Source organism: uncultured Roseobacter sp. (assembly GCF_947493125.1).
Lineage (GTDB): Bacteria > Pseudomonadota > Alphaproteobacteria > Rhodobacterales > Rhodobacteraceae > Roseobacter.
Window position 1 is genome coordinate 1 of record NZ_CANLQB010000012.1, and the last position, 57671, is coordinate 57671.

A 57671-nucleotide genomic window follows, 5' to 3' on the forward strand; every position below is an offset into this window, starting at 1 on the left:
TTCGCAAAATCCACGCCGCTTACATCAGCGCACAACATCCGCCGTAAGCGCCAATACCGCGAGAGCGGTTTCGTCCTTGTCCCGCGCTGCCGACGTCGGACACGTCATTACTATAAGTCTGGTGTGCGGTACTTTGCTGCCGTTCAGGATGACCAGCTATCTTTGGCTTTGGTCCAGCGAAACCATCTCCGGAGTGCCGCGCCCGTCGTTCCACCATCGGTTCGGATTATTGTTCTTTGGCGTGTAATTTGCGCGGCTGGCCCATTCCTCACGAACGTGGATAATCGGTTCCTCGTACTGATGAGCGTCGAGAACGGCCTCCATGATTTTTTGAAGCAACTGCACATCGCGCTCGAAGGATACCTTCAGTTCAACAGACGGGTAGACTTCGGTTCCGTCGGCTTCGAAATCCTCGTTGTATATCTGCGTAACCGTCTGTTCTCCAGGTCTTCCTGTCTCGGCCCCCTGAGCGGTTACCGTTGCGTTTCGCTCGTAAGCACCAACGGCAAGCGGATGAACCTTAAAGATGGCATCCAACAGACGTTCGGCATCATCCGGTCGAGTATTTATCTCCATTCGAAAGACAGGGATCAGCTTTCCTGATTGCGAGACAAAGTTCTCGATGCTGCTCATTTCTGTTCTCCCTCGCCAGCCAATTTCCAGGATAGCATACGCAGACGCAAAGATATGTCAGGAGGGTCACCTAGCACCGCTTGTTTTATGGCAGCATTCGTAATTTGGGCTCGCAGCCGGATTTCGCCGCGATCAAAACCAACGTCAGCTCTCGCAGCTTCGAAGCCCTTGGGTCAGAAATGCTTGACGTCTGGGTCAGATTTACGTGACGCGGCCCGTTGATCGGCCCCGGAAATCTCATCCACCAGAGTCAAAGGTCTGAGACGTTCCACAACTGGACTGTCAACGGTCGGGGGGCAGGGGTGGTGCGGCCCGCAGGCGTCAGCCGAGGACACGGCCTTGCCACGCGACGACCGGCTTCAGCCGGGCGCTTGCCGATTGACCGGCCGGGCCAGGTCTGTTGGGCGGACTACCAAACAGGAAAAATGCCGACGGCCTGAGAGCGCAGCGGAGGGGCCGGCGTCCGCTGTCTTCTCGATCCCGTGCATCAAGCGGGATCACCGCTGTCTTCTATCGCCGCAATACGCGTATAAGGCCGGGACGGTCGTGTAGCTGCATCTGGGTTAGATCCGCCTTGTTTCTGGAAAGATGAGAGCTGACGCATCGCGGGCTTGGCGTGCTCGTGGCGGAGCCCCGGCAAGCAGAAAAACGGTTCCCGCCCAAAGTGCAAACCCTCCGATTTTCGGCCTGCACCGCGCCCTGGTTCGATCCGTTGATCCACCTTCATCGAAACAAGGAGAAACCCAATGACACATTACACACTCACCGTTCCCGTAACCTACGACGACAACGGCACCGAACAAACTGCATATCGCCGGGTTGGCGCAGTGTTCGAGAACACGAAACGGGACACCGCTGAAACCTTTCTGACCGTGAAGCTCGACTTTCCCGTTGGCGTCACCGAACTGCTGGCCTTTCAACCGAACATCAAAGATGTCGCTGAATGATGCCCTGGGGGCCGTCGCATGACGGCCCCTTACTCAATGATTGACGGAGAAGCGACGCGCCAAAGACAATTTTCTAAGCGTCCAAACCCGGTCTAGGCAAAAGGACAAACTCACACTGCAGATACGGTTATCTGCGCCGGCGAAGTGGACACTGAAGCGGCGCTGAACTTTTGTCACCAATCTTGTCGGCTGACCCGTCTCTTAGGGGTGCTCTAGTTAGAACGTGAGCTCGACGACATGCACCCTAGCGACGACAACGCTATCCATTGGGCCGTTGTCTGGCCATTGGAAAATGCACAGTTCGGGGCAAACGCCTACTCTCTTTGAGACATAGACCAGGCTATGGACTTGTTTCGATCTACGTGACCCGCTTGGGTTGCAAAAGTGATCAGCAGGCTTTGACGCGCCGCTGGCCTGAAGAACAAGCTGCGAAAGCGACGTCAATTCTGGCAGACGCTTGAGAGAGACATTTCAATATCATGTTATCGTCAAAAAGACCCCTCGGTGCTGCTCTTGACCAAGGGCCGGCTTCCCTTGCTTGGGACCGATCGCGATGGAGTAGCTCAAAAGCAAGCCTGTCACAAAATGCTCTCTGTGAGGCATCGACGTTCATAGATATGATGAGGGCGTGTGAGTGTCTGTCAGTCTTCTTCAAGTACAACGTGCTGTCCCTTGTCGGATTTTTGAGTACATTTGCCAGCCCGGCAGATCGATTTTGAAGGGGGCCAGAAAAACGTAATTATTTCAAAGATCTAGTAGAGTGATGATGGGCAATACCTGCTCGTAACACCAGAACTATGCCTCAGAGATTTGTGAGACCACTTTCGGCCCATTACCTTCGAATTCAGCTTATGTTGGTCAGGATTCTCTGCCAAGAGAGATCTGCCTGTAGAACGGCTGGCAGAGCAATTCCGCTCAGCATCAGGGCGCAGAAAGGCAGATTTCTGCCGGTGGACTTTCTACCCTTCAGAAAAATTCTAGCATTGGTTGAACTCAAAAACATGTTTGTGTTACGCCAGAGGAAGGTCGCTTCGACGCGATGCGTGGCACTATGAACGTTGAAGGCAGTAGCCCATTCATACTGCAGGACGAGTTTGTCGCGCACTTTCGAGCTGGTCGGACCATAGAAGTCGAATGCACCCAGACGATTACGAAATTCCCAACGGGCTATCGAGGCCGTTGGATACTGAGGTGCGTCACACAAGATGGACACGTCAAGACACTTGCGACCGCTCGAAGGCCCACAGAACCGAGAGAGCTCCGAACGCTCGATGGGCTTGGCGGTTTCGTTCTTTACGAACTCAATGCCGGAGTTGCGCCGATGGTTGTGCGCAAGGGCATGGTCGCGCGCTTTAACTCGGACGGTTTGTTACCATAAGGTTCATTATCAAAGTCTAACTTGGCCAAACCGGCTACCAGAAAAGTCTAGCGGTTTCAGCCTATTAAACCTTCTGGCGCTGACTGATGCGTGACGAGCAGGTGCGACGACTGATCGCCAAGCTTCGAAACGAACTGGGGCCACTCATAGTTCAGGCGCTCGATGACGACAACATAACTGAGATCATGCTGAACCCCGATGGCCTGATTTGGACTGAAGGACATCGGACCGGACTGAAGACAATCGGCAGGATGAATGCCGCCCAGGCTGAGGCGCTGATTGGGACCGTTGCATCGTCGGTATCAACAACTGTCACACGGTCCTCACCCATCGTCTCAGGCGAGTTGCCGCTGAACGGTGAGCGGTTCGAAGGGATGATCGCGCCAGTGGTCGCCTCCCCCACCTTCACGATCCGCAAGCGGGCCATCGCGCTGTATTCGCTTGATGATTACATTCGATCCGGCGTCATTTCAGCCTCTGTTGCGAGCGCACTGCGTGTTGCGTTGCAGGATCGCCAGAACATCCTCTTGTGCGGCGGTACGGCCACCGGAAAGACCACGCTGGCGAACGCGCTGATCGCCGAATTGGCAACCATCGCGCGCGAACAGCGTGTTGTGATCATCGAAGACACCACCGAGATCCAATGTGCGCAAGAGAATGCAGTGGTCATGCGCACGTCTGATGACGTGGATATGACCCGGCTCTTGCGCTCAACGCTGCGCATGCGCCCTGACCGGATCATCGTGGGAGAGGTGCGTGGCGGTGAGGCGTTGACGCTCCTGAAGGCGTGGAACACAGGGCACCCAGGCGGGATCGCGACCATTCACGCAAACAATGCGCTGGCAGCATTACCAAGGCTGGAACAGCTCATCGCTGAAGCCACGACGGCTCCCATGGGCACACTGATCGCGGGGTCTATCGACCTCGTTGTCTCCATTTCCAAGACCGAGAACGGCAGGCGCGTGAATGAGCTCGTGGCTGTCGATGACTTCCAGGGTGGCCAATATCGCACCCGCATCATCGAGCAAAAGGAGAAACCTATCTATGCAGCTTAAACTATGCCGGGTCGTTGGACCCGCCGTGTTCGCCTTCACGTCATTTGCCGCTCAGCAGGCCATGGCTTCGGCGCAAAACTTGCCGTGGGAAACACCACTTCAGACCATTCAAAACTCGTTGACTGGCCCCGTGGCCATCGCAATCTCGATCATTGCAATCATGATTGCAGGCGGTGTCCTGCTCTTTGGTGGCGAGATCAACGAGTTCGCACGGCGTCTGATCATGGTGGTACTTGTTGTTGCGATGGTTGTTGGTGCCGTGTCCCTCTTCAACACGCTGTTCACAGCACCAGGCGCATCCATCGGTTCCGATGCGACCAACGGCACTCTGGTCCCTGTTCTGGCGTTGCTGGCACTCGCGGGTATCGCCCGCGGGCTGGCTCAGCGACTTGGCAGTCAGCGTCGTCTGTCTGTCGCAGTGGCTGAACACTAAGATGGACGATCTGCTTCCGGTTCCTTTGCATCCGGCGCTCACGCGCCCCCAGCTTTTTGCTGGGGGCGAACGTGAACCCATGCTCCTGCTGATACTCTGCTGCTTCACGCTCGTGTTCATCGGCCTGAGCTGGTTCACCGTCATCGCCGCAGCTGTGTTCTACGTCTTCGCGGCGTTGATCCTTCGGCAGATCGCAAAGCGCGATCCTCTGATGACTGGTGTCTATCGCCGCCACATCGCCTACCGCAGTTTTTACGCAGCACGCCCAACCGTGTTTGCCCCATCGCGCCGCATCCGCGCCTGGAGATGATCAATGGGGTCTCTGAGTAGACATAGAGCGAAAGACCAGGGCTTTTCCGATCTCCTGCCCTATGCGGCAGTTGTAGATCGCGGAATCATTGCGAACAAAGACGGGTCGCTCATGGCCGCCTGGGCCGTGAAAGGGCCTGATCTGACATCGAGCACAGCACTTGAACGCAACGCGGTCGCCGCCCGTTTCAACGGCATTCTGAACCGGCTCGGGTCTGGCTTCATGATCCACATGGATGCCGTTCGCGTCGCATCGTCGGGATATCCAGAGGCCGACAGGTCGCACTTTCCTGACCCGATCTCGCGGTTGATCGACAATGAACGGCGCAGGTCTTTTGAACAGGATCACGCGCATTTCGAAACTGAGATGGTTCTTATCCTCACGTACCTGCCACCGGAGATCACAAATTCCCGCTTGGCACGCGCGATCTACACGGACGACACCGGCAAGCGCCAAAGCGCTGCCACCAAAGCGCTCTGGGACTTTAAGGCCAGCATCGTCGAGGTCGAGGATCTGCTCAGCAACATCCTCCAGGTTCGCCGGCTCTGGGCTGAAGAAACCGGGGATGAGCACGGCACCATTACGATGCCGGACGGCTTTCTGAGCCACATCCAGCAGTGCATCACCGGGAGACGCCATACCGTCAATCTCCCGCCAGTGCCGATGTATCTGGACGCGATCTTTGGCGAAGACTTCCATCACGGTGTCCTGCCGAAGATCGGTGATCGGTTCATCGGTGTGGTCGCGATAGACGGATTTCCACAAGAGAGCATGCCGGGCATTCTGGCCAGCCTCGATAGCCTTCCTTTGGAATACCGTTGGAACAATCGGTTCATCTTCCTCGATCCGGTGGACGCAAAGTCGCGGCTCGATAGTTTCCGGCGCAAATGGAAGGGCCAGGTTCGCTCCATGACGGCGCAGGTTCTGGACCTCAAGAATAGTGCGGAGAACCAGGATGCGAGCAAGATGGTCGGCGATACCGATGCCGCCTTGGAGGAAGCCTCAAGCCAGATCGTCACCTACGGGTACTACAGCGCCAACATCGTTGTCTTCCATAAGGACCCCGCCGTGCTGGAAGATCAGCTCGCTTACGTGCGTCGTGTCGTTAACAACGCGGGGTTTGTGGGGCGGATCGAGACGGTCAATGCAGTTGAAGCCTATCTCGGATCGCTGCCAGGAAACGGATACCCGAACATTCGGCGGCCTCTCATCAACACGTTCAACCTCGCCCACATTCTGCCCATGAATACGGTTTGGGCTGGGCGCGAAGCGAACCCCTGCCCCTTCTATCCCGACAACTCGCCACCGCTCATGCAGGTGTCATCGTCGGGATCGACCCCGTTCCGCTTCAATCTGCATGTCCATGATGTCGGGCACACGCTGATCTTCGGTCCTACCGGTAGCGGGAAATCCACACTGCTTGCGCTGATCGCTGCGCAGTTCTTGAGATACCCAGGCGCGCAACTCTTTTGCTTTGACAAAGGCCGCTCGATGCTGCCTTTGACTTTGGCCTGCGGCGGTCAGCACTACGACATTGCCGCTCCAGACTCGCCGTTGCTGTTCTGCCCGCTCTCAACGATTGAAACCGACGCCGATCTGGCCTGGGCCGAAGACTGGATTGCAACCATGATCCAGTTGCAGGGTCTAAGGGTCACGCCGCAGGTCCGCAATGAAATCCACCGCGCAATGAACCTGATCCGATCCTCCGAAACGGATCGCTCGATCTCAAGCCTGATCCACACGTTGCAGTCGAAGGAATTGCGCGAGGCGCTGCAATATTACTCCATCGAAGGTGCGATGGGGCAGCTTTTGGACAGCGAATCTGACACACTGCGGGACGGCGATTTTCTGACCTTCGAGATGGATGACATCCTGGAGCTAGGCGAGACGGCTGCAATTCCGGTGCTTCTCTACCTCTTCAACCGGATCGAGCGCCGTTTGGTGAATGGTCGTCCATCGCTCATCATTCTCGATGAAGCCTGGATGATGCTGGGAAGCGAGGTGTTCCGGGAAAAAATCCGGGCTTGGCTCAAGGTGCTGCGCAAATCGAATTGCGCCGTGGTGATGGCGACGCAAAGCCTGTCAGATGCCATGCGGTCCGGGATTATCGACGTCCTGACGGAGAGCTGCCCAACCAAGGTGTTGCTGCCAAATCCGGAAGCACGTGAGGAGACATCCCAAGAGCTCTACCGCACGCTTGGCCTCAACAGCCGCCAGATCGACATCGTGTCGGGTGCCATCCCCAAGCGCGACTACTACGTGATTTCGCCCGAAGGGCGGCGCCTCTTCGATATGCAGCTTGGCGCAAAGACACTCTCATTCGTCGGGGCAAGCGATCCCGACAGTATCAGCCGGGTCCGTGAGCTGCACGCAAAGCACGGCGACGACTGGACAACCCACTGGCTTAGAGAAAGGGGCCTTTAAAATGCAGACACGCAGAACGTTTCTTGTTCACACAGGTATGGTCATTGCTTTTCCGGCGCTCCCGGTTTCGGCTGGCTCAGTAGGCGGCGTTGGCGGCGCACTTGAAGTCACGCAGCTTGCCAATCTGGCGGAGTTGTCCAGCCAGACGATCCACGTCGCGGAAGGTGTCAATCAGCGCGTCACAATGATCACCAATCAGATCCAGCAGATCCAAACAGCGCTGCAATCCTACCAGAATATGGTCGCGAACACGCTTGCCATACCGCAACAGCTTTGGTCCCCCATCGCTGGCAATCTACAGCAGCTCCACTCGGCTGTGAGCCAGGGTCAGGCATTGGCTTACACCATCGCCAATGTTGACGATGTGATCCGGCGAGAGTTCGGCCAGTACAGCGATTTCATCAACAACCCGCTGAGCCGAGCGCAGTATGCCGCGCAATACCAGGGCTGGTCACAGCGAAACCGGGAGACGATTGCTGCGACCATGGAAGCCACAGGCCTCAACATCAATCAGATTGGGACCGAAGAAGCCTTCATCAACACCCTGCGCAACCAGAACTCCAACACAGGGCGCACGCAGCTCTTGCAGGTGGGCAATCAGGTCGCGCTTGAGCAGGTCGGACAGTTCCAGAAACTCCGTCAGCTGGTCGCTGCGAACACGCAGATGATGGGCGCCTACTTCGCCAAGAGCGAGGCCGTTCGCGATGCGGAAAAGGCCTCAACCGACGAATACTACGGAGCGCCCACAACCTTTAACACAAGCGATGGCGAGGGGTTTTAGTCCGTGAAACCGATCATGTTCATTGGGATAGCCGTAGCGATCTCTGTCGCAATTGCGGCGAGCATCAACATCTTTGTTGTCACGCCTCCCGCCACAGTGAGCGAACCCGAACCATCCGCACCAGCCAGCACTGGTTTTTATGGTAAGAAAACAGATTTTGACACGACGGACGGCGAAGGGTTTTAGCAGATGGTACCTGTTTCAATGACTCAACGGGCGGCGCTATTCTTCGTTCTGCTCATCGTAGCATCCTCAGTGGCAACAAGTGCGATGGCGCAAGACAATGTTCTTGATGGAATTTTGCGAACCTATCGTGATGCGGCAGCCACATGGCAGGGAACGATTGTCAGTCTCGCGACCAATCTCTTCATTCTGCTTGCGACAATTGAGTTCATTTGGATGGGTATCAGGCTGGCCGTACATGGTGCGGATCTACAAACATGGGTCGGAGAACTGATCCAGAGGATCATGTTCATTGGCTTGTTCCTCTTCCTGCTTCTTAACGCAGGTTTTGCTAGTCAGATCGTTGATAGTTTTCGGCAGGCCGCCGGCATAGCGAGCGGACTTAGCGTGCCCATCACACCGGCAGATGTTCTCGAAATCGGTTTGAACATTGCTACTACGCTCACTGAGAACGTTTCGATCCGAGACGTTCCGGGGTCTATCGGGCTGATTATCACCGCCCTGATCATGACAATCGCTTTCGCACTAATGGCCGCGATCCTACTGCTGGCGATTGTTGAGATGTATATTCTGATCAACGCCGGTATCATTCTGCTCGGCTTTGGTGGCTCGAACTTCACAAAGGATATCGCGGTCCGCTTCCTGACTTACATTGTCAGCGTTGGCGCAAAGCTCTTTGTGATACAGCTTGTCATTGGTCTGGGTCTGACGCTCTTGAACGGCTTTGTCGCTGGTTTTGATGCAGACGCCGACAACGACCAGGCGCTCATCTTGCTCGGGGTCGCAATCACCTTTCTCGCGTTGGTTTGGTCGCTGCCCGACATGGTGCAGTCGATCATCAATGGTGTGGCTTATGGTGGCTCCGGTGGACTGATGCGGGCTGTTGCGACCACGGCTGCCGGGGGCGCTGTGGCCGCAGGCGTCGCGAAAGGCATGGCCGGGGGGGCGTTTGGTGGCGCCCATGCTGTCCGCGAAGCGTCCAAACTCGCCAGTGCTCAGGGCAATCCTGGGTTCAAAGGCACAATGTCGAACCTCGGCGCCGCGTCCGCCAGCACGCTTGCCGACAGAATCACTGGCACGCCCGGTTCCAGTTTCGGCTCGCAGGCAGGCCGCACGGTAGACAGGCTCAGACAGCAGCGTGCGAGCCAGGGCGCAGCGGTGCCAAAAATCGAGAGCAATCCAGCGCAAGTCTACCTCAGCCCGGCGGATAACTCAGGGAACAAATAGGGATGAAACAGAGATCAAAAACCGAAAACCCATATCTCGCCGCCCGCGCCGAATGGAATGAGCGCTACGGCTCTTTCGTGCGCCAAGCGCGTATCTGGCAAGGTGTCGGGGTACTCTCGCTGACGCTGGCGATCGGAGCAACAGGCTATGCGCTCTATCTCGGCTCACAAAGCCGGATCGTTCCTTACGTGGTCGAAGTGGATCGGCTTGGGAATGCCCAGGCGGGCACTTACGCCCCAAGTGTCCAGTATACCGAAGAACGTGTGATCGAAGCGGCCATTGCCGATTTCATCTCAAACTGGCGCGGTGTGACAGTCGATGGTCGGCTGCAGAAAGACCGCATCAACAAGCTTTATTCCTACCTGTCGAGCTCTGATCCTGCGACGGCCAAGCTGAACACGTACTTCCGTGAACAAGGCGGGGACCCTTTCAAGCGCGCGAAGATCCGCACCGTTTCCGTGGGTGTTCATGCGCTCAACCGCATTTCCGATCAGTCCTATCAGGTCGATTGGTCGGAAGTGGAATACGACCGCGAAGGTTATGAGCAGGGCCGCCGCCGGTTCCGCGCGATCATATCCATCGCGATCATTCCACCCACATCCGAGCAGCTCATCATGCAAAACCCGGTTGGCCTTTACGTGACCGACTACGATTTGACGGAGATAACGTCATGAACAGAACACTTGTCGCGGCGACAGTCGCCGTCCTCACTGCCACAACCGCCTCAGGCCAGAGCGTGCCCGCTGAAACGCCTCCTGAGGCGCCGCCCCCTGCCCCATCTGTCGAGCCGGTACCGACCGGCCTGACGCCGGATCAAGAGCGGGCCACTGACCTTTCAGCGGAGTGGCGTAACACGCCCGGTGTCATCGCCCCTGGCCCTGATGGCTCGGTGCTCTTCCTCTTTGGCCAAACCCTTCCCACGGTGGTCTGTGCGCCGCTTCGCGCCTGCGACATTCAGCTGGAGCCGGGTGAAACTGTCATGAACGTTCATGCCGGGGATATTGTCCGGTGGCAGTTTGACGGCGCGCGATCCGGCCCGGATGGTGTGATCTCCCACGTGCTCGTCAAGCCTACGGCGCCCGGTGTGGAAACGTCGCTCTCAATTATGACGGATCGGCGGACCTACTACATCAACCTCAAGAGCCACGAGACGGAATACATGCCCCGCGTGGCGTTTCGCTATCCGCAGGCGGCAAAGGATGTCGTGGCCAAACTAGAAGCCGCCAAACCGAAACCAAAGCCTGCGCCAAAGGCCGCAGCACCCCGCAAGCCGTCGGCCCCCAGGGCAGCGGCGCCGGTCGCTGGCAATCTCGACTTCAACTATCGGATCAGAGGGCGGCAGAGCTGGACGCCGGTGCGTGTCTATAACGATGGTCGCAAGACCTACATCGACATGCCGCGCGGCTTTCAGAACGGAGAAGCCCCGACGCTGCTTGTGGTCGGCCCGGGCCGCAGCGAACAGCAGGTCAATTACCGGATCGTTGGGAGCCGGTATGTCGTCGATACCGTATTCTCTGAGGCGATCCTTGTGGCTGGTACGGGCAGATCCGCCGCTCGTGTGAAGATTTCAAGGACAAGATCATGAAGCGGTTTCTTCTCAGCCTCGCAATCGCGGCCTCTGTCAGCGGCTGCGCCATACAACAGAGCTTTTCAGCCGGTGACTATGAGCTGACACCAAAGGCGATGTCCTTGCTGGCCAGCGATTTCATCCCGCCGCTCAAGCGTGAGATCCCGCGCTCGCACCAGCTGGAGCTCGTCGAGGTTTCGCCGGAGTTCACACCGCTGCTGGAAAGCGAGCTGCGCAACGCAGGATACGCGGTCACGGTCGTGAAACGACCCAACAAGCAGTCCCCTTCCCGCTCGGTTCGGTATTCGCTGAGCCCCTTCGACGGCCCCACGGTCTGGGCGGTCATGAGCGTCGACAAGGCGTTCTCCGTGGCGCGCGTCTACACGATTCAAGGCGGCACTCTGCGTGCCGCCGCCCCAGAAACCATCCGCTACTCGGAGGCTGGTCAATGACGGACAATCCAAACGCGAATACGGAGGACATGCGAGAGGACATGCCCTCTGGTACTCCCGGACGTGCCCCCGGCGTCCGGCGATTGAACCGCCTTCCTCTCATTATTGGCGTTTCAATCGCACTTATTTTGCTGGGGCTCATGACGCTTGCTCTGATGAACCGGACGGCCATTCGAGAGGGCACCGATGTTGCAAGCGAAGAGAGCCGCCAGAGTGCGGGCGATGATGCCTCGGCACTCACAAGCGGACAGCCTGACGGCATCATCAGCGCGGAGCCTGTAGATCTTGGCCCCTCCTTTGCAGAGACAGTCGAGACGTCAGATCCGGTCACGCCAAGCGCCGTGCGGCCTGTCGCCACGCCAACGGCGTCGCCGACGACGGAAGTTGATCGACGGGCACGGCTCGCCTCGCGCATTGCGGAATATGAAGACGAACGATTGATGCAGCAAATGCAGCTGGAGGATCGGCTTGAGACCGATGCGCTCAACTCGAACACCCGACTGGCTTTGCCGGGCCTCGATGGCGCCCAGAATCCGCGCAATGGTCAAGGTCCAACGACCAATGCGCAGGCGGTTGCAACCGCAGGTGTGGCCTTCCCCGGCCTGCCCGGCACGCAATCGGCACGGCAGGGAGCGCCGACAGCCACACCACAGGGCGCCGGGCAGCCCCTGACTGCTAGTGAAGCGCTTACCGCCATACAAGGGTCCAGAACTGCGGAGACCGTTGAGGCGAGCAAAGAGGCCGCCAAAGCCGCCTTTCTGGACGGCGCTAAGCGGTTGGACACATCTGATTACCTCCAGCGCGCGGTCCAAAAGTCTCTCTCTCCCTATGAGCTCAAACAAGGCTCGGTCATTCCCGGTGTTCTGGTGACGGGCATCAACAGCGATCTGCCCGGGCGGATCATTGGGCAGGTCAGCCGAAACGTCTATGACAGCACGACCGGGCAGTATCTGCTCATTCCGCAAGGCACCAAGATCTTTGGTCGCTACGACAATGACGTGGCTTTCGGTCAACAGCGCGTTTTGGTGGCGTGGACCCGGCTGGTGTTCCCCAACGGCTCGGCCATCAACATCGAGGGTATGGCGGGTACGGATCAGGCAGGCGCTGGCGGCTTCGAGGACCGAGTGAATAATCATTGGGGGCGCACGCTTCAAGCCGCTTTGCTCATCTCTGTGATCGGGGCCGGTGTCGAAAACCTGACGGACTCAGGTGACTCCGATGATGTGGCTGATGCCATCCGCGACAGCTTTGGCGACACCTTCAGCTCAGTGGTGACACGCAGCGTGGAACGCAGCCTGTCGGTTCAGCCCACGCTCGAAATCCGCCCAGGCTATCGGTTCCTGATTGTCGTCGATAAGGACATGGTTCTGAAGCCCTATGGATAGGACATTTGATCATGCCATCGCGGGACCACGGCATGCGACTGGCAGCGACAAACAGGCGGTCAAGCACCTTCTCGGTGGCTTTGTCCTGCTGGTGGTCGCCATGCTTGCGGCCTATGCCGGTGGTGTTCGCTACAACGGGTCGCCCAGCTATCCCATGGGCTTCTATCTGCTGAAGACGCTGGACAGGACGCCGGAGCTGGGCGCTCTGGTCTTTGCCTGTCCACCAGACACGGAAGCGTTCCGCGAGGCCCGACGCCGGCACTACATCGGACAGGGGACCTGCCCTGCAGGATATACACCCATCATAAAAAAGGTGGCCGCTAAACCCGGTGATATCGTCGATGTTGGCTCTGCCGTGTCAGTCAATAGCGTTGTGCAGCGCAACACTGATATTGCCGCAACGGACGTCCAGGGCCGGACGCTTCAACGGTATCAAGGCGGTGTGATCGCACCGAACCATTACCTGCTTTTGTCGGACTTCTATGAGGGCAGTTTCGACAGCCGCTACTTTGGCCCGCTTCATCGGAGACAAATCATTGGTAACGCACAGCCTGTCCTCACCTGGTAGAATGTTTGCCGCAGAAAGCCCCATGGCGGCCCTGGCCTTTGGTCTGGTCGGGTGTGCCATTGGGGCGGCGGCGTGGAACGATCACGCAGCACTCCTACCGCTGGTCGCGCTCTTTCCGCTCTGCTTTGGTCTGGCTCCGACGCGGATCTCCGCGATCACCCTAGCCATGGGCTACTTTCTTGCGGCCAGTCGCGGCCTGCCCGTCGGGGCCGCAACCTTCTTTGGCTCTGACATCGCCGTTGGTCTGATCCTCTGGCTCGCGGCCTCGTCGGTCTTCGTTCTGGTCCACGGCGCGTTTTGGTCGGCACGGCCAGCCTGCCGCGCGTTCGGGTTCATCGCGGCGACGATCCTCATGGCGATCCCGCCGTTCGGGATCCTCGGGTGGGTCTCTCCAGTCACCGCAGCTGGTATACTGTTCCACGGGCTCGGCTGGGTTGGGCTGGTGGCTACTCTGGGCCTGTTCATGGCACTGACCTACGGAAAGGCCCGCCCTGCCCTCTTGAGTCTCACCTGCGTTCTCTGGGCTGGTGGCGTTCTGATGGGCGAAGAGCCGCGCAAGCTGGACGGCTGGGAAGGCTTAGAGAGCAACGTGCACTACAGTGCCGGATCACGTGACTTCCAAAGGTCGTTCACGTTTGTCACAGAAGCCAAACGGCTCGCATCACAAGCCGATGCGCCCATTGCGGTCTTTCCGGAAGGCGCAATGGGCTGGCGGACGCACACGGCGGAAGAGGCATGGAAGGACCTGGCCAAGCAGACTGGTAAGATCATTTTTGCCGGTGTCGAATACACCAATGGCAAGGGCTACGACAACGCGCTCGCACGGGTGACCAGCACAGATGTCGAGATTGTCTATCGGCAACGCATGCCGGTGCCGGTCTCGATGTGGCGTCCGTGGTCAGAGCAATCCGCGAAGGCGCATTTTGATCAAGCGCCAATGGTGATGTTGGGAGGACAACCAACTGCGGTGCTGATCTGCTATGAGCAATTGCTGGTCTGGCCAGTGCTTCAGTCGCGTTACGCTGGCGCTGATCATGTTTTGGGGATCGCCAGTCTTTGGTGGGCGGAAGGCACGTCCATACCCGGCATCCAGATGACGGCTATGACGGCCTGGGCGCGCCTCTTCAACATGTCCCTGACAGTGAGCTTTAACAGATGACCGATTGGATAAACTCGGGCAACACAGTCGCCGCAGCGGTCTTGGGCGCGCTCAACGCCGCCAGCCCAGCGGACCAAGAGGAGGCCAGCCAACGTTTAGCGGCGTCGGTTTCGACGCCCTGGGCCATTGAAGAACAATGGCACCCGGACGCTTTGCCCCCCATTGGGCGCCGCCTGCTCGATGGGAAGCACGAGAACGTCGAAAAACTGGTGTTCGCCGCAGCCGAAAAGTACCGCAACCACGATGCACTCGCGCGGCTTGGTATCACCCACGACGGGTTCCGGGCCTGGCTTATGGCGCTGATCAAGCAAGAGTCCCGCTTCTCGGCCAAGGCGAAATCGCCGAAGGACGCCTTTGGCCTCACGCAGATCATTCCACCAACTGCGAAATCGCTCGGGATCTATCCAGACTACTACAAGAGCCCTGAGCTGCAGGTGGATGGCGGCGCGCGGTATTTGCTGGATCAGCTGGAGAACTATGGCTCGATGCCACTTGCCCTTGCAGCCTATAACGCTGGGCCGAATGCGGTGAAAAAGTTTGGCGGGGTCCCACCCTACAAGGAAACACAGGGCTACGTGGCCGCTGTCGTGGCGTTCTACAATCAGTATGCCCGTCAGCTCGGAACGATCCCGACGGTCAATTCTCTGGAGGCATATGACCTGCGGGTGGCCGAAGCGGCCACGCGCGTTGCCAGCTTGGGTCAGATTGAGCCCGAGGCGCCAGCAAGATGGGAAGCGACGGGCTCGACATCGAGTTCAGAGGGACCAATCGACCTGACGGATCACTATGTCTCTTGGCAGGCCAGTGGTCCAGTTCCGGCCGAGACCTCGCCGGATGGGATGGTTGAGGAGCGTGTTGATCCATTCTCGGCCGGAACAAAGGTCAATATCCAATTCTGACGGATCGCGTTGGCTTCAATGCGATCGCTGAAAGAGAGGATCATAAGATGAAACCAGACCAAGTTCACATGGCCCTGTGGCGGCGGATGATCTTAGCAGCACTTCGAGTGAAGGTTCGGTTCTGTGATGTCTACGCGGTGACATCTGGCGCGCCAATGATCCTCACCTGCAACCATCAATCCCTGCTTGACGGGCTGATCCTGGCCTTCGCCTGTCCGACCAAGATGGTCTTCCCGGTCACACCAAAACACTCCGTCGACAATGTGTTCACAAGCTATGGGTTGCGGCTGCTGGAATGGCTTGGCCTCGGCTGGGTCGTTCCTATGAACTCAAACCACCCTTACGCTCTTCGCCATCTCCAAAGCGCACTGGAGGCCGGTCGCAGCGTCGCGATCTTTCCTGAAGGTCGTATAGCGCGGCCTGACCAGCAGCTGCCACACAGGGCTGGCGTTCAGTGGCTTCAGGACCGCACAGGCGCGCCGGTGGTGCGCGCTCGGTTGACTGGTGCCGATCAAAGCCGGTTGTTCGCTCGTGCAGGTACGAGGTTTCGGCCAGAGATCACATTGGATTTGGGTGGCGGATAGCCGTTTGCGCTCATTGTCATCTCTAAGCGCCTATTGACCCTTAAGATTTTAATCATCCTGTGTTGCTATGGCAGCGGCATCAAATTGCAAAGAAGGGACCACCCACGGCAACCGATGTCAGCAAAATGAGCGCATCCGAGTTAGACAAGCTGAGCGCGAAGATCGAGAAACGGCGACAGGAACTGACCCGCCAAGAAGCGCTTGCGCAGATGGAAGCAGTCGCAAGGAAGCACGGTGTGGACTTCGCTGAGATGGCTCGATTGCACAGCGCAAAACTCCCTAAGACACCAAGGAAGGCCAAACGGAAAGTTGCGCCCAAGTCAGCAGTCAAATCGGCCGCTAGGGCGACAACGACAACGACAACGAAGCTGACCTGCTCCCCTTTGAGTCCGCGTTTTTCAGTTAGCTCTGTTCAGGGTTGCTGTGCTACCGGAAGTGTCCCCGCTTGGGGCTAGATTTTCCGCCCTTTGATCACACAGACGGGCTGGATGCGTCTGGCAATTTCATCAGCGCTGCTGGGACGTTGTTCCCAATGGCGCTGTGCGGTCTTTCTTCGTTATAGTCTCTACGCCAAGCCTCCAACTTTTCGGCGGTATCTTCAAGGCCCATGAACCAATGAGCGTTCAGGCATTCGGAGCGCAGTTTGCTGTTAAAGGCTTCTATGTAGGCGTTGTCCGTCGGCTTTCCCGGCCGCGAGAAGTCGAGCGTGACACCGCGCTGATAAGCCCATAGGTCCATGTCGCGCGACACGAACTCGCTACCATTGTCCACCCTGATCGTCTTGGGATAGCCGGTCTGACGGCAGACTTGATCCAGGGTTGAGACCACATCTTCGCCTTTGTAGCTGAACTTGGCATCCAGCACAGGAACATATCGGGAGAATGTGTCGACGACTGCCAGGATGCGTATCTTGCGACCTGTGGCCAGCTGATCGTGCACAAAATCCATCGCCCAGACATCGTTTGGATGCACGGCTTCCTTGCGGTCTTCGCGCAGCTTCGCCTTTACACGCCGTTTGGGTGTCTTGTTCCTGAGCTGCATACCCAACTCCTTGTAAATACGATAAGTCTTTTTCGCATTGATCTCCCAACCTTCCCGGCGCAACAGCACATGGACCCGCCGATAGCCAAACCGCACGCGTGTCTCACAGATTTCCTTGATCCGCTGCTCCAACGCGGCCTGGTCGCGCCGACGAAACCTGTACCGATATGTCCGCGGATCGAACCGGATAAGACCACAGGCCCTCCGGATCGACACCCGCCAGTCAGTTCTGATCTCGTCAACCAGCGCTCTTTTGCGAGCAGGCCTTAGAGCTTTCGTTTGATAACGTCCTGAAGCATTTCTTTGTCCAACGACAGGTCTGCGACAATCTTCTTCAAACGCCTGTTCTCGTCTTCCAACTCTCGCAGCTTCTTCATGTCCGTCGGCAACATCCCGGCGTACTTCTTCTTCCAATTGAAATACGTCGCCTGGCTGATCCCAGCCTTCCGACAAATCTCAGCAACAGGTGTTCCTTCTTCGCCTTGCTTGATGATGAACGCCTTCTGCGCGTCCGTGAATTTGGATGCTTTAATCGCTATCCGCTCCTCTCCCAGCCAAAGAAAATCTAGCGGAAAACTCTATCCATAAACGAGGACGTTTTCAGGGATCACAGCAAAGCGCAAAGTGGCGCCAAAGGCTATCTCGAAAACGACGGCGAAACCAGCAGCGAAAGCGGCTCCCAAACTGGCCACGAATTCAAAGTTGGTTTCGAAGGCGAAGTACGAGAACCCCGACAATCCGAAACAGACGTGGTCAGGGATGGGACGCAAGCCGGCGTGGTTCATCGCCCACCTGGAAGCAGGCAAGAAACTTGAAGGGTTGACAGCTTAGTCCAATCCGATGCTCGAACTTCGACAATGACATCAAAGATGCTCGCGCACCTAAGGGCGCGGGCATGCCGCCGAACTTCTACTATGATCAGGAGGACTGCCTGCGCGAACGCGTCGCTTTGGGCGCGCCCTGGAGCTTCTCGGCGCTCCGGCCCGAAGCGGTGATCGGCTTCACCGTGGGCAACCCGATGAACTGACCTGCTGCCTGCAAATTGGACCACTCAGGTGCGGCGGATCAACCAAAGTCCATTAAGTACCATAAAACTGTTGAGTAGCCCGATCAAAGGAAGCTAAAGTCTTGAGCTGTCAGAGAAGAAGTGTCCAGGTTCTCGATCAAGATCGTATCAACATTACCGTAGGAAACTTGCACGTCCGCTCCATGCTGAGTGATGTTCAGATCGCTAAAATTCAGTCCTGTGAACTCGATCAAATCTAAGCCATCTTCAAAATCGTGAATCGTGTCGGAGCCATCTCCAGTGGTAAACACAAAAACATCAGCGCCTGAGCCGCCAATCAGGCCGTCTGCACCCGTTCCGCCGTTGAGAGTATCTTCGTTTGTGCCTGCGAGCAGTAGATCATTTCCCGCTTTGCCAAGTAGTGTGTCGTTGCCAGACTCGCCGAAAAGAGTGTCGTTGCCCTCGCCTCCGTCCAACTCATCACTGCCATCATTTCCATAGAAAGTGTCATCGCCGGTTCCAGCAAAAACTCGGTCATCGCCATTGTCTCCAGTCCCGGAGTCCGCACCATCACCTAGCCAGATCTCATCATTTCCATTTCCGCCATGGACATTGTCGTTCCCTGACCCTGCATCAACAAAATCGTTGCCCTCACCTGACCATATGGTGTCGGACCCACCACCGCCCAAGAGTGAGTCGTAGCCGATTTCACCATAGATTAGGTCATTTCCCGCACCACCGCTTATAGTGTCATTGCCCTCATTGCCCCAAAAGCGATCATCACCTCCATCACCCGTGACCTCGTCATGTCCCCCACCACCTGTGCCAGAGTCGTCGCCTTCGCCTAGCGAGATTACGTCGTCGCCATCACCACCGTGAAGAGTGTCATTTCCATCACCCCCAACGACGTGATCGTTGTCTTCTCCTGCATACAAGATATCGTTACCTGACCCACCATCTAGCGTGTCTTGCCCAAACTGGCCAAACATGCGGTCATCGCCATCACCACCGTTGATTTGGTCATCGCCATCCTGACCCCAGAACCGGTCGTTGCCCCCGAGCCCAGCGAGCGTGTCGTTGCCGCCTTTGCCAACAAAGACATTGTCAAGTTCGTTGCCGCTCAGATGATCGTTGTGCTCTGACCCTGACGCTTGCTCTATATCGATGTAGACGTCACCTTGTGCATCGCCTTGTGCTCCGGTCCCGGCCGCAAGATCAACGACAACGCCAACAGAAGACGCGTTGTACATGACACGATCTTCTTCACCTTCTCCTCCATTGAGCTGGTCGGCACCTGCGCCTCCTTCCAGATAGTCGCGTCCGCCGCCGCCAGACAGCGTGTCATTCCCTAAGCCTCCGTACAGCCAATCATCACCAGTACCACCTTCCAGCGAGTCCGTCTCGCCTGCCCCACGAAGCGTGTCATTGCCCGCGCCACCCCAAAGAACGTCGTTCCCAGCATCCCCGTAAATGGAGTCAGCGCCATCGTCGCCCCAGATCGTGTCATCGTCGTCTTCGCCTCTGATCGTGTCGGCCCCCTGTCCACCAGCAATCTGATCGTCTCCACTGCCTCCCTTAATGCTGTCATCTCCAGTGTTTCCGAGACCAATATCGGCCCCAGGCCCAAGGAACAAAGTGTCGTTTCCCGCACCAACATCGATCCAGTCGTTACCTTCGCGACCTTTTACACTGTCATCACCAGAAACGGCATAAATGAGGTCATCGGAGTTTGTTCCGGTGCCCTGCATCTGTGTGTTTCGGTCGATTTCTGTCGCAGTCCAGGTGCTTCCATCGGAGAACTGAATACTCTCAAGTCCAGCACCGCCGCTGGCAGCCTCATCAAACTGATCGGTCACCGCAATGACCGCGCCACCCGTCCCCGCAATGATTATGACCAAGTTGTTGGAGAAGTAGTTGCGCTGCAAACTGACATCGGCAGGCAGAACATCTGTCAGATGCAAAGCATCCACTTCGATCATGGACGTGCCTTCGTCCGTGATCGTGTCGCTACCGTCACCGCGGGACCAGACATAGGTGTCGCTACCGGTCCCCCCGCGCAGATCATCAATGCCTTCGTCGCCCTCCAGCTTGTCTGCCCCGGCATTGCCTCGGAGGGTGTCGTTTCCAGCAAGCCCTCGCAGGTCGTCCTGACCGCTGCCGCCAACAAGGTTATTGTTTCCGGACGTGCCGGTTGAGACGCTCGGCGTAGGCGCCGAACCAGTCTCATAGACGTTTCCGCTGCCACGATGATCGACACTCTGCGCGAGAGACGCGAGGAACTCCGCCTGGGTGATGCGGCCAGAGGACAGGTTGTTTTGCCAGGTTTGCGCTTCCGCGGCGACGGGCAGTCTTTCCAACGCATTGAGATAAGCGCGCTCAACAAAGGCCGCCCCGCTCAGCCCATGCACAGAGTTTTGCGCAATGCCCTGAATGTCTCCGCTCAGGTCCAGCAGTTTTTGCGCGACGTCCGCAAGCGTGTCACTCCCCTCCATGAGAAGGCTTGAAAGGTACGCCAGCTCATGCGCTGTCACGGCCCGATCGTAGACGATATCGACAAGATCGGTGATCAGCATCTCGACATAAGCGCGATCCAGAATGCGCTCGTATTCCGCCGGGTTGATGAGCACATCAAAATTATTGGTAATCCGGTGCCCATTGCCAATCACAAGGTGCTCTACGGACTCCGCAACGTCGGCGGCCAAGGCATCGCGACTGCCACCACCGGCGAGCTCTGCCAGATGCTTGTCGAGCTCTGCAAGAGAAGCGCCCCGCGCAAACGAGTTGAGGTAGATTTGCGTTATGAACAAAGCGTCTGACAACGTCCCGTAGCGCGTCGTAAACTCGTCTGAGGACGTCAGCGCAGCGACGAGCGCAGGCCTGTCAAGCTCACCGTTCGAGGCATACTGCAGCAGTACTTCGGACTCTTCGCGCAGCATATCGCGGTCAAGAACCGTGTCGTAAACGCGCGCAGCTTCATCCAGCATGCGCGCAATGGACGCTTGGTCCAGTCGCACAGAGTGAGCTTCTGTCTGAGTGGCTCCGCCGCTGTCCTTCCAGGTTTTCTCACTGGTCCAGGTTTCAATACCAAAAGCATCGAGTGTATGACTCACAAGGAAGTGTTCGCCCTCGGTCGCGTAATCGACACCATTGTCCCAGGTGTAAGTTCCATTGTCGGTGACTGAGCGGGAAATCGTCTGCTCAACACCGTTCTTGTTGATTGTCGTCAGACGCCCATCTGCGGTTGTCTGCGTGACGTGACGGCTGATCTCGTCACCGTCATCGTTGTAGCCAACCTCGGTGATGGTCTCCGCACCGCTTGTTGCAACAAATCGCTCTTCGAAGAGGTTGTCTTTTCCGTTTCCGTCGAAGTCAAAGGTCTGGGTCGTGGTCCGCCCATCGCGGCTCACATCCGTTATCTTCGATGTCCGCAAATCCCCGTCGGCATAGCGGGTCTCATTCAGTGTGTGACGACTTCCATCCGCATTCAGTGTTGTTGTGGATGAGGAGTTTCCGTCCAGGACACCGTCACCATCCATGTCAAACGTCATGGTTGACGACAATCCATCGGCGGCAATTGTTGTCACCTCCTCGTAGGTTTTTTGGTTCTGCCACGCGGTTTCGGTCGTCGTCTCTATGCGATCACCGGAGACATTGAATGAGGTCTGCGATACGAACTTGATATCTTCAGTTCCATCGCCATCAAGGTCAAACTCGGTGCGGCGCAACATGCCGTTCGCGGATGTGAACTTTACAATGCCAGCACCTGTCAAACCAATGCCCGGGATGTCTGAGTAGTGGACCGTCACATTCCGGCTGTTATCCGTCACCATCAAGATTTCACGGTCGGTGACCGTATCACCATCCCGATCATAAGTCTGGGTTTCCGACCAACCATCTTCGCTCACGACACGGGTCATTGACCAGTTTAGCGTCCCGCCGATACCGAACTCGGAAGCGGTTTCAGTAACGCCTCCACTCGCTCCATTGGTCGTGGTGATTGAGCGATCAAGATGACCGTTCTCGTCAACATCAATGGAGTAGGTCGTGGCAAGACCGTCACCGCTCGTAAGCCAAGTCGCGCTGGACAGCTTGTTGGACTGGCCATCCCAGGTTTCCTGGGTGCGCGATACATAACCGCTATTCATGAATAGTGTGGTGTCTTCTGAGCGAAGATCCGTTTGATTGTCGCCATCAAAGTCGTACGTCGTCCGCGAGAACAGACCACCGTCGGAGGTTTCATAGGTCTCTGCGGCCAACTCTATGTTGTTGCTGTCCGCGTGCGTAATTGTGCGAACCACCCAGCCTGTTTGAAGAAGCGAGGTGACATCCGTCGTGTTGATTTCAAAGACGCTATCTCCATCTCGGTCGGACTTGATAGTTGTCTCGAGGCCATTGGCGGAGACAGTTTGAAGAACACGTGCATCAAGAGCGCCGTCCTCATCGAAATGGGTCGTGTCTTGCACAAGCTGCCCGTTGTGATCGCGGTTCTCTATGACTTCAACGTCAGTACTATCGTCACCGTCGATATCGACCGTGCGCAGCATTGAGCGCCCGTCTGCGCTGGTGACGGTCGCTGTCATGCTCAGCACATCAGTATTTGCGGACCGACGCTCTTCGGTTATGGTTTCAACGCCATTGATCGTAAGTTCCAACGTGGTCTGCATGGTCAGATCGTCGGCACCATCGCTGTTGTGATCCCAGGCTTCCGTCCGGTCGCGCCCATCATCGCTGATTGTCAGTTTTGCCGAGCGATAGGTGGTGTTGTCATCGTCCTTCTCGGTGGTCACCGTCGTGCGAGATCCATCGGCATTCAGCGTGGTTGTGATGATATGCCTGCGCTCCACGTGACCGTCACCGTCTGCATCCATGGTTGACGTAGTGGTCAGTTGGTCGGCACTGGTGGTGACCGTGCGAAGAGACTGGAGGTCTCCTGTCGCAGAGAGCTGCTTTTCCGTTACGATCCGATCACCATCGCCCCTGATCGTTTCGCGCGACCAGATATCGGTTTGTCCGTCACCGTTCACGTCAGCGGTGGTCGTAATTCTGTCGCCATTGTCCGAGGTGGTTGTGGTCGTCTTGCTTCTTTTGACGCCTGAGCCGTCAAAAAGCTCGGATGTGGAGCGAACGCCTCCATCAGTCCGCAAGGCCTCTGCCTCCTTGAGCCTAAGGTCGTGAGCCCCGTCTCCATCTTGGTCGAACCGGGTCGTTGTGATCAACCCGTCGTCGCTGCGGGTGATCTCGACGGAGGACAGCAGCATACTGTCTTCAGATCTCACCTCCTGCGTCGTGACCTGCTCACCGTTTTGTTTCAGAATTGTTGTGCTAGTCTCAACGCGCTCGAAGCTTCCGTCACCATCGGTATCGCTCTTGATTGTGGTCTTCAGCCCGTCATCCCTGACCGTGACCTCGCGCGTGCTGCGCTCGGATCCATCGCCGTTCTTTGTCACCAGCGTCTGCGTGCGGCTGCCATCGGCGTTCAGCACAGTGGTGCTTTCGTCGGTGACATCGGTGATCCCATCGCCGTCGAGGTCGCGTGTCGTCCGCGAGATAAGACCGTTGGCGCTGATCCAGGTCTCGGACGAGGTGATCGTGGCGCCAGTGGCCGCCTTGCGCTCATCTGTGACGGTGGTAGTGCCATCGGTGGCTTGCGCCGAGACCGTGATCTGATCGGCGATCCCGTCCCCACCCGCGTCCACCTCGGTGGTCATGACCCGCCGGTCGGCGCTCTCGGTTGAGGTGCTGCGGCTCAGCAAGGTCGTGCCGTCGCCAGCATAGCTCGAGACCGTGCGCGTGATGCTGTCACCCGCCTCCAGCACCCGAACATCGACCATTTGGCTGTCAAAAGCACCGTCGCCATCGATGTCCACGCGTGTGGTCGTGGTCAACCCGTCCGCGCTGGTCTCGACCACGGTTTTGTCGCGCAGGGTGGTGTCCTGGTTCCGCATCTCGATGGTCTGCGTCGAGACACCGGCACCGTCCACCGTGGTTAAATCCGAGATAGCCACATCTGTATCGCCGTCGCCATCTGCGTCTGTTGTGCTGGTGACGGTCAGCCCGTCTTCGGAGGATACGGTGGTGCTGCTGGCCAGCACGGTGCCGTCGATGGCACGCGTCTGATCGAGCGTGGTCCGCTCTTGCGTGGCTCCATCCACCGTGACCGAGCGCACCCGCTCATCCGCATCAAAGACACCGTCCTGATCCAGGTCCACCCAGGTCTCGGAACTGACCTTATCCGCCCCCAGGGTCGTCTTCTGCATCGACCGGACCGAGCCATTGGTGTTGGTCACCGTCACGGTGTTTTCCCGACTACCATCGCCGTGGATCACTGTCGTATCGACCGTTGTGCTGTCGATATCATTATCGCCATCCACGTTCGCTTCGATGGTCTTGGTCAGCGCGTCTGCTGACTGCGTCTGTGTGACCGTGCTGCGGGTCGTGCCCGACCCGTTCCGGACCGTCAGAACCGAGATGCTGTCACCACCGGTGCCAAGCGTGATGGAGAGGTCTTCGACGGTCTCAACCACCCCGTCACCATCCACGTCGCGACTGATGGTCTTGCTTTGCCCATCGGGGCCAACCACCATCGTCTCCGACGACCGCAGGCTCCCATTCCGGTTATGTGCCTCCGTGCTCTCCGTGCGGCTGTCGTCAGCATGCTCGGTGATGCTGTGCGTCACCGTCACATCATCCAGACCATCGCCGTTCTCATCGGTCCCTTTCGTGCGTGTGAGCCCGTCGATGGTGGTCGTCTCGCTGGAGCTGCGAATGACATCACCGTTCTTGGCCAGGTCATGGATCACAATGCTGCGGCTGCCATCGGGCGCCGTCGTGCGGATCTCTTCCTGGTCGAACCAGCCGCCGCCCGTGGAGTCCCGCTCGATCGTCACATCGCTGCCATCGGCACTGGTCGTGGTCACCACGCGGCTGGTCACAATCGCCGTAGTCAAATCCGAGCCGTTTTTATTCACGACGGTTTCTACTTTGTTCCCATTCACCTCCTGCATCGAGATCTCCTGCAGTCGGTCGACCACCCCGTCGCCATCGTCGTCGTAGCTGTTGGTGATGCTCGATCCGTCGGGGCTGGTGACAGAAGTGATGACATAGGCCACATCGCCCGTCGCAGTATAAGCTGTGCTGACCACCACCCGGTCGCCCGCGCCATTGGTGCTCTCATCCTGCTCCACGCGGTAGCCCTGCGCCTCGGCCACCAGTGTCGCATTCGCCACCGTGCCTGTGCTGCCATCCGAGCGCGTGAAGCTCGTCTGCCCCGTGATCATCGAGCCATCCGGCAGCTCGATCCGCGTCGTATCCGCCGTCAGATCAATCGAGGTGATGCCCTCTTCGGTGAGCGTCTTCGCCGTGGTGGAGCCATCCGCATTCGTGACCAAGACCTTGAAGTCCGCAAACCGCGCATCCGAGGCGTCCAACACCCCGTCGTCATTGCTATCAAACACCGCCCTTAGAGCCGCCAGATCATCCGTCGCCGTCGGATCCCACTCGGTGAAGACATATTCCTTCTTCTCCGAGATCGCTCCATCCCCATCGTCATCGATGAACAGAACGCCATCGCCATCCCCAACCCAGGCTGTCCGGTGCAGCAAACCGTCACCGCCAGCGTCCATAAACACCGTCGACTTGGAAAGCTCAGTGATTTCTAGCCCGTCATCGTCCAGATCAAGAAGGATGGGCGGCTTGCCCCCATCACCTCCACCACTTTTTTGGGAGGGCGACGAGTGACGTTCATTGTAGACCCTGTCGACTTCCGCTTCACGCTCGTACGCATGACTATTGTCGGAGCGACGATCTTCCGAGCGTAGATCACGATCGATATCAGCCCTCTCCCTCTGTTCCGCTCTTCGGTCCGCTTCAGCCCTACTAACCCCGCTATTGTGCTCACCGTTTCGGATTTCTCTAACTTTCTCCGTAGCTCCCTTCCGAGTGAGGCCATCAGCCACAAAGCGGTCATGCAGGTCATGAAAGTACGAACCATCGGCCACATCCGCACGCAGAGCCTCTCTAACGGTCCCGTTCCCGATGGCCTCGTTGAGCTCCGCCTCAGTGTATTGTGAAGGTGATTTTCGGCCACCCTCGCGCGCACCCGCACCAAACAAAATCTCAAGCAGACTGCTAAACTTTGTATCTAGACGCGTGCCCGGCTCCGCCGTGAAAGCTTGACCAAACAGCTGGAATGTCGAGAATATAGGGGAGGTGAGCGCGACGAGTGCGCGCCCAGCGATATGAAACGGTGCTGTGACCACGTCCGACACAACATCTATGAAGCTGCCGTCTCCATCTCTCCGACCAAAAAGACTGTCAACAGTCTTGTCAATTCCGAGGCCAATTCTGCCCACAATGCCGGATCTATTATGCACACGGACATCATCGGCGACGTAGGTGTGGTGCTCAGCGACTTCAAAATTATAGGTTTTCCAGCCTGCAGCGTCACCGTCGTGCTCATCAAATGCGTCGTACATCACTATCCCCCTGTACCGGCTCAAACCCGGGTCTCTTAAAATTCCTATTTTGAAAGACAAAGCGCCCTTTGCTTTACGCCGGGCGCCAAACTCCAGCGTGCAGATACCTTTCAATACCCTTGATATTCATCACCTTGCCGGCAATCCGAATGTCCCGCTCCCGCGTGCGCCAAAAAGACTCATATCCAGCAGACATCAGTGCGACACACGCCCAACGACCTCTGCGGCACGGCGACCAAATCGCATAAGTAGCGAAGGCGTGCGGCTTAAAACGGACGAAGGCGTCAGGCCAAGAGGCTGATTGCGTGGCATGGCGGAATGCGCTGTAGCCGACAATGGCTGCACAGGGCCACCATCCATCACCATTGGCGCAGGCATCTGCGGGCGGCGGCTTTCCCACTCACCAGCTTTGTAGATATCGATCAACGTTGTGCCAGACGCCAGAAGAACAAAATCTTCTGGCTTGGGAAGCGTTGCGCCATGCTCCCAGACAAAGGGCGCGGGGGCAGCGTCGCCAACGCGGATCAGCTCGTCGTCCCCGACAGTGCCCCCCTTGGCTGCAATCACATCGGCGACGCATTGCGAGGTTTTGCCATCGACAATGAAGCGTGTGCCCAAGCGAATGCGGCCACGTTCTTTCTCAACAAGGAAGCCGTCTTTGCGCTCCTGCGTGATCGCCCAGACAAACCCGTCGCGTGGATCGCCAACAGGCACGTTGGTCGCGGCACGGATATTCTTGCCCTCGACGTTCTGGATCATGCCATCGTCGCGCAAAATATCGAGCAGGCATTCGAATTTGTCAGCCTTCTCGCTGTCGGGGCGGAAATACACGTGGCCGGGGGTTACGCGGGTGCCGAAGCAATCAAGCAGAATCTTGGAGTCATTCTCAAAGGTTCTGGTGACCCTTCCCGGCATTAAGTTGTCGTTCTTGTCGAAGGACACAACAACATCGCCCTTGCGGATCATCACAATCGGCTTCTTCCAGATTTTGGCGCGCACGGCGTCCTGATCGAAGATTTTATTGGGGTTGCGCGGATCAGGGGCGAATTCAGGATCAAGCGGCCACATGTCGATAGCAGTGTCAGGACCGAAACATTCCGAGATTGCACCATCACCAGCAATAGAGTCTCGAATATCCCTAATTTCCTGGTCTGTCAGGAGATTGAGCCTTGCACCAGGCGTCAACCTATCAACAATCGCACGAACATCTGCGCGTGAATATCCAAGACCAGCCAGCAGATCAAAAGCAAAGCTATTGCTGTTGGTACCTATTGGATTATAGGTTATTCCCTTGCTATTCACTGCATCTACGACGGCAATAACTGTCCTAATATCTGTTTCGAGTTCACTGAGTGGTTTTGTTGCAATGGTATCGGTCGATCTAGTTCTGGAAGTATTCCAGAAGGATGCTGTTGTTTCAGAAGCCCAAATATGTCCTTCGATATCATCTCGCCAAGGAACACCAACCGCTCTTATCTCCCCAGTACTTCGATCGGTAGCAAGCCCATTAATCTCGATAATTCTCTCGCCAGTATCGTTGTTGACGAACCTTACCGACAGGTGGGCTGCAACGCCCGCAATGCCATGTTCCCCAATTTGAATGCTATACGTACCCGTTTCGTCCATCGTTGATCCCTTTACTACTTATTGAAGCATATCGGCGAAGTACTGCCTTTGGCAGCTGCGCTTTCTGTGCTTGAATTTAGAGTGTTCTCTACGGTCCTTGATTGCCGAGAACCGGTCGGGTCGTCATGAGTTAAGCAAACCTGGCTGGGGCCTTCGGAAATGGTAATCTGGACAGGCAAGCTAATGTCGTAGATTGCTGGAGCAGACTTTGACTCAGCAGTGTAACTAACCTCGCATCTCCCAGAAACTATTGGGGGCAGAGAGAAAATGTCCTCCGCCATCTCTTCCAGGACCTTGGAAACTATGCTTCTGTATGTTCCTGATCCAAGCTGTGGAAGATAATCTTCCAGTATAGGAAGATATCGAGATGCCGTACAGTTATCGACTTCAGGTGACAGATTAATGCTTTCAGACACTGTACGCGAAGTACAGTTGGATACCACAACACCAAATAGGATTAGTATTACTAAGCGAGATGTAGTTTTCATTTGATATTCTCTATGTGGGTGCATTCGTACCCGCAGGTATCAATCTTCTATAGAAAGTATATTTTGCACGGAATTTTCGAGCAACCCACAAACGGTCTCTTTTATCACGCTCAATCTCCGCACGAGTGATCAAGCTATTAGTCGCTCCAGAAACCATGATAGAACGTTTGGGGTTTTGGAAGGTTTTTGTCGTCATTGGGCATGCTCACCGGATATGCTCGCGTTTCAACCACGGACTAGAACCTTGACGTTCACAGCCTTCCGTCTTGCCTGCAACGCTTGGCAGTATTTCACTCCGATACGAACTCGGCTTTATAAAACTAGATAACTCGCTTGCCATAGTTTCCTCCCAGCGTTTTCATCCCGATCTTCCGAAAGAACCGATCAGCGCGCCCAATCTCAATTCCACCGGTCACATGATAGAGCACATGTGTTGCTTGCTGAGACTGCGCCCAAACCTCAATGCCTTTTGCCAGCCGCAGCGCCGCTTTCCCACCAAGCAGGCCTGTGCCACATCCGGGGTCGATATTGAACGTCGTGACCGAGACAATCCGCCCGCCCTCGCCAATGAAATACCCGCCGAGCGCGCAATAGCAGCTGCCAAGCACACGGTCCCCCAGGGTGACCACCAGCCCGAGGTATTGCCCCGACGCGTGCAGGGTGTTGTCGAATGCCCGGTCGAACTTTGCGTCGGAAAACGGAATGTCTCCGAACACGCTTTTCTCATGGGCCGCACGCATCAAATCACGAACTTTTTCGCGGTGACGTTCCTGAGCTGGTGTCGTGGTGAGCGTTAGCCGTTCTACTTGCTTGGGCAAGTCGATGGATGCCTGTCGGTCCAGCGGACCATCGACAAGCGCCTCAGCAGTATGCTCTTTGTCTATTCGTCCCAAGCTAGCCCCCATCTTACACTCTAACCAAAGTCTCGTCGTGGCGCTTGCGCACTACCAAACCTTGCTCCAGATCAATGACCCAGCAGCCTTCCCCGGCGACCGTCTCCGCAATCTGCCTCACGGCACTCTCACGCTTCCGTTATCGTAAAGCGCGAACGTTAACCTATTCACCAAGTTTCAAAAAACATGGTTAACGCGCGATCTTACGACGCCAAGCACGGCCTGAAGTTCATCTCGAGTTGCTATATCTCTATTTCCCACTTGGCACCCAATTCCCAACGACGAACTCCCGTCCTCTCGAACCAAGCATTCGAGGCGCCGAGACCACTTTGATCTAAATCAAAGACAGGCCCGTTTTTGACGCTCTTTAGAGTCAGGTGCTTTCTGAAAAAGCATGTGCTGCAGGGTTGAAGCCTAAAGCGGCGGCATTGCAAGCCGTTGAAATAAAGAAACTACTAAGGCGTATAGGTGCACGCCTCACAAAGCCACTCTGGTACTCGTCGACAAAGCAAGAAAGCCAAATATTCACTCTTCGCTAGATGAGAGAGACCGCGTAGTTGCCGCCAAGCGTCTTCATGCCGATCTTCCGAAAGAAGCTGAGGAGCTTGATCTGACTTGGGAGTGGGCAAAAGCTGGGGGTCTTACGCGGCGATCTTGTGATAGGAAACCGTCAGGCGCCCATCGAGGACAGCGGCAATGCCGATCTTGCCGCTCTCGTCTTGCAATCCGCGAAGGTTTTGCAAGAGCCCGCAGGTCTTGATGCTCTCGGCCAGCGCTTCGACGGCCTCCTGCGCCACCTCTTGGCTTGGGTTCAACTCGTGCAACTAAAGCTGGTCCAGTGACGAGTAGATGATGCTCGCGTCGGGTGAGGTTTTTGTTTGGTTTGTCATGGAAGTCATCCTTCTCGGTTGGTTGGGAAAGTGGACTGGTTGTGGTCCGCCGGGACAGGCGTGCTCCGCGCAGACGCACGCATTCGGCCCGCCCCGGCTGCTGCTCGGAGGTCAGTATTCAGACGCGTGCATGATGGTGAGGACGCGGCGGGTTACCGTTGGGTTGCCCGGGTCGTCACTGCCCATGTGATACTCGGCATCAAAGAGATCGATCTTCCAAAAGATGTGGTAGTCGTTGCCACCGATCTCGAACGCGCCGAAGCCGTGCTCGCCGTACGGGTCGTTGTCTTCCGTGAAGAGATCGAAGCCTTGGACTCGTTGCATGATGATGGCCTTCGCGGCCGGCGACAGGTCCGCGACACCGCGTGTAAGAACAATCTGACCCGGCACGGTGAAGTCGGCACCCCCTTTCCGCCGAAACCTGTCATTCTGTTCCGCTATCTTGGCCGCCAAAGCGGCCTCTTCCCGAACTTCATCTGAGGGATTTCTTTCATTCTCCACCCGGTCGCTCCTTCGTGGTTGGATGGGGCCTCCGCCCCTATCTGTCTGGTTTTGAGCCAACCCCCTTCAGGGGGGTCGTCTCTAAAACCTGACCCACTGGCGAAGTGTCGGAGTGAGCAAACGCCAACAAAATCGATGGGACTGGTGCGACCCGCAGCGGCGAAGCCGCGAGGACACGGGTACTGTCTATTTTGGTTGCGTGCGCGAGAACCCAGCGGGCTCTAAAGCAACGTCTCCTTGGACTGAGCGCAAAGCGCGACGGACAGGGAGACCAGCAAAACTCAAGGAACGCTGTTCCGCTGCCCCAGGGATCGAAACCCGCAAGGGCGGATCATCGGGCCGAGGCAGACCCATGCGAACGGCCCTGCCAACGGCTCCGGAGGAGACAACGGAAGGGCCATTTGTGAGCAGGGTCTGACCAGGGAGCACGTTCCAGGCGGAGGGCGGCACTGCCGACCGCAGCCTGAAGAGCGCGGTGGCGCGAACGCAAAGGTGCGGCAGGGGCAATCAGGCCTCAGAAGCGGAGTAATGATAACCGAGAACTATCATCGCCAGACAGGTCCGCGGAGCGGACATTCGTACCAAATGCCGCGAAGGTCTCGAATGAGCCCATTGCGGAAGTGCCAAATTTTCGCTGCGTGCGCTCGCCGCGAAAGAATTTCTGCGCATACAAGGTCTTCAGCGCAGTTACGCGGCGGTGAATCCGGCCATTCATTCGGCTTGCTATTAGGTTTGGAGCAAAAACTCACGGGTGGCAGGTCGGATGCAATCAGGTTTGCGAGTAGCATTCCTACGTCAGCGCGGTGCTGATGCTTGGGTTTGGAGGGCGGCAAGGAGGGCAAATTATGCCTAGAGTCCAACTTCCTGCCGTAACCCCGAAACGTAAAGCCTGGAACAAGGGGCGGATTATCGGCCAGAAACGACCGTTGCTGCCAAAACAGGTTTGGGCAATCCGAGCGCGACTCGAGTTGGCCAACAACCTTCGTGATCTGACGCTATTTAACGTTGCCATCGACAGCAAACTACGTGGTTGTGATCTGGTCAGGCTCTCAGTGGTCGATCTGGTCAAAGAGGATCGCGTCCGAGAACGGGTTTCGGTGATTCAGTGCAAAACCAAGCGGCCTGTTCAGTTTGAACTGACAGAAAACACAAGGGAAACTGTCCTGGCTTGGGTCAAATCGCCCGAGATGTTGGCTTGCTCGTTTGTGTTTCCCAGCCGCTTCCACGACCGCCCGCACATTTCAACCCGTCAGTATGGCCGGTTGGTGCACGATTGGGTGTCGGCGGTTGGTTTGGAACCGAGTGGATACGGAACGCATTCGCTGCGCCGGACAAAAGCTGCTGAGATTTACCGGAAAACAGGCAACCTGCGTGCGGTTCAACTGTTGCTCGGCCATACGAAGGTCGATAGCACAGTGCGCTACCTGGGAGTTGAACTTGAAGATGCACTTAGTATCGCCGAGAAAATTGACCTCTAGGCAATGGGCGTGCGGCTGGTGCCGCCTGCGTTTGCGGGCCAACCTGCCGCACGCAGCGCAATTGATCCAGAGTTAAAAGCGCCGCCAAACGTCCTCTTGATGTCCGATCATATCGGTATTTCTGGACAAACTCTGGTTCGACTGGATTGGCAGTCAACCCACATTGGCCGATCACTTGGACGGCTTACCCATTGAATTACATAACCTTACGGACGGCGGCGCAAAGCTCGGGGTGCATTATCCAGTTCTCAGCCTTCTCGTCATGTTCGGAGACATCTCGATACCCAATGAGCGTGCTTCCATCCGGGCCCGTTGAAGGCCCCGTGGATGCCGTTCCCGAAGACAGATAGCCCGCAATCATACGACCCACGCTGGCGAGCGCTCTGTTGGCCGAGGTCGTGGACTTGTAGCTGCCAGCATCTGCAACCTTAACCTGTGCCAACCCGTCCGCTTCCTTCAGCGACAACGCCATCAACATGGCGCGCTGCGAACCCGTCAGGTTTACAGAATGGAGCGCTTCCACGTATTCGTCGGATGTTGGTACCTGCGTCCCTTTGTGAGGGTCTGTTCTGCGGTCTTCGGCCCTACGGACTTCGCGCTGATCAATGGCGGAATGCAATGCGATGATCGCAGCTTCTTCGGTCTCACCCGTCGCCTCGGCAATCAAGCCGCGCGCCTTCGTGGGTGGCTTGGGAAAGGCGCGAGCGCCGTATGCGCCGGCGAGACGACCGGACTTGATCTGATATCTGCCATACTCGCCCACGCGGATCGACATAGCGGCTTCTTTCCTGGTCTCCTTGGCCTTCGATTTCTTCGACATACCCTTGAAGACGTCACGTCCCGCATCTGATCTGTTTGGAACTGTGTAATCTGGCATCGGGCTGGTCTCCTGGGATGAACAATTCGTAGTGCCGGTTCGGCGGATACCAATCAGGGCAAAGGAACTGCTGCGTTAGGCAGCGGAAGAAGATTCAAAAACAAATGGCCGTCTGTCGAAGGGCGCTCCTTAAGAGCGCCCATTTGCAAAGATCAGGCGAGCGATGTTGGTTGCGCTTTCACGGCCATCGCTGCCGGCCTCCACATCGAAGGTCACCTTCTGATCGTCGTTCAGGGTGGTCATTCCCGACTTCTCGAGTGCGGAGATGTGCAGAAACACATCCTTTCCACCAGTCTCAGGTGCGATGAAGCCAAAGCCTTTTGCGCCGTTGAACCATTTCACTGTGCCATTGGCCATGTGAATTTTCCTTGTTTGATCGCTGCCCACAATATGCGGCAACCTAGCTTCTCACGACAGTGTCGAGCGCTGAGAGCCGGTAAAGGAAAACAGGAGTTCGAATGTAGGTCAGTAGCATAACAAACGTGGTATCTCCCCAAGAGTGTTACAAGGTGCACGCGGTGCTTCGGCTGATGTTTCCTTTCCAAGAGAGCATCGATCCCCTATAGCTCACAAGCTGCTGGATACCCTGGCAGCCAGAAATGGAAAGCCAGACTGTCGTTCAACGACTTGGCGAAGAAAGTGGCCACCGACAAAAAGGCCTCGCAAGAAGAAGATACGAAATCGCAGATGTCTACCGACCACCCTCCGGACTCAAAGATCGAAGCTACTGATCCGTAGATGGGTTGACAGGCGCGACTAAGCAAATAGGCTTCGCTCGTGTTCAGCGTATGAGGGTTGACGCTACGGGCGCCGCGAAAGGTTGCCGCCAACGATGATCTCATTGATCAGTTTGGCGGTTGCCATATGCATTTCTTGTTCGGTTTCTGGACCTCTGGCATTCTCGTGGGTCGCTGCCGCATCCCGAAGAATTCCCAGAATCTCGCCTTCCGGCAGCAGCTTGCGATCTTGCAAGGCAAGTAGGAGGGCCTCGCAAATGGAGAAGGCGGCCATCCCTGAAGGGTCTCGTTGATCTGACATTGAGGACAATTCTCTTCCTTTCTTGCCACGCAACCGGGCGAGGTCGTGATAGTATTGACCAACATCTCAATAATTTAGGTAGTCCGTACTGATCGAAAGCAGTCTCAGCGCCGATTTCTTACGGGAGTATGCGCGGTTCGGGAGGGACCGGTAATGAACATCAAAGCCAGCCCACTTACCCAAAAGCTCTCTGCGTTTGTTGCTCTTTCGGAGACGGAACTGGTCGTTCTCGAGCGCTTGCATCAGCGGAGGAAGTCTTTCTCTTCAGGGCGCGACTTGGTTCACCAGGGTCAATTGGAACAGGCTGCTTACATCCTGGCGGCAGGTTGGGTCGTTTCTTATAAGATCCAGGCTGACGGGTCGCGGCAGATCGTTGATTTCCAGATACCGGGGGACTTTTTGGGCCTGCGCAGCGTCCTGTTGCACACATCCGATCATGGGATCGAACCAATCGTCGATATCGAGGCGGCGGAGGTTCTGGTGAGCGATCTTCTGCAAGCCTTCGCAGAGACACCACGGCTGGCCACGGCCATTCTCTGGGCCGTGTCGAGGGACGAAGCGATGGTTGTCGAGCATCTTGTTGGGCTCGGGCGGCGCGATGCGGATGCGCGCATGGCGCATTTTCTGCTGGAGCTTGGCGTGAGACTGTCACTCGTCGGATTAGGGTGCAGGGAAGGCTACGCCTGTCCGCTCACACAGTATCATCTGGCAGATGCGTTGGGGTTAAGTGCCATCCACGTCAACCGCGTCCTTCGTAAGCTCCGCGAACGCGGACTCGTCACGTTTCAGGGCGGGCTAGTAACCTTCGATAACTACGAGGGGCTTGTTGCATTGGCGGATTTCGATCCGGCCTATCTCGATCAATCACGGCCTTTGTTGCCGTGAAACGGCCGCCCTCAGTATGGCTTCGGGCGGCCTTGCAGTCATTTCACAGGTTTGCCGACTTTACACCAATGCGCGGCTTGCCTGCTTGAGTTCGTTGTGTGCCTCTTCGTCGTTTTCGGCCTCATGCGCCTTCTCGGCCGCTTGATAATGCTTGAGAGCGGTCGCTTTCTTGGGGCCTTCGGGTGCATTGTCCCAGGCAGCCTTGACGGAAGCCATGTGTTTCACCGTCTGGTTTTCCTCGGTTTGGTCTTCTTCATTCATGGGAATGTCCTTTCCTGGACGGTCCGAGAAATAAGAGGCGCAGACCCCATGCAAACTCTTTGGGGACTGCATGCGTCCCACGCCCCTCAGATACTCGCAAAAAATGCCAACCCAATAAGCGGTAGACATGAATCACCTAACCGGTTCGATCGCGTCTTTGCACTGACGCAGGTTAGCCCGTTTGAGCCAAATAGAGGAGCCACGCCAGAACCACGACTCCAACGAGGGCCATCGTTGTCCAAGACATCGATAGCTTTGGAAAATTGTTGGTGCCTGCTTCGAGTGATTTGGGAACGCGAAGCGGGGCACGCTTCGGCAGCAATGAAACCAGCTTTGCCGCTCTGCCTTCGCTTGCCAGAGCCAGCGCCGGAATGTCGGTAATCGCTTCAAAATGCGTAGTCAGTCGTACTTTCGCGTCCTCCCGACCCAGACCAGAAAGCTCACGCGCCTCGGTCCATGGCTCGAGGTTAAGGCGCGCAAGCGCTGACAAGACCGTAACGGCTGCACCGGTTCTGTCCTCACCCACTTCTGCAAAGAGGAAGGCATCGTAGTCGCTGCCATCCGGATGAAGGACGTCTGAGGCGGACATGGGTTTTCCTTTCGGCGCGAGACTGAGGCGAAGACATGCACGCAGGTGTCTGGAGCCGCGCGACGGCTTTGCATCTCACCTTGACAGCCAAGAAACCGACTGGGGCTAACCTCGATCAGCATCACACACCGAAAGTTCGGATAGTGTCTATTCAACCGCCTTGCTGCGACGACGCTGGCCATAATGGCGGCTGCGGAAAGTTTAACATTCTGTTCAATGGAGGCCTGGGATGCTCACGCGTTCTACCAGATCAATGGTGACGTTTTCCAACGACTTCATGATTGGCGACAGCCAGCGGGAGCTTGCGGCCGGCACGTATGAAATCGTTGTCGAGGAAGAGCTTATGCAAAGCCTCAGCTTCGAAGCTTACCGGCGCACTGCGACATACCTGATGGTCCGGGGGCGAGGGAGCAACACGGGTCAAACGACGATGCAATTGACCACAAAGGAGGATCTGGAGCACGCAATTGCATGTGATCAGGCCCTCTCGGAAACTATCAATGACAGCGAAGCGGCGCTTTCCCCGCAGGAGGACAAGACATGACGACACCCGAATGGCTGAAACCCGGTATTTACGGCGCGCTCCTTGGCGCGGCGCTCGTCGGCATTGTTGGATTTTCCTGGGGCGGCTGGATGACCGGAGGCGGCGCTGAGGAGATGGCAAGCGAGATGGCGGAGGACCGAGTTATCGCGGCGCTCGTGCCCTTCTGCCTCGACATGTCCCGAACCGACAATGAACGCATTGCAAAGCTCGCCACAATCCGTGAGGCATCATCGTTCAAGCGGCGCGACGTTGTCATGGAAACAGGCTGGGCGACGATGCCAGGGTCTGAGGGTCCGAACCGCGAACTGGCGCAGGCTTGTATCGAAGGTCTCGAGCTTGATGCATCGTAGTGACCTCAAACTGTCGCCTGTTTCGTCTAAGGGCATCGCAGGCGCGCTTGCAATGGTGTCGTCCCGCTCTGCAATAGCCTCCGCGGAATTCCTGGCGCTCGCATTCGTCGCGCTCATTGCAATCGGATCGCCGTCTTTCGCCCAATCTCAGGCTGCCCCGATGCCGGCGAATGCGCAGCCCAAAAGCTATGGCGAGGGATGGGAGTGTGATCGTGGGTACCGGCGTGACGGCGATGCCTGCCTTGCCATCATCGTTCCGGAGAATGCCTATTCCACCAACCGGACCTACGGCAAGGGCTGGGAGTGTCTGCACGGATTTCAGGAGGTCGATGGCCCGGCTTGTCTTGAGGTCGTCGTGCCCGAAGGCGGCTATCTCGACCCTTCAGGACAAAGATGGAGGTGCTTGCGCGGCTACATTAAGGTCGACGGCATTTGCCTGGAAGTCGTTGCGCCGGACAATGCGTATCTGTCGGCCGACTCCTATGGCGCCGCTTGGCTTTGCAACCGCGGCTACCAGGTCGAAGGTGAGACATGTGCCGCTATCGCGGTTCCCGACAATGCCTTTCTGAACGCGTCATCGTATGGCCAGCCCTGGACATGTGAGCGGGGCTATTTCGAACGCGATGACATCTGTGAGGTTGTTGTGGTCCCGGAGAATGCCTATTTCGACGATGCAAGCTATGGCCCGGGCTGGAAGTGTAATCGCGGCTTTGCAGAGTCTGACGTCGGCTGTACAGAGATCGACCTCCCCGACAATGCGCATCTCGACAGATCGGGAAACCGGTGGGCGTGCCACAGGAACTTCCAGCGATCGCAGGGGCGTTGCGTCCTGAACGACTAGCGCTCGCAATTAGAACCGAAACGCGGCTCACCCGCCCGAACGCTTCATGTGATCGTACCCGGGTAAACCCGCTTGGCAAAGGAATAATCGTGGAATCTGACAATCGAGAAAGACCGACGACAAGGCTGTCAACGATGGGGCCGCAAGCCCCGCCTGACGTATACGCGTCCCGTCGATCTCATACCAAAAATGCTGTGACATACGGGGTGCCCACAGCGGTTGTCTATTGTGAGCGGAACTTCGGACAGATCGACGGCAAGACCGCAAACGGGCTTGTCCGTCACAGCCAAGCCTACCGCATTCTTTCGGTCATAGACAGCAAACTTGATGGGCGCGACAGCGGGCAGGTGCTGGACAATGTGCGCAACGGCATCCCGGTCGTCGAAGACCTCGAAGCTGCGGTTACGCGAGAGGTAAATATCCCCGACACTTTGATCTATGGGATGGCCCCCTCCACTGGCAAGATGTCACCGGCAGATCGGGAGGTCGTGCTGGATGCTATCGCGCTTGGCATGAACGTCGTCAGTGGCCTGCACGAATATCTCGGTGACGATCCCGAGATCAGAGGTGCTGCCGACGCGGCCAACGTGACGATCCGGGATATCCGCAAGCCCCGACCAAGCAAGGACATGCGCCTGTTTGACGGAAGCGTGTCCGAGGTGAAGGCCATCCGCATCGCCGTGCTGGGAACGGATTGTGCGATTGGCAAGCGGACGACAGCGACCATTCTGGCCAGGGAACTGAACGAGCGTGGAATCAAGACCGTCCTCGTCGGCACCGGCCAGACGGGACTTATGCAGGGCGCAAAATACGGCATCGCCATGGACGCCGTGCCACCGCAGTTTTGCTGCGGGGAACTTGAACGCGTGATTGTCGCGGCGTCTCACGGCGAAGACCCGGATGTCATCCTGATCGAAGGACAAGGTGCGCTCAGCCACCCGGCTTTTTGCACGTCGGCATTCATTCTGCGCGGCAGCCAGCCGCACGGTGTTGTTCTTCAACATGCGCCGAAACGCGCTCATCGCTGCGACTTTCCCGCCATGCCGATGCCCGGGCCGAAAAGCGAAATCGCCCTGATCGAAGCTTTTGCTGACACACGGGTGATTGGAATCACACTCAATCACGAAGCGATGACGCGCACCGAGGTCATTGGTGCAATTGACAGTCTTTCGCGCGACCTCGGCATTCCGGTGACGGACGCGCTGACTCGGCCAGAAGTGCACCTCAGCGACATGGTACTGTCCGCCTTTCCGCAGTTGCGGCCCGTGCCTCTCGCGGCCGCAGAATGACCTCGCCGCGAGTGGAAGTTAATCTGGGCAAGATCCAGGCCAACGCGCGATGTCTCGTCCGACGTCTTGGAGCTCGTCGAATCTCGGTCACCGGTGTGACCAAGGCAGTGTGTGGGCATCCTGACGTAGCCGAGGCAATGCTGGACGGTGGCGTTGCCAGTCTGGCCGACGCACGCATCAAAAACGTCGTGCGGATGCGGACCGCGGGGATCACGTGCCCAATTTCGCTGATCCGCGCGCCGCTACTGAGCGAGATGGAAGACGTCATCCAGTATTGCGACGCGAGCTATAACACAGAGATGGACACGATCCTGAAGCTTGGCGCAGCCGCAAAGGAACAGGGTGCCTCGCACGATGTCATCCTGATGGTCGAAATGGGCGATATGCGCGAAGGCATTTTACAAGAGAACCTCAATGACTTCGCCGCTCAGGTCATCGCAACACCCGGTGTCGCTCTCAAAGGCATCGCTGCAAATTTTGCCTGCCTGGGCGACGTTGCACCGACGGCCGGTGACATGGCCATGCTCTCGAGACTGGCCGACCAAGTCGAAGGCGCCTGCGGACCTGTTGTAGATCTTGTGTCAGGAGGAGGCTCGGCCAATTTGCCATGGGCGCTTGGCGACGTTTCAACTGGGCGGGTCGACAACCTGCGTCTGGGTGAGGCGATCCTTCTGGGCACCGACCCCGTGACTGGGCATCCGATCACTGGCCTTCATACGGATGCCTTTACCCTTTTTGCCGAAGTGATCGAAACAAGCCGCAAACCAAGCCCAGCGCCGACCATGTCAATTGCTCCGGAGCTTGGGATGCTCAATTTGGTTCGAAGTGATGACCTCCGAGCCCGAACCATCCTTGCTGTCGGGCAGCAAGACACCGACGCAAGCGGTCTTATGTTTTCCCCGGGAACGGCGTTTATTGGCGCGACCAGCGACCACACCGTTGTCGACTCAGCCAAAGCCGCTGTGCCCGTTGGCTCCGAGATGAAAATGGGCATGAACTACAGCGCCCTCATGCGGGCGATGAGCGCCCCAGATGTCGCCAAGGTTGTTCATGGCAAGCAAAAGATGAACGGAAGTGCAAAGGACCGCGAGGCCCACCCCTTCCTGACCTTGGTATGACACCCACAATGGTCGTCGGCGGGGCCTACGAAGATCATACCCCGCCGACTAGTCCCACACCGCGCTATGGTAAAAGGGCCGGTCAATACACATATACCAATAAGCCGCACTCGAGAATTCGTGCCTGATCGAGGCCCGGAAATTCCAGCGGAAAACCCAAAAAGGATGAAGAGCATGTCTTTCAAAGACCTGACCACCAAAGCTGCTGCCATACTGAAAGCCAAACCTGCGGAACCGTCGAAAAAAGAACCGGCACTCAAGGCGCCGGACGCTGCTGCGAAACCGGGTTCTCCGGGTCCGAAGAAAACCTGACGCATGCACCGGAAAGGGCTGGTTTTGCTCGATGTCATGGAAAACTGTTCAATTGAAAGGATCAAACGCAATGGACGAACAAAGAGCGAAAACCATCGCGGTTTTTGACCGGCCTTTCAATCTTCCTGGCTTCGACGAAACGCTTCCCGCCGGAGAGTATGATATCGAGACTGAATTCGCCTCACCACCTGATCACAAGGACCCTCAGGCCTGGAAGGCCTCCGTCGTGGTCCATTTGCATCCACGCCTGTCCCATCCGGGATTAACACGGAGCCTGACTGTGTCGCTTCTCGATCTTGACCGCGCCCGTGCGAGAGACAAACTGTCCGGCAAGGACCTGTCACAGGTCTTTCTCGAAGAAATGCTGGCCGATCCGATGGTGCAACTCGTCATGCAGGCCGACGGGGTGTCCGAGGCTCAATTGCGCCATCTCTACTCGGGATCGGGGACGACACAGACTGACAGGGGTGACGCGGATACTGAGGCCGAAAACGCAACAGCGCGGGGGGCTTCGCGGAACGCTTCGGACATTCATGACGCCGAGAATGAAGGGATGCCGTGCCGACCGCGCACATCATCCGTTTCCGTATGATGCCCACAACGCAATTTCAGGGACCAAATGAACGCGAGGATCTGATGCAAGCAAAAGTCGACGATATCCTGATGGATCAACCCAGCCGCGCGCTCGGCGATGTGCCGAAGCCGCGGTTCTGCTTGGCTTGTAGTGCTTCGTTTTGGAGCGAAGGGTTCGGCCAGCGCATCTGTGTAAGATGCAAAGGAACGACAGCATGGCGCGCGGCAATGCCCGAAGGGGTCAGCACAGGTCGGTCTCGCTCCGGCGGTCGGTCGACTTAGATCTGCTGCATGCCAACGATTACGATCACACATACGACCATCTATCGCTATCGCGTCGCCGTGGTCCTTGGACCGCACAGGCTGATGTTGCGTCCTCGCGAAACGCGGGACCTCACATTGACGGCTTTCGATCTTGATATCACGCCGACGGCTCGCATCGACTGGTCCCACGATGTCGCTGGAAACGCCATCGCCATCGCCAATTTCGATGCCACAACGGAAACGCTATCGATCCGGTCGCATACGACCGCCGTCCTCACTGCACCTGACTGGCCTGTCTTCCCGATCGCGGCCTCTGCGACGTCATACCCATTCCTTTACTCCGCCGAAGACTGGAAAGATCTCGGGGCGCTTTCTGCACCACAATACCAAGACGACGCAGGGCGCCTGTCAAACTGGGTCGAGCAATTCGTGATGCGCAGGCCAACGGATACGTTGTCGCTCTTGAAGGACGTCAGCAATGGCATCACAGCGCAGATCGCGTATCAGAGCCGCGAGCGCGAAGGCACGCAAGGACCACTTGAGACCCTCGACCGTGGCTACGGGACGTGTCGCGATTTTGCGGTCCTATTTGCCGAGGCTATGCGAACACTGGGTTTTGGGGCGCGCCTGATGTCCGGATACGTCTACGCCCCCAATGATATCCGACGAGGATCTGCTGGCTCGGGCTCTACGCATGCATGGGTCGAAGTCTTCGTTCCCGGGGCAGGCTGGATCCCGTTCGACCCAACGAACATGTCGGTGGGGTCGGCCAATCTGATTCCGGTGGCCGTTGCGCGGAACATATCACAGGTCGCTCCGGTTGCCGGAAGCTACCATGGAGAAGGTACCGATCTTCTCGCTATGGAGGTAGTTGTCCGTGTTGAAGATCAATGACTTCACCGATGTAGGCGGAATCCACAAATCTCCGCGCAGTCCAGTTGGAGGTTCACAATGTGTTTCGCTGTATGTCGTGCAACTCCTCGGACTAATCTGGGACAGTACGGGCACAGAGCGCATCCGCGGATATCTACTGGCGACACACGCAGGTGTAGTCGTTGGTCGAAACTCTGTTTGAGCGTGCCGACTAGCCTTACTCAGCTTTCGTCCTGGCTACCGTATCACGCGGCGTTCGGGCGGTTTTTCTGGGTGTCTCAATTGGCAAGCCAAAGGACCGCTTCGGCGAAATTGGCTGCAATGCAGCGAAACGCATGTCGCAGATGCGAATGGTTTCTGCGTCAGCGAAAGCTGCACCTGCACAAGTCTGCTTTGTCCCGCATTGCGGACGCCTGATGGAATGGATTTGAAAGACAGCTTTTGACGATATTGGGTCCCACTATCGTTACCCCGCCGAAACTTAACCTACGGCTTATGCTGGTATCGAGAGACTAAAGACAGTCCGGTCCGTGTCCGAGTCAACCGAAAGGCTGCCATCGTGTGATTTCGCGATCTGGTCGCTGATGTAGAGACCCAGTCCAAGACCCTGAAGTGAGGTATCCTCCTTGCCACGCGAGAAGGGTTCGAAAATCGTTGCCCGATGAGAGTCAGGGATCGATTTTCCGGAGTTTGTCACATACAACTCAAATCTGTCTTTAGAAGACTGTGCCTCCACAATGATCGGTCGGCTTCGCGATCCATGGGTCACCGCATTTCCTAGCAGATTCGAAAGCAACTGCTTAATGCGGGTCGGATCGCAAACAACTGTTTCTGGCAGATTGCAGGTAAACTGGATATTACGCGCAGGATGGGCCAACCGTATTTCGTCGACGACCTGTTCGAGGCCTGCCGCTAAATCCAGCGCCGGTTCTTTATGAATAGGTATACCTTCACCCAGACGGGCGCGTGCAAAATCAAGCGTTGTATCGATAAGCTTCGCCATCCGGTCGGCGCTACTCGTGATGGACGCCAACATTTCAGACACTCTCTCGTCCGGGCCATCGCGGCTCGCGATCCGAACCGCTGATCCAATCGCGGCGAGCGGATTCCGCAAGTCATGGCTCAAGATCGCCACGAACTGCTCGCGCAGCAATGCTTGGTCTTCTTGAGTCTTCAAAGCGCGGGAGCGTTCTTTATCTGCCGTGATGTCTCTTGCGGAGCAAAAAAACATATCGCCTTCTTCCACTGCTACCCACGACAGCCAGCGATAACTGCCATCCTTGCAGCGATACCGGTTCTCGAAGTGCAGCGCCGCCCCACCCTGCTTCATGGACTCAAACAACGCTATCGTGCGTGCGACATCGTCAGGGTGCAAAAAATCAATGAAGATCATTGACCGGATTTCTTCAACGCTCCAGCCTAAGACTGTCTGCCATGCGGGGTTCGTTTCAACAAACCGACCTTCTTGGTTCACGAAGCCTAAGAGGTCCGGCGTCATCCGCCACGTGCGCGTTTCAGAAGATTCTGGCACGACCATGATGTGCATTCCGTTGTTCGTAAATTTGAACATGTAGCGGAAATCACGAATTTTCCAGAACACGCGCGTTGGATTGATGAAATTTGATCTGATCGTCATGCACTATGTCGGGCCAAACAAGACCGCTTTCATACTCCATACTGTCTGAGATTAACTTCTTAGCGGTTTGCAGGCGCCCGGTAGCTGATATCTATTCAATGTCGGCAAAACGCACATCGATCGCCCTGAAAGCTCCGCTCACCCAACTCCCAACACAAAAGGCCCCAGTTTGACGCGCAAGATTGACACCCCCAACTCCATGCTGCTGTTAGGTTCAGCTTGGCTGGCGATTGCGGGAGCCCTCGCTCTGGTCTTGGGAAATCTTATCGGAAGCATAGTCGTTCCGGGTCATGACTGGATTGCAAACACGGTCAGCGATTTGGCCGCCGGAAAATACGAAATCATTCAGGATATTGCGCTCTACGGCTTTGCGGGCTCGCTGATTGCGTGTGCGATCGCGGCCGCAAATCTGCATCTTGATGGGACCCGTTGGAACATCGGTATCACCTGCCTCACGCTTCTAGCGATGTGTGTCGTCGTGATTGGCGCACGAAACGAATATGGCGACAATGACAACGAGGGCATCGTGATCCACATTTACGTCGTCTACGTCCTTGGGGCGCTGTTTGCGTTGCTGTTTCTCGCCATGGCTCGTGGTCTTTCAAGCATCGCAAGGAGATATGGTGTGATCAGCTATGGCTGCGCAGCGCTTTGGGTCATTGGCGCGCCCATCTTCTTTTTCATGCCAACCGAATACGATGGCGCGTACGAGCGAGGGTTGGGGCTAATCGCCGTGGTCTGGGTTGTGTCGTACAGCTTGATGCTGCTCTCGGTTTCCAAGGAAACCCGCTACCCGGAAACCCCACAATAAGGAAAACGCAATGTTCTTCGATCACGATGGGGCCGATGCGATCGCTAAGGGACTTCTGTTAAGCGCACTCGGGCTTGCGTGGATCATCCTGCTTGTCCGTATGGTGGGATTACGTTCATTCTCAAAAATGACGAACTTCGATTTTGTGATGACGATTGCAATGGGTTCGCTGCTTGCGGGTGCCGCTCAAACTGGTAAATGGGTCGATCTAATTCAAACGTTGACGGCGATGGCAGCCCTCTTCGCGGCGCAGTTTAGCGTCGCCTATCTGCGCAAGCGTTCGGACGCACTGGATGCAACGCTCCAGAACTCTCCAGTTCTATTGATGCGCAACGGTGAGATACTGCATGCAGCGCTTCAGCGCACACGTGTCACCGAGACCGATCTGATTGCAAAATTGCGCGAGGCCAACGCGCTGGAGGTGTCTTCGGTAAAAGCAGTGGTCCTTGAGACCACCGGTGACGTGTCGGTACTACATGGCGACCAGGTTGATGAGACACTCCTGCGCGGCGTTGATCCCGGCGACCAATAGCGCATCGAATTGAACCACAAACATCGCGAAACTTGTCAGAGATTAGCGTCTGCGCGCAAAGCTTCCAGTTACCCCCTGCTAGCTTAGAAAGAGCTTCAAGGACTGGCAGTGCCGCCCGTTCAGGCGTTTGGAGCGTGCGAAAGGTCGAGGCAAGCACACCACCTATCACATGCATGATGAACATGCCGAAGGACTAATCGCGATCAGACGATCTGACATTGCGCTATATTGATGTTAGACTACGACAATGTGGTTTGGTTGCTTCGACCGGCTGATACCAAAACATTGTGCGGTCTACGAATGTCTGTCGTAGCCCGGAATTCGACTGCACATGGAGACCACGACTGAACCTGGTCTTGTGAGAAAGGACCAGAATGATGGGCTGATTGGCCGAGCTTTGCTCGATGTCGTCTGCATTGACTTTCAAGCTGACTATCTCCGGGTCTTCGTCGCAGGCGCGAAGTTAGGAGCAACTCGAATTCACACATCGCTGAAAAAGCCGCTGGTCGGCTGTCACTTCTGGCGGCTCGAGACCTGTCGATGTTATTTACATTGATATCGCTACATGCTGGGATCATTCGGCTCTAAACCGCTTGAGCGGTGTCCGACGAATAGACCATTGGATTGCAACATGCGCGCTGCCATTGTCCGAAATTTCAACGAAGATCTGTCACTCGAGACCGTGAATGATCCAGCATGTCCAGAGAGCGGTGTTGTACTTGAAGTTTTGGCATGTGGTGTCTGCCGTTCCGACTACCATGGTTGGACTGGTGATCATCCCTTCGTGGTAAATGGCTCAATTCTGGGTCACGAGTATTGTGGGACGGTCGTGGAAGCCGGTGCGCAAGCGAAACACAGAGTTGGGGACCGTCTGATCGCTCCCTTCATTCTGGCCTGTGGTAGCTGCCCGGCGTGCCAAACCGGCGTGTCAAACACCTGCAAGAACCAGATCGTGCCAGGATTCAGTGCACCGGGTGCCTATGCTGAGTACGTGGCGGCGCCTTTCGATCATAACCTGGTCTATCTCCCAGAAACCATGTCGCCCGCTCTGGCTGCTGGACTTGGATGCCGCGTAACAACGGCTTGGCACGCTTTGACCGACCGGGCAAATCTTAAGACCGGCGAATGGCTTGCGGTTCATGGCACAGGTGGGGTCGGTCTCGCGACCTTGCTGCTGGGAAAGATGCTGGGAGCGCGAGTGGTCGTCGTCGATATTGTCGAAGAAAAATTGGACCACGCGAAGACTTTGGGTGCAGATGCTGTCGTGAACGCAGCCAAATCAGATGTGGCCGAAGGGATAACCGAAATTACTGGCGGTGGCGCACATGTTTCCATCGAGGCCCTCGGCATTGAAACGACCACAAACGCATCTGTTGAGTGTTTGGCAACTCTTGGGAGACATGTGCAGATCGGTATGCCTGCAGGTCCGAGGGGGCTTATGCAGGTCAACATGAGAGCCATTTATGCGAAACAGCTCTCATTTTTTGGAACACGCGGGATGCCTTCATGGAAGTACCCCTCGTTGCTAGGGTTGATTGAGCGGGGCGAAGTCGACTTGAACCCCATGGTTGCAAGGGAGATACCGTTGTCCGGCGCTAGCGCCGAACTTAGGGCGATGAGTGGTCCGACGCCCCCTGGAACGGCGGTGATCACGGATATGATCAACTAAAGAAATTCGCCTGGTTGCGCAGAATTTGCCCTAAGTTTTTGGCTGTGCCCTTGGTCCGCTGGCTGCAAAGGACCGACGAGCCCCCTGCCCGAGTTCCGCCTTGAGCCAATTGCTAAGATCAAGCCGAGCAACGGATAACCTGCCAAGAGGAAACAGCGATCCTGATAGGAGTTGGAAAGGCGGCTTCATCAATTTTCCTCTGGGCCTAGAACGTCGAGTCATAAATCAGAATATTATGCGAGTAGTCTGATCTGTCAGGCATCATGTCGGCTCCAAGCCGTAGGGTCCTAAGCTTGTCGTGACCTTACGGAGACGTCGGCCCGGTCATTTGCAGTCAATTCTGGCAAAGCGCAGAACCCCTCTAAAGAAACCTCCCAGGGTGTCTGCGGCATCGAGAGGGCAAACCTGCGAGATGTATTGATCCGGTCGGATTACAACCGCCGCTCCTTGCGCACGGTTGACGCCGCGCAGATCAAAGATATTCGGGGCTTCAACGCAAGGGCAGAAGACCTTCTCATAGTCGGTCAACTTCAGCTTGCCCTTTATCGGCAGCAAAAGGCGCGGTAAGTTCTGTAGCTCAATCTCGCGGTGAGGCACTTGAAACACTGCCAGTGTCTCGATGACACTGTCGATGTCTGCCCCATCCGGCGTGACCTGGTCCAGAATGCTTGAAGGAGCCGTCAGTGCCGCACAAAGCTCGGCCACCGGCCCACCCGGCGCCCCGGTATCGCGCGCTGTTCCGAAGGCAACGATACGCCACCGACCGTCGGCCTTGACCGTATGACCAAGTTGCATGGGCCGCGCATCGGCAAGGCGAATGACAGGTGCAGAATGGAAGCGCGTGCCGACAACGAACCCCTTTGCAAGATCCTGATGTTGTGTCGTTCCAGTGATCATCGACGGCGCATATCGCGTTTCGACGCCAGCCGTGTAGCGCGCGTGTGTCTTGAAGTATTGCTGGAACAGCTCCACCTCCTCGGCGTCCTTCGGCCTGGCATTGAAAAGCCGCGCCATGTCTCGGTCGAAGTTGATCAGCTCCTGCGCTTTTGCGTGGCGTTCTTCCGACTATGTGTCCAGTAGCTCCGGTAGAGCTTGCTGCCTTAGAACAGCACCCAATTTCCAGCCGAGATTGAAGGCATCGGCCATCGAGACGTTCATGCCCTGCCCCGCCTTTGGACTGTGGGTGTGGCACGCATCTGACGCGATGAATATCCGAGGCTGCTTCTTGCCGCGCTGGGCGTCTGAAACATCATCAAATGCGTCACAGATCCGCTGGCCGATGTCATAGGCGGACCACCAGGCAACCTCGGCCACCTCGAACCTGTAAGGTGACAGAATCTGCTGAGCCTTGCCGATTAGCATGTCTGCGGTAACACCACGGTCTGCGACACGTTCACCGCCGCCCAGAGCATCTAGCTCAATGTAGAGGCGCACCATGTAGCCGCCTTCCCGCGGGATGATCAGGAGGCTGCCTGCCTCCGCCGATTGAATGGCGCACTTCAGACGGATGTCGGGGAAATCCGTGGGCGGCAAAACATCCATAACCCCCAGAGCTGGCGTGCGGACGCCCCTCGCAACTTCTGCCCAAGGGCCTCGCGGACCGTGCTGCGCGCTCCATCGCAGCCCACCACATAGCGGGCACGGATGGTTTCTGTTGCACCATCCTGATCCAGACATTTGAACCTGGCTGTGATGGGAAACGCGGGATCCTGCGCACGAATAACGAACGTGAGCTCAGTGTTTTAGTCAGGCTCAAGTCGGTTTGGCGCGTTGCGCATGATCTCGAGATAGAATTCGTGCACCCTTGCCTGGCTGAGAATGACATGCGGCATCTCGGACAGATCATATTCGACATCGTTGATGCGCTCGGTGCGGGCGAGTGGTTCGCCCTCTTCGCCGGGGCGCCAGAACGTGACCTCGTTGACGAAGTAACCCTCCTTCATGACCTTCTCAGCAAAACCGAATGCTTGGAACATCTCCATCGACCGGCAGGCGATGCCATCGGCCTGCCCAACCTTCAACGGACCTGACTTGCGTTCCGCGATGCGCACGGAAATCCCAGGGAAAACCGACAATTGCGCTGCCAGTGTCAGCCCTGCCGGGCCGCACCCAACGATGAGAACATCCACGTCGCTGGCCGTCTCTCCTGCCGTCGAATTAGCTGGCAGGACGGTCGGATCGCCAGTACGAAAGCCGTTCAGGTGGAATTGCATCAGACCCTCAGACGACAGATCACTTGTGCCCCCAAGTATTAACGTGGATCGCCCGGGGTCAATGCGATGTGGTGTGGGGCGCTGGCGACTGGGCACTCTGTTCCATCTGCGTTCCTCTGAGGCGCGGAGCAGGCTTTAATCCGACGTTAACCATGAAACGGCACCATCCTGATCGCATCTTGATAACTCGGGAGGGGTTTATGACAAATTGGTTTGCGTCGGGACTTTCCAAACTGGGCAAGGGGCGTGGCCTCGGACAAAGCGCCACGCGACGACCGCGGTCCGTACGCTTCGCTGGCTTCTCTGAAGAGGCCCAGCTGGGCCTTGCGGACCTGGAGGCCCGGATACCGCCGCCCGATGCTGAGCTGAAGCCAGCGTTCTCGCGATCTTACAAGAAAACCGAACGTCTGTCAGACGAGGCCGCGGCAGGCGGCGGTCTGGTTCTCGACGCCGACGGCAACAAGGTGCCGCATTACTGGGGCCATAGGCAGCGCCTTCGGACCCGATTTTTGAAAGGCGGGCATAGCCCGATGGAAGAGTACGAGTTGCTGGAGTTGCTTCTCTTCAATGCCATCGAACGCATCGACGTCAAACCGCTGGCGAAACGCCTCCTTGCGACCTTCGGCGATCTCAACGGTGTGATTGCTGCTTCCGAGCCACGCTTGCTGAAAGTCGAAGGTGCGACACACAAAGTCTACTACCAACTGCGCCTCGCGGAGGCTCTGGCACACCGCATGGCGCAGGGAAAGGTCCTCGAGCGAGAAGTGGTGACATCCTGGGATGACCTGATCACCTACTGCCGAACCGCGATGGCCCGGCGAGAGACCGAACAGTTTCGAATTCTGTTTCTGGACCGCAAGAACGTTCTGATCGCGGATGAAGAGCAGTCGAAGGGCACTGTGGACCATGTTCCGGTCTACCCGCGCGAAGTTGTCAAACGAGCCCTGGAGCTCAACGCAAGCGCGCTCATTCTGGTGCACAACCACCCTTCGGGCGATCCGTCGCCCAGCCGACAGGACATTGAAATGACGGAACAGATCACCTCTGCCTGTCTCTGCGTTGGCGTGACCATACATGATCATGTCATTATTGGCGCGGACAGTGAGTTCTCGTTCAAATCCGAAGGCTTGTTTGCATGCGTTTAGGCTGCGAATGGCCAATCGCTTTTAATTGGGGGCTGGCTGGACCACTGCCCGGCAAGTTGGGAAGCGGAGCTCTCGCCTTACTCCTGTTTCTTTCTCCAGCGCTTGCGAATCTGCAATCCATTGCCATTGAAGGGGAAGTGCGGGTCTTCGATGGGGACACGCTGGAGATCGGTCCCGTTCTGATCCGCCTTCATGGCATCGACGCGCCAGAGAAGGGGCAATCCTGCAACGCGCGGGGGAACGGCACTTGGCGTTGCGGTGCCACCGCAATGGATCGTCTGTCCGACCTTATCGAGGGCGCGGAGATCGCATGCGAGGCGTTGGACCGCGATCCGTATGGAAGGATCATCGCACGATGCAAAGCGGATGGTGTGGATCTCGCCGCCACACTGATGCGCGAAGGTCTTGCCTGGGCCTTCGTTGAATATAGCCAAGACTATGTCGGTCTAGAGGACACTGCTTGGTCTCATGCATTTGGCGTATGGCAGGCCGAAACACAAACGCCTTGGGCCTACCGGGACGACAAGTGGAATAGAGCTCTTGCCGAAGCGCCAGACGGCAAATGCCCAATCAAAGGCAATATTGGATCGGGCAAAGATAGGCTGAAAATCTATCACACCCCCTGGTCTCCCAACTATGGCAACACCAAGATCGATGTCGGAAAGGGAGAGCGCTGGTTTTGTGATGAAGCCGAGGCGATGGCAGCAGGCTGGCGTGCGGTGGATGAGCGATAGTGCTGACCACTTCCCGGCGTCAAACAGATGTGTGTTGCTTCAGGTCTGTCCTGCCATGCCACTCTTGACGGGAGCACGCAAACTTGAGGGCAGTCCGCTCTATGCCAAGGCGAGAATTGGACCGTCGAGAAGCCTCATAAGGTCCCCAAAGTATCCACCTGACCTCGCAGGCTGAGTCGGATCGGAGGTAATTGCGACTGCCAGGCCTCGTTCTGGGTGCGCAGCGATAATCTGTCCCCCGTAGCCTCGGCCCAAGATGTAGCCGGAAGGCGACAGAAACCAACCGTAACCATAGGACAGGCCAGACCAAGGTGAGCGGGCCCACGGTTCGGTAGAAGCTTTGATCCAGTCACGTGAGACCACCTGTCTGCCATCAAACCGACCTTCATCGCGCATAAGTACCGCAAGCTTCAACATAGCGGTCGGATGCAGTGCCATCTCATTGCCGCCGAGGTAGTACCCTTGGGGATCGCGCGTCCATGGCGGGATTTCTATCCCAAGCGGTCCACCGAGATGAGTGCGTGCAAGCTCAAGCAGGCTTAGGCCCGTTGCTTCGGTTAGCACGGCGCCCAGAATGTGTGTAGAACCAGTAGAATAGAGCATTCGGCCACCCGGCACATCGACCATTGGACGTGAAAGTGCGTATGCAAGCCAATTCGATGAGCTCACCCACTCTCCGTAGTTTGGTCCCGATGTACGACCTAGGCCTGCGCGGAGCGTAACGAGATCCTCGAGGGTGATGTCAGCTGCGCCTGGCGCTGCACTTGGGGGCAGTATGCCGGGAGCAGCGTCACCCAGAGTGACCTCGACAGACGCGAAGGTGCCGCGATCCAGTTCCGCCCCCAACAGCAAGGCGACAATGCTTTTGGAACACGACTTTATGTTTGCCAACCGCTCCAATCCCGGCCCTCGAGGAGCTTCGGCGAAGACCAGTTCGTCGTGATGCTGGACTTGAAGCGAGTAGAGCTGTGGGAGGCTGTCGATAGCCTTTTGGAGTTCAGCTTCCTGGGCGTGTACAACGCGTGGTATTGCTGCGGCAGCGACGGCGGACATGAACATTCTTCGGCGAGAGATCATCACATTACAATGTTCGAGTGCGCCATCGTGTCCACGCCTCCCCAATCACAATAGCGTGGGCCGTGAGAAACGGCTTCGATCCACGGTCCCGACGAACCCTGTCATCCAGGTTCAGACCCGCCGCGTGCATGGGACAAGATGCTGAAATGTGACTCGTCGCACTAGACGTTTGATGCAACAGCTCGACACTCGGGCATCAATTGCAAGCGTCCTCGGCGCGATACAGCCTTATAAAGATAGACATGGCTCAAATGCAGTGATCCGACCCACATTCATCCGATATTCCTTTTCTAGTTTTTGGAGTTGGTCGGGCGCGAAGGAGATAGCTCAAACCCTTTAAGATCCAGAAATCTGTTCGCGAAGAAATCCATCACACTTCTTCCAGCGTGATCCTAGCGCCCTGCCCTTCGAGGAGCGAACCAAGAAAGCTTTAGTTGACATCCACGAAAAGGAGCTTGCGCATGGCTTATCTAAAACTGCCAAATCATGCTCGAAGCCGCGGTCAAACCGCTACGAGGCAACCGGCCTTCGCCGAAGTAAAGTACGACGCAGAAGGCCACAGGAGCGATACACGGTGTATATGGACGCCGCGCAAAAAAGGCCGCACGCGTTCGGTGCGGCCGGTAAGTTCATAATGTTCAGGGGCTCATAGATCTAGCTTTGCGTTCTCTCCGAGATCTGGTCCGGCTTCGGTGAAGTAAGCGCGCGTTAACTCGGCGGCCATGGCGATCTTATTCTTGTCGTTGTCCCAATATTCCGCCTGCGCAGGCACAACCCGGATTACCGCCACATCCGCATGCTCCGCACCGCCCGTGAAAAACACATCGCAGTAGGGACCCCAGAGTTCACGGATCAACGCGCGGTCGCGACTGACGACCCCTCTACCGGACACTGATGCGAACAGCATTTTGTTGCTGTCGACAAAACTCAGCGCAATGTTGGCGTCCGCGTTCATCTCATATATTTTGGCGCTGTCGCTATCGGTCACGAACTGGATCGTTTTCTCTCCCGTATCGATGAAGGGTGCCATCGGCCGGGAGCGCAAAAGACCGCCGTCTTCTGTCGTGACCATGCAGACTTGCATGTGTTCCAAAATTTCCCAGAAACGTTCGTGTTGATCTGACATATGATGCCTTTCACGTGTTGGATGTTCAAATTTTGCGGCTCAAGGCAAATAGATTGCTTTTGCATTGGTGAATTCCTTCATGCCGAAGCCGCCGTGTTCGCGACCGAAACCGGAGTCCTTGACGCCGCCGAAGGGCATGTTGGGATCAGCTGCACCGAAAGAGTTGATACGCACCATGCCAGTATCGAAATGATCTCGTGCCAGGCGAATAGCTTTGTTCTGGTCGGAGGTGAACAGACCACCGCCCAAACCATACCGGCTGTCGTTCGCGATGCGCATCGCATCTTCGTCGTCCTTCGCCCGAATGATCGAGGCAACGGGTCCAAAGAGTTCGTCGTCATAGGCCGGAGAGCCAGGCTTGCAATTCGCCAGTACTGTCGCGGGATAGTATTGCCCTGTGCGCTCTGGTGGGTGGCCGCCGCAAAGCAGCTCAGCGCCATGCGCAAGGCTATCCTCGACTTGTTTGCAGATAGTATCGAACTGATCCTTGCTCGACAGGGGGCCGAGTTCGGTTTCCTCGTTCATCGGGTCGCCCAACTCAACGTCCTTCATCTGATCGACGAAGGCCTCGACGAACGGGTCGTATACTGCATCTGTCACAATAAAACGCTTGGCAGAAACGCAGGTCTGTCCGTTGTTGTAAAGACGCCCCTGCAGGCACGTTTTCACCGCCAAGTCGATGTCGGCATCTTGAAGGATGACGTAGGCATCGTTCGATCCCAACTCCAAGACAGATTTTTTGAGATTTTTTGTTGCCTGCTGACCGATGTGACTACCCGCACCGTCGCTTCCGGTCATCGTGACGCCCCGCACCAGATCGTGTTCGATGATCTTGTCTGACGTGTCATGATCGATGATGATTACCTCGAACAATCCTTCAGGAAGTCCTGCAGCATCACAGACTTCCTTGAGTTTAAGGCCACTCCCAGTACAAATCTCCGCGTGTTTTAGTACAACCGCGTTGCCTGCCATCAGGTTGGCCGCGAGCACACGCACCGGCTGATAAATTGGGAAGTTCCATGGTTGGATGCTGTAAATGACGCCGATCGGGCAATGAGTAACGATGCCCGTCTTATCGCCACCACTATGACTGCGTTCTTCGTCCGCCAAGACTGAAGGTCCGTGCTCCGCAGTATATTCAAAGATTTGCGCGCAGAGTTCGACCTCGGTTTTTCCGTCACGCAAGAGTTTTCCCATCTCTTGGGTCATCAGTTCGGCCAGATCGTCGCTGGACTCACGCAGAACCGTTGCGATTTTACGCAAGTGCTGACCCCTTTCCTCATACGTGATCGTCTTCCACTTCAGAAAGGCATTATGGGCGCGGTCTAGCTTCGCCAGTGCCATATCATAGCTCATCACGTCATAGGATGTGATAGTCTGTTCAGTCGCGGGGTTAATTGTGGTTATCTGCTGCATGTTGCACCTCGGGTTTGCTTCTAGTTCGATCGACAACGCGAGAGGCCATGCCGAGTTCCCTCAGGCACGTGCGACACATTCCCGCTTTGCACGGCTCGCTTCTAGTCGCTCGATGGAGGCCAAGGACGCACCGTTGTCCAGAAAGCGGTTTGGATGTGGTCAGCGGATTCCATCATGGCCAGCGGTCGAATTTACCGCGCAGACGTCCCGGACAAACGATTGTATCTGACGGGGCTCAAATCAGTTCAGTCAATCCATGCTGTGCGGGTTTCGTCCGCACCGACGAAAGCTGCTGATCGTCGGAATGACGTCGCGCGCGCTGCTGGCGAGAAACAAACCGGACAAAGCGGACACCTGGACCGCCAGGCTGCTCGACGAAAAGCCCTGCCGGCTGGCGACGGTCGCCATTGCCAACAAATCCGCCCGGATCATCTGGGCACTCCGAACGAAACGAGGGGAATACCGGCAGCCGGTCGTTTGATCCTGCCCTGAGATGCAAGACGATTGATACGATGATGCGAAACGAAGTCACCCAAGAGTAAGGACACTCCGACCAATGTCGCGGCCCCCGAGGTCGTTTAGCCGATAGGAACCTTGCTCGCGGAACTCATCAGGGCCAGTGGCAAATGCCGCACAAACAGGCCGGACACACGACTGTACTGACAGACCACCGCAATCACGAAAATCGCTTGCAATGCAGGAGCCAATGGTATGGACCGCGCCGCCCTCGGGCGGCGACGATTGCGCATTTGCAAAGCGAGGAGACATATCATGAAAATTGTGCGGATTGGTTTGGACTTGGCAAAGATCATCTTCGAAGTCCACGGCGTGGATGCTCAGGACAAGGTGATCTTGAAAAAGACATTGCGACGCGATGCCGTCACCCAGTTCTTTGCTGACTTGCCGCCCTGCATAGTTGGAATGGAGGCATGCAGCGGATCGCACTACTGGGCCAAGGTCTTTGAAGAACTTGGTCATGAAGTTCGCCTGATCTCACCGCAGTTTGTGACGCCCTACGTCAAATCCAACAAGAACGATCGCAACGATGCCGAAGCGATTTGCGAAGCCATCGGCAGACCGTCGATGCGCTTCGTACCGGCCAAGTCCGCGGAACAGCTTGAGATCCAGGCCGTTCATCGTATCCGCCAGAGACTGGTGTCGGATCGGACCAGATTGGTGAACCAAATCCGAGGGCTGTTGACTGAGCACAGCCTCGTCATCGCCCGAGACATCTCAAAGATTCGGTGTGCATTGTCGCAGATTGCCGATGGCGATCACATGCTGGGCGCGATGCTCGTCGAACTGGTCCGCGACGTGCGAAAAGAACTCATTGAATTGGATCAGCGCATTGCAGCTTACACAAAGCGCATCCGAAACCTCTTTCAGGTCAACGAGATGTGCCAGCGTATTGGCAAGATCGAGGGGATCGGGCCGATAACAGCTACAGCTCTGGTCGCCGCTGTGGGTGACCGGACGTGCTTCCGGAACGGACGGCAATTTGCAGCCTGGCTTGGACTTGTTCCCAAACAGCGATCCAGTGGCGGCAAATCCCGCCTGATTGGGATCAGCAAACGCGGAGACCGATACTTACGCACCCTGTTGATCCATGGCGCTCGTGCAGTTCTTCGGAAAGCACGTGGCAAAACGGACGCGAGAAGCTTGTGGATCGAACGGATGCGTGACCGTCGGCACCCAAATGTGGTTGCTGTCGCGCTGGCCAACAAGAATGCCAGGATCGTCTGGGCCGTCTTGTCAGGTCGCACAGAGTATCAACCAGCCTTCACCGACTGAGGGCGCTCATAGAAACCGAAGGGACTACCTGAATATTGCAGCAACTTGGCATGGAATGGTGACAACGACACGAACCGTTGCTTCTTGAACCTGGTGTGTGGATCGGCGCAGCTAAGCTGATGCCTTGGAGCCAATGAGGGGGGAGCAAGCGGAAATCCATCGGGGCTCGCGGTGACGATAGATCGGGCCGCTCAGAGAAGCCGGATATACGTCAGCAATCGTGATCCTGAACCAGACCAAACAGACCGTCGCAATAAGGCGGGGTCCATATACATCCACACAAGACTCATCTCGACACTTGCTCATTCGACCCTTGACCTCAACTTAAGTTGAGGGAGTATCAAATCAAAAAAAGCGTTGAGATGGAAGGGTAATACAGTGAGCGTGAAGGTCGAAACAGGCGCAGGACATAGCCAGCAACGTGGGCGCTTCCTGCGGTTTGGGTCTGCCGTGGGTCTAGCCAATCTGGGCGACGGGATTGCCGTCGTTGCTTGGGCATGGACTGCATCCTTGCTAACGCGCGACCCGCTCTGGATTGCCCTGCTCCCGGCTGCGTTGCGTGTTCCATGGGTGCTTTTCTCGTTACCATCCGGGATTATGGCGGACCGTGCCGATCGTAAGCGGTTGATCGTCTTGTGCGATATCATCCGCGCGTGTGCCTACGCAGCCGGCGGCCTGCTGATATTGAGAAGCCTTCCACTCTCAGACCCATCGCAAAATGGCGTGGAGAATATGTCCCTCTACGCGACACTACTTTGCTTAGGCTTTGTCATCGGATTTGCCGAGGTCGCACGTGATAACACCGCTCAATCCATGCTTCCGACAATTGTTCGGCCCGAAAGATTGGAACGGGCAAATGGGATTCTGGGTAGCGTCGAGACAGTTGGAAACGAGATGGTTGGTCCCGCTTTTGGCGCGTTCCTGATCGCGCTTTTCCTTCCGTCGCCGTTTTTGGTCATTGCCCTCGCCCTACTTGGCGCAGCACTCCTCACAGCTTCGCTTTCCGGATCATTCAAAGCCGCGCCCCGACAGCAGCGTCCGAAGAACTGGCGTGCCGAACTGATGGAAGGGTTCCGTTTGGTAATCGCGCACCCAATGCTACGTGTATTGGTGCTGGTGACTGGTTTCTGGAACTTCTTTGCCGAAATGGCAATCATAGCGCTTGTTCTGCACGTCCAGGAAAATCTCAATTCCGGCGCATCGGCTTATGGGCTGATATTGGCCATTGGAGCCATCGGCGGCGTGGTTGGCGGCTTGGTCGTCGCCCCGCTCCTGCAAATGTTCTCGAAGGGCACTCTGGCCAAATGGATGAACCTGGCGGCTGC

The 57671-nt window shown here is 56.7% G+C and carries 54 protein-coding genes and 1 pseudogene (1 of these 55 running past the window's edge); 35 read left to right on the top strand and 20 right to left on the bottom strand.

Going from position 1 to position 57671, the window contains the following annotated elements:
- Positions 1-156: 156 nt before the first annotated feature.
- On the bottom strand, positions 157-633 hold the full coding sequence (locus Q1A71_RS20890) for a hypothetical protein (protein WP_299681324.1): 477 nt from the start codon (positions 631-633) through the stop codon (positions 157-159).
- Positions 634-1379: 746 nt separating this feature from the next.
- Between Q1A71_RS20890 and Q1A71_RS20895 the strand changes: the two genes are divergently transcribed.
- From Q1A71_RS20895 to Q1A71_RS20970, 16 genes are all read left to right on the top strand, one after another.
- Complete coding sequence (locus Q1A71_RS20895; RefSeq protein ID WP_299681327.1) at positions 1380-1580, top strand: hypothetical protein; 201 nt, start codon at positions 1380-1382, stop codon at positions 1578-1580.
- 1464 nt (positions 1581-3044) lie between these two features.
- Positions 3045-4013, top strand: a complete 969-nt coding sequence (gene trbB / locus Q1A71_RS20900) for a P-type conjugative transfer ATPase TrbB (RefSeq protein WP_299681330.1) — start codon at positions 3045-3047, stop codon at positions 4011-4013.
- Positions 4014-4038: 25 nt separating this feature from the next.
- Entirely contained in the window at positions 4039-4446 is a 408-nt protein-coding gene (locus tag Q1A71_RS20905) for a TrbC/VirB2 family protein (protein WP_299681333.1), read from the top strand.
- A gap of 1 nt (position 4447) precedes the next feature.
- Positions 4448-4756, top strand: a complete 309-nt coding sequence (gene trbD, locus Q1A71_RS20910; protein WP_299681336.1) for a conjugal transfer protein TrbD — start codon at positions 4448-4450, stop codon at positions 4754-4756.
- Positions 4757-4759: 3 nt separating this feature from the next.
- Positions 4760-7180, top strand: a complete 2421-nt coding sequence (locus tag Q1A71_RS20915) for a conjugal transfer protein TrbE (RefSeq protein ID WP_299681338.1) — start codon at positions 4760-4762, stop codon at positions 7178-7180.
- 1 nt (position 7181) lies between these two features.
- Entirely contained in the window at positions 7182-7961 is a 780-nt protein-coding gene (trbJ, locus tag Q1A71_RS20920) for a P-type conjugative transfer protein TrbJ (protein ID WP_299681341.1), read from the top strand.
- 3 nt (positions 7962-7964) lie between these two features.
- Positions 7965-8147 (top strand): hypothetical protein, encoded by a 183-nt coding sequence (locus tag Q1A71_RS20925; protein ID WP_299681343.1) that lies wholly within the window; start codon positions 7965-7967, stop codon positions 8145-8147.
- 3 nt (positions 8148-8150) lie between these two features.
- Positions 8151-9371 (top strand): P-type conjugative transfer protein TrbL, encoded by a 1221-nt coding sequence (gene trbL, locus Q1A71_RS20930; RefSeq protein ID WP_299681346.1) that lies wholly within the window; start codon positions 8151-8153, stop codon positions 9369-9371.
- Between the two features lie 2 nt (positions 9372-9373).
- Positions 9374-10045 carry a VirB8/TrbF family protein gene (locus Q1A71_RS20935; protein ID WP_299681349.1) on the top strand — a complete coding sequence of 224 codons (672 nt, stop codon included), beginning with the start codon at positions 9374-9376 and terminating at the stop codon, positions 10043-10045.
- The gene (trbG, locus tag Q1A71_RS20940; protein WP_299681352.1) at positions 10042-10956 is read left to right on the top strand and encodes a P-type conjugative transfer protein TrbG; all 915 of its coding nucleotides are present in this window, start codon (positions 10042-10044) and stop codon (positions 10954-10956) included. Before Q1A71_RS20935 ends, trbG begins: the two co-directional genes overlap by 4 nt.
- Positions 10953-11390: a hypothetical protein gene (locus tag Q1A71_RS20945; protein WP_299681355.1), complete on the top strand. Its 438-nt coding sequence runs from the start codon at positions 10953-10955 to the stop codon at positions 11388-11390. The genes trbG and Q1A71_RS20945 overlap by 4 nt, the downstream gene beginning before the upstream one ends.
- Positions 11387-12775: a TrbI/VirB10 family protein gene (locus Q1A71_RS20950; protein WP_299681358.1), complete on the top strand. Its 1389-nt coding sequence runs from the start codon at positions 11387-11389 to the stop codon at positions 12773-12775. The genes Q1A71_RS20945 and Q1A71_RS20950 overlap by 4 nt, the downstream gene beginning before the upstream one ends.
- On the top strand, positions 12768-13343 hold the full coding sequence (traF, locus tag Q1A71_RS20955; RefSeq protein WP_299681360.1) for a conjugative transfer signal peptidase TraF: 576 nt from the start codon (positions 12768-12770) through the stop codon (positions 13341-13343). The genes Q1A71_RS20950 and traF overlap by 8 nt, the downstream gene beginning before the upstream one ends.
- Positions 13344-13365: 22 nt before the next feature.
- Positions 13366-14502 (top strand): carbon-nitrogen hydrolase family protein, encoded by a 1137-nt coding sequence (locus tag Q1A71_RS20960; RefSeq protein ID WP_299681363.1) that lies wholly within the window; start codon positions 13366-13368, stop codon positions 14500-14502.
- Entirely contained in the window at positions 14499-15401 is a 903-nt protein-coding gene (locus Q1A71_RS20965) for a lytic transglycosylase domain-containing protein (RefSeq protein WP_299681366.1), read from the top strand. Before Q1A71_RS20960 ends, Q1A71_RS20965 begins: the two co-directional genes overlap by 4 nt.
- Positions 15402-15448: 47 nt before the next feature.
- Positions 15449-15985 (top strand): lysophospholipid acyltransferase family protein, encoded by a 537-nt coding sequence (locus Q1A71_RS20970; RefSeq protein WP_299681369.1) that lies wholly within the window; start codon positions 15449-15451, stop codon positions 15983-15985.
- A 471-nt stretch (positions 15986-16456) separates the two neighbouring features.
- Here Q1A71_RS20970 and Q1A71_RS20975 read toward each other — a convergent pair.
- Positions 16457-17559 (bottom strand): IS3 family transposase gene (locus tag Q1A71_RS20975; RefSeq protein ID WP_299681627.1). Its coding sequence is split into 2 segments (ribosomal slippage): positions 16457-17298 and positions 17298-17559, totalling 1104 coding nucleotides; the frame shifts between segments, so codons are not numbered across the junction.
- 91 nt (positions 17560-17650) lie between these two features.
- On the opposite strand from Q1A71_RS20975, the gene Q1A71_RS20980 reads away from it, so the two are divergent.
- Positions 17651-17857: an H-NS histone family protein gene (locus tag Q1A71_RS20980; RefSeq protein ID WP_299681372.1), complete on the top strand. Its 207-nt coding sequence runs from the start codon at positions 17651-17653 to the stop codon at positions 17855-17857.
- Between the two features lie 64 nt (positions 17858-17921).
- A complete protein-coding gene (locus Q1A71_RS20985; protein ID WP_299681375.1) occupies positions 17922-18053 on the top strand; it encodes a hypothetical protein in 132 nt (43 codons plus the stop codon).
- Between the two features lie 83 nt (positions 18054-18136).
- On the opposite strand, the gene Q1A71_RS20990 is transcribed toward Q1A71_RS20985, so the two are convergent.
- The 5 genes from Q1A71_RS20990 to Q1A71_RS21010 all read right to left on the bottom strand — a co-directional run bounded on the left by Q1A71_RS20990 (position 18137) and on the right by Q1A71_RS21010 (position 30904).
- On the bottom strand, positions 18137-25654 hold the full coding sequence (locus Q1A71_RS20990; RefSeq protein WP_299681378.1) for a DUF4214 domain-containing protein: 7518 nt from the start codon (positions 25652-25654) through the stop codon (positions 18137-18139).
- 1047 nt (positions 25655-26701) lie between these two features.
- The gene (locus Q1A71_RS20995) at positions 26702-28132 is read right to left on the bottom strand and encodes a hypothetical protein (RefSeq protein WP_299681381.1); all 1431 of its coding nucleotides are present in this window, start codon (positions 28130-28132) and stop codon (positions 26702-26704) included.
- An 808-nt stretch (positions 28133-28940) separates the two neighbouring features.
- Complete coding sequence (locus tag Q1A71_RS21000; protein WP_299681384.1) at positions 28941-29513, bottom strand: hypothetical protein; 573 nt, start codon at positions 29511-29513, stop codon at positions 28941-28943.
- A 641-nt stretch (positions 29514-30154) separates the two neighbouring features.
- The gene (locus Q1A71_RS21005) at positions 30155-30337 is read right to left on the bottom strand and encodes a hypothetical protein (protein WP_299681387.1); all 183 of its coding nucleotides are present in this window, start codon (positions 30335-30337) and stop codon (positions 30155-30157) included.
- 177 nt (positions 30338-30514) lie between these two features.
- Positions 30515-30904, bottom strand: a complete 390-nt coding sequence (locus Q1A71_RS21010) for a DUF3768 domain-containing protein (RefSeq protein WP_299681390.1) — start codon at positions 30902-30904, stop codon at positions 30515-30517.
- Between the two features lie 845 nt (positions 30905-31749).
- Here Q1A71_RS21010 and Q1A71_RS21015 point away from each other — a divergent pair.
- On the top strand, positions 31750-32382 hold the full coding sequence (locus Q1A71_RS21015) for a tyrosine-type recombinase/integrase (protein ID WP_299681393.1): 633 nt from the start codon (positions 31750-31752) through the stop codon (positions 32380-32382).
- A 196-nt stretch (positions 32383-32578) separates the two neighbouring features.
- On the opposite strand, the gene Q1A71_RS21020 is transcribed toward Q1A71_RS21015, so the two are convergent.
- From Q1A71_RS21020 to Q1A71_RS21030, 3 genes are all read right to left on the bottom strand, one after another.
- On the bottom strand, positions 32579-33259 hold the full coding sequence (locus tag Q1A71_RS21020) for a hypothetical protein (protein WP_299681396.1): 681 nt from the start codon (positions 33257-33259) through the stop codon (positions 32579-32581).
- Positions 33260-33388: 129 nt separating this feature from the next.
- The gene (locus Q1A71_RS21025) at positions 33389-33616 is read right to left on the bottom strand and encodes a cold-shock protein (RefSeq protein WP_299681399.1); all 228 of its coding nucleotides are present in this window, start codon (positions 33614-33616) and stop codon (positions 33389-33391) included.
- A 444-nt stretch (positions 33617-34060) separates the two neighbouring features.
- Positions 34061-34297: a hypothetical protein gene (locus Q1A71_RS21030; protein WP_299296828.1), complete on the bottom strand. Its 237-nt coding sequence runs from the start codon at positions 34295-34297 to the stop codon at positions 34061-34063.
- Positions 34298-34450: 153 nt separating this feature from the next.
- On the opposite strand from Q1A71_RS21030, the gene Q1A71_RS21035 reads away from it, so the two are divergent.
- Positions 34451-35182 carry a Crp/Fnr family transcriptional regulator gene (locus Q1A71_RS21035; protein WP_299681402.1) on the top strand — a complete coding sequence of 244 codons (732 nt, stop codon included), beginning with the start codon at positions 34451-34453 and terminating at the stop codon, positions 35180-35182.
- 60 nt (positions 35183-35242) lie between these two features.
- Here Q1A71_RS21035 and Q1A71_RS21040 read toward each other — a convergent pair whose 3' ends face one another.
- Both Q1A71_RS21040 and Q1A71_RS21045 read right to left on the bottom strand, forming a co-directional pair.
- A complete protein-coding gene (locus tag Q1A71_RS21040; RefSeq protein ID WP_299146657.1) occupies positions 35243-35443 on the bottom strand; it encodes a hypothetical protein in 201 nt (66 codons plus the stop codon).
- Between the two features lie 172 nt (positions 35444-35615).
- Entirely contained in the window at positions 35616-36032 is a 417-nt protein-coding gene (locus tag Q1A71_RS21045) for a hypothetical protein (RefSeq protein ID WP_299681406.1), read from the bottom strand.
- 229 nt (positions 36033-36261) lie between these two features.
- Here Q1A71_RS21045 and Q1A71_RS21050 point away from each other — a divergent pair, with 229 nt between their 5' ends.
- From Q1A71_RS21050 to Q1A71_RS21085, 8 genes are all read left to right on the top strand, one after another.
- Positions 36262-36576 (top strand): hypothetical protein, encoded by a 315-nt coding sequence (locus Q1A71_RS21050; RefSeq protein ID WP_299681409.1) that lies wholly within the window; start codon positions 36262-36264, stop codon positions 36574-36576.
- Entirely contained in the window at positions 36573-36926 is a 354-nt protein-coding gene (locus Q1A71_RS21055) for a hypothetical protein (protein ID WP_299681412.1), read from the top strand. The genes Q1A71_RS21050 and Q1A71_RS21055 overlap by 4 nt, the downstream gene beginning before the upstream one ends.
- Positions 36916-37767 carry a hypothetical protein gene (locus Q1A71_RS21060; RefSeq protein WP_299681414.1) on the top strand — a complete coding sequence of 284 codons (852 nt, stop codon included), beginning with the start codon at positions 36916-36918 and terminating at the stop codon, positions 37765-37767. The genes Q1A71_RS21055 and Q1A71_RS21060 overlap by 11 nt, the downstream gene beginning before the upstream one ends.
- A 206-nt stretch (positions 37768-37973) precedes the next feature.
- Positions 37974-39056 (top strand): DUF1611 domain-containing protein, encoded by a 1083-nt coding sequence (locus Q1A71_RS21065; protein ID WP_299508263.1) that lies wholly within the window; start codon positions 37974-37976, stop codon positions 39054-39056.
- A gap of 11 nt (positions 39057-39067) precedes the next feature.
- A complete protein-coding gene (locus Q1A71_RS21070) occupies positions 39068-40174 on the top strand; it encodes an alanine/ornithine racemase family PLP-dependent enzyme (protein WP_299681418.1) in 1107 nt (368 codons plus the stop codon).
- 174 nt (positions 40175-40348) lie between these two features.
- Entirely contained in the window at positions 40349-40486 is a 138-nt protein-coding gene (locus tag Q1A71_RS21075; RefSeq protein ID WP_299146666.1) for a hypothetical protein, read from the top strand.
- Between the two features lie 70 nt (positions 40487-40556).
- Complete coding sequence (locus tag Q1A71_RS21080) at positions 40557-41078, top strand: hypothetical protein (RefSeq protein ID WP_299681422.1); 522 nt, start codon at positions 40557-40559, stop codon at positions 41076-41078.
- Positions 41079-41350: 272 nt separating this feature from the next.
- Positions 41351-42217 (top strand): transglutaminase family protein, encoded by an 867-nt coding sequence (locus Q1A71_RS21085; protein ID WP_299681425.1) that lies wholly within the window; start codon positions 41351-41353, stop codon positions 42215-42217.
- A 472-nt stretch (positions 42218-42689) separates the two neighbouring features.
- Here the strand turns inward: Q1A71_RS21085 and Q1A71_RS21090 are convergent, their stop codons facing one another.
- Positions 42690-43832 carry a PAS domain-containing sensor histidine kinase gene (locus tag Q1A71_RS21090; protein WP_299681427.1) on the bottom strand — a complete coding sequence of 381 codons (1143 nt, stop codon included), beginning with the start codon at positions 43830-43832 and terminating at the stop codon, positions 42690-42692.
- A 169-nt stretch (positions 43833-44001) separates the two neighbouring features.
- Between Q1A71_RS21090 and Q1A71_RS21095 the strand changes: the two genes are divergently transcribed.
- From Q1A71_RS21095 to Q1A71_RS21105, 3 genes are all read left to right on the top strand, one after another.
- On the top strand, positions 44002-44643 hold the full coding sequence (locus Q1A71_RS21095; RefSeq protein ID WP_299681429.1) for a DUF998 domain-containing protein: 642 nt from the start codon (positions 44002-44004) through the stop codon (positions 44641-44643).
- Positions 44644-44653: 10 nt separating this feature from the next.
- Positions 44654-45175: a YetF domain-containing protein gene (locus tag Q1A71_RS21100; RefSeq protein WP_299681431.1), complete on the top strand. Its 522-nt coding sequence runs from the start codon at positions 44654-44656 to the stop codon at positions 45173-45175.
- A 631-nt stretch (positions 45176-45806) separates the two neighbouring features.
- Positions 45807-46844 (top strand): zinc-dependent alcohol dehydrogenase family protein, encoded by a 1038-nt coding sequence (locus tag Q1A71_RS21105; protein ID WP_299681433.1) that lies wholly within the window; start codon positions 45807-45809, stop codon positions 46842-46844.
- 324 nt (positions 46845-47168) lie between these two features.
- On the opposite strand, the gene Q1A71_RS23705 is transcribed toward Q1A71_RS21105, so the two are convergent.
- From Q1A71_RS23705 to Q1A71_RS23715, 3 genes and pseudogenes are all read right to left on the bottom strand, one after another.
- Positions 47169-47858, bottom strand: a complete 690-nt coding sequence (locus Q1A71_RS23705; protein ID WP_366140321.1) for a hypothetical protein — start codon at positions 47856-47858, stop codon at positions 47169-47171.
- A 51-nt stretch (positions 47859-47909) separates the two neighbouring features.
- On the bottom strand, positions 47910-48386 hold the full coding sequence (locus Q1A71_RS23710) for an FAD-dependent monooxygenase (protein WP_366140322.1): 477 nt from the start codon (positions 48384-48386) through the stop codon (positions 47910-47912).
- Positions 48344-49057: pseudogene (locus tag Q1A71_RS23715) on the bottom strand (FAD-dependent monooxygenase). Before Q1A71_RS23715 ends, Q1A71_RS23710 begins: the two are co-directional and overlap by 43 nt.
- 200 nt (positions 49058-49257) lie before the next feature.
- Here Q1A71_RS23715 and radC point away from each other — a divergent pair.
- Positions 49258-50202 (top strand): DNA repair protein RadC, encoded by a 945-nt coding sequence (gene radC / locus Q1A71_RS21115; protein ID WP_299681435.1) that lies wholly within the window; start codon positions 49258-49260, stop codon positions 50200-50202.
- Entirely contained in the window at positions 50193-50936 is a 744-nt protein-coding gene (locus Q1A71_RS21120; protein WP_299681437.1) for a thermonuclease family protein, read from the top strand. The genes radC and Q1A71_RS21120 overlap by 10 nt, the downstream gene beginning before the upstream one ends.
- Before the next feature lie 99 nt (positions 50937-51035).
- On the opposite strand, the gene Q1A71_RS21125 is transcribed toward Q1A71_RS21120, so the two are convergent.
- The 4 genes from Q1A71_RS21125 to Q1A71_RS21140 all read right to left on the bottom strand — a co-directional run bounded on the left by Q1A71_RS21125 (position 51036) and on the right by Q1A71_RS21140 (position 54987).
- A complete protein-coding gene (locus tag Q1A71_RS21125) occupies positions 51036-52013 on the bottom strand; it encodes a serine hydrolase (RefSeq protein WP_299681439.1) in 978 nt (325 codons plus the stop codon).
- A 646-nt stretch (positions 52014-52659) separates the two neighbouring features.
- Entirely contained in the window at positions 52660-53139 is a 480-nt protein-coding gene (locus tag Q1A71_RS21130; protein ID WP_299681441.1) for a pyridoxamine 5'-phosphate oxidase family protein, read from the bottom strand.
- 39 nt (positions 53140-53178) lie between these two features.
- Positions 53179-54555 carry an NAD-dependent succinate-semialdehyde dehydrogenase gene (locus tag Q1A71_RS21135; RefSeq protein ID WP_299681443.1) on the bottom strand — a complete coding sequence of 459 codons (1377 nt, stop codon included), beginning with the start codon at positions 54553-54555 and terminating at the stop codon, positions 53179-53181.
- A gap of 249 nt (positions 54556-54804) precedes the next feature.
- Positions 54805-54987 (bottom strand): hypothetical protein, encoded by a 183-nt coding sequence (locus tag Q1A71_RS21140; RefSeq protein ID WP_299681445.1) that lies wholly within the window; start codon positions 54985-54987, stop codon positions 54805-54807.
- A gap of 339 nt (positions 54988-55326) precedes the next feature.
- Between Q1A71_RS21140 and Q1A71_RS21145 the strand changes: the two genes are divergently transcribed.
- Both Q1A71_RS21145 and Q1A71_RS21150 read left to right on the top strand, forming a co-directional pair.
- Complete coding sequence (locus Q1A71_RS21145; RefSeq protein ID WP_299681447.1) at positions 55327-56346, top strand: IS110 family transposase; 1020 nt, start codon at positions 55327-55329, stop codon at positions 56344-56346.
- Between the two features lie 378 nt (positions 56347-56724).
- Positions 56725-57671: the 5' portion of an MFS transporter gene (locus tag Q1A71_RS21150; RefSeq protein ID WP_299681449.1), read on the top strand. The gene runs 340 nt beyond the window's last position; the window shows 947 of its 1287 coding nt (coding positions 1-947); the start codon lies at positions 56725-56727; its stop codon lies beyond the right edge, outside the window.

What these genes read in the sequence shown, in the direction of transcription:
- Q1A71_RS20890 (WP_299681324.1), bottom strand. Translation starts at nt 633, where the DNA reads ATGAGCAGCATCGAGAACTTTGTCTCGCAATCAGGAAAGCTGATCCCT.
- Q1A71_RS20895 (WP_299681327.1), top strand. Translation starts at nt 1,380, where the DNA reads ATGACACATTACACACTCACCGTTCCCGTAACCTACGACGACAACGGC.
- trbB (WP_299681330.1), top strand. Translation starts at nt 3,045, where the DNA reads ATGCGTGACGAGCAGGTGCGACGACTGATCGCCAAGCTTCGAAACGAA.
- trbD (WP_299681336.1), top strand. Translation starts at nt 4,448, where the DNA reads ATGGACGATCTGCTTCCGGTTCCTTTGCATCCGGCGCTCACGCGCCCC.
- Q1A71_RS20915 (WP_299681338.1), top strand. Translation starts at nt 4,760, where the DNA reads ATGGGGTCTCTGAGTAGACATAGAGCGAAAGACCAGGGCTTTTCCGAT.
- trbJ (WP_299681341.1), top strand. Translation starts at nt 7,182, where the DNA reads ATGCAGACACGCAGAACGTTTCTTGTTCACACAGGTATGGTCATTGCT.
- trbL (WP_299681346.1), top strand. Translation starts at nt 8,151, where the DNA reads ATGGTACCTGTTTCAATGACTCAACGGGCGGCGCTATTCTTCGTTCTG.
- Q1A71_RS20935 (WP_299681349.1), top strand. Translation starts at nt 9,374, where the DNA reads ATGAAACAGAGATCAAAAACCGAAAACCCATATCTCGCCGCCCGCGCC.
- trbG (WP_299681352.1), top strand. Translation starts at nt 10,042, where the DNA reads ATGAACAGAACACTTGTCGCGGCGACAGTCGCCGTCCTCACTGCCACA.
- Q1A71_RS20945 (WP_299681355.1), top strand. Translation starts at nt 10,953, where the DNA reads ATGAAGCGGTTTCTTCTCAGCCTCGCAATCGCGGCCTCTGTCAGCGGC.
- Q1A71_RS20950 (WP_299681358.1), top strand. Translation starts at nt 11,387, where the DNA reads ATGACGGACAATCCAAACGCGAATACGGAGGACATGCGAGAGGACATG.
- traF (WP_299681360.1), top strand. Translation starts at nt 12,768, where the DNA reads ATGGATAGGACATTTGATCATGCCATCGCGGGACCACGGCATGCGACT.
- Q1A71_RS20960 (WP_299681363.1), top strand. Translation starts at nt 13,366, where the DNA reads ATGGCGGCCCTGGCCTTTGGTCTGGTCGGGTGTGCCATTGGGGCGGCG.
- Q1A71_RS20965 (WP_299681366.1), top strand. Translation starts at nt 14,499, where the DNA reads ATGACCGATTGGATAAACTCGGGCAACACAGTCGCCGCAGCGGTCTTG.
- Q1A71_RS20970 (WP_299681369.1), top strand. Translation starts at nt 15,449, where the DNA reads ATGAAACCAGACCAAGTTCACATGGCCCTGTGGCGGCGGATGATCTTA.
- Q1A71_RS20985 (WP_299681375.1), top strand. Translation starts at nt 17,922, where the DNA reads ATGCCGCCGAACTTCTACTATGATCAGGAGGACTGCCTGCGCGAACGC.
- Q1A71_RS20990 (WP_299681378.1), bottom strand. Translation starts at nt 25,654, where the DNA reads ATGGACGCTGGCGGTGACGGTTTGCTGCACCGGACAGCCTGGGTTGGG.
- Q1A71_RS20995 (WP_299681381.1), bottom strand. Translation starts at nt 28,132, where the DNA reads ATGGACGAAACGGGTACGTATAGCATTCAAATTGGGGAACATGGCATT.
- Q1A71_RS21015 (WP_299681393.1), top strand. Translation starts at nt 31,750, where the DNA reads ATGCCTAGAGTCCAACTTCCTGCCGTAACCCCGAAACGTAAAGCCTGG.
- Q1A71_RS21020 (WP_299681396.1), bottom strand. Translation starts at nt 33,259, where the DNA reads ATGCCAGATTACACAGTTCCAAACAGATCAGATGCGGGACGTGACGTC.
- Q1A71_RS21025 (WP_299681399.1), bottom strand. Translation starts at nt 33,616, where the DNA reads ATGGCCAATGGCACAGTGAAATGGTTCAACGGCGCAAAAGGCTTTGGC.
- Q1A71_RS21030 (WP_299296828.1), bottom strand. Translation starts at nt 34,297, where the DNA reads ATGTCAGATCAACGAGACCCTTCAGGGATGGCCGCCTTCTCCATTTGC.
- Q1A71_RS21035 (WP_299681402.1), top strand. Translation starts at nt 34,451, where the DNA reads ATGAACATCAAAGCCAGCCCACTTACCCAAAAGCTCTCTGCGTTTGTT.
- Q1A71_RS21040 (WP_299146657.1), bottom strand. Translation starts at nt 35,443, where the DNA reads ATGAATGAAGAAGACCAAACCGAGGAAAACCAGACGGTGAAACACATG.
- Q1A71_RS21045 (WP_299681406.1), bottom strand. Translation starts at nt 36,032, where the DNA reads ATGTCCGCCTCAGACGTCCTTCATCCGGATGGCAGCGACTACGATGCC.
- Q1A71_RS21050 (WP_299681409.1), top strand. Translation starts at nt 36,262, where the DNA reads ATGCTCACGCGTTCTACCAGATCAATGGTGACGTTTTCCAACGACTTC.
- Q1A71_RS21055 (WP_299681412.1), top strand. Translation starts at nt 36,573, where the DNA reads ATGACGACACCCGAATGGCTGAAACCCGGTATTTACGGCGCGCTCCTT.
- Q1A71_RS21060 (WP_299681414.1), top strand. Translation starts at nt 36,916, where the DNA reads ATGCATCGTAGTGACCTCAAACTGTCGCCTGTTTCGTCTAAGGGCATC.
- Q1A71_RS21075 (WP_299146666.1), top strand. Translation starts at nt 40,349, where the DNA reads ATGTCTTTCAAAGACCTGACCACCAAAGCTGCTGCCATACTGAAAGCC.
- Q1A71_RS21080 (WP_299681422.1), top strand. Translation starts at nt 40,557, where the DNA reads ATGGACGAACAAAGAGCGAAAACCATCGCGGTTTTTGACCGGCCTTTC.
- Q1A71_RS21085 (WP_299681425.1), top strand. Translation starts at nt 41,351, where the DNA reads ATGCCAACGATTACGATCACACATACGACCATCTATCGCTATCGCGTC.
- Q1A71_RS21090 (WP_299681427.1), bottom strand. Translation starts at nt 43,832, where the DNA reads ATGACGATCAGATCAAATTTCATCAATCCAACGCGCGTGTTCTGGAAA.
- Q1A71_RS21100 (WP_299681431.1), top strand. Translation starts at nt 44,654, where the DNA reads ATGTTCTTCGATCACGATGGGGCCGATGCGATCGCTAAGGGACTTCTG.
- Q1A71_RS21105 (WP_299681433.1), top strand. Translation starts at nt 45,807, where the DNA reads ATGCGCGCTGCCATTGTCCGAAATTTCAACGAAGATCTGTCACTCGAG.
- Q1A71_RS23705 (WP_366140321.1), bottom strand. Translation starts at nt 47,858, where the DNA reads ATGGCGCGGCTTTTCAATGCCAGGCCGAAGGACGCCGAGGAGGTGGAG.
- Q1A71_RS23710 (WP_366140322.1), bottom strand. Translation starts at nt 48,386, where the DNA reads ATGGATGTTTTGCCGCCCACGGATTTCCCCGACATCCGTCTGAAGTGC.
- radC (WP_299681435.1), top strand. Translation starts at nt 49,258, where the DNA reads ATGACAAATTGGTTTGCGTCGGGACTTTCCAAACTGGGCAAGGGGCGT.
- Q1A71_RS21120 (WP_299681437.1), top strand. Translation starts at nt 50,193, where the DNA reads ATGCGTTTAGGCTGCGAATGGCCAATCGCTTTTAATTGGGGGCTGGCT.
- Q1A71_RS21125 (WP_299681439.1), bottom strand. Translation starts at nt 52,013, where the DNA reads ATGATCTCTCGCCGAAGAATGTTCATGTCCGCCGTCGCTGCCGCAGCA.
- Q1A71_RS21130 (WP_299681441.1), bottom strand. Translation starts at nt 53,139, where the DNA reads ATGTCAGATCAACACGAACGTTTCTGGGAAATTTTGGAACACATGCAA.
- Q1A71_RS21135 (WP_299681443.1), bottom strand. Translation starts at nt 54,555, where the DNA reads ATGCAGCAGATAACCACAATTAACCCCGCGACTGAACAGACTATCACA.
- Q1A71_RS21140 (WP_299681445.1), bottom strand. Translation starts at nt 54,987, where the DNA reads ATGATCCGGGCGGATTTGTTGGCAATGGCGACCGTCGCCAGCCGGCAG.
- Q1A71_RS21145 (WP_299681447.1), top strand. Translation starts at nt 55,327, where the DNA reads ATGAAAATTGTGCGGATTGGTTTGGACTTGGCAAAGATCATCTTCGAA.